Genomic DNA, 56,768 nt, shown 5'->3' with positions numbered 1-56,768 from the left:
CGATGAGGTGCTGGGCATGCAGCACTTCGACCAGGCCCGGTTCGAGCCGGGAGCGGCGGGCAGCCAGGACGACCCAGCGGCGGCTTTCATCAAGGGTCGGTTCGAGCGTGAGCAACGCTGGCAGGTGTTCAGTCCGTTTGCCGTGGCGCAGTCGCCACGCTTCATGGATGTGGCGGTGTAGGCGGGTACCTCTAGCCGCTGCCGAAGGCTGCGTTCGAGTGCGCAGCACGCGCAAGGACGCCGGACGGGTTTCACAATGTGGGTCAACAGGCGAAGATCGATGATTAAAGTCAACACGGGCACCTCAAGCGATGGATCGCGCAGTCGTTCGCAGATCATTGCGCTGTTCATCGCGCTGATCGTGTTCATCGTGCTGTTGTTCGCCAACTTTGCCTACCTCAATACTCAAGCTTCCTACGACAAGCAGTACATCGGCCATGCTGGTGAGTTGCGCGTACTGTCCCAGCGTATTGCCAAGAACGCCACCGAAGCGGCTGCCGGCAAAGCCGCGGCGTTCAAGCTGCTCAGCGACGCGCGCAATGACTTTGCACAGCGTTGGGGCTACCTGAAGAAAGGCGACCCGGCCACGGGCTTGCCGCCAGCACCGGCGGTGGTGCGTCCGCAAATGCGCGCCGTGCAGCTGGATTGGGAGCGCTTGCTGAAAAACACCGACGCGATCCTCTCCAGCGAGCAGACCGTGCTGTCGTTGCACCAAGTGGCCGCGACGTTAGCCGAGACCGTGCCGCAGTTGCAGGTCGAGTACGAAAAAGTCGTCGAAATCCTGCTGCAGCGCGGCGCGCCAGCTACTCAGGTGGCCATGGCCCAGCGCCAGTCGCTGCTTGCCGAGCGCATCCTTGGCGCCGTCAACACGGTGCTGGCCGGCGATGAAAACGCCCAGCAGGCCGCCGATGTGTTTGGCCGGGACGCGGCGCGCTTCGGCCAGGTGCTCAACGGCATGCTGCAGGGCAATCCCGCGCTCAAGGTCAGCCAGGTCGAGGACCGCGATGCCCGTGCTCGTCTGACCGAGATCGCCGAGCTGTTCCAGTTTGTCTCCGGTTCGGTGGATGAAATCCTCGAAACCTCGCCCCAGCTGTTCAAGGTCCGTGAGTCGGCGGGCAATATCTTCAACCTCTCGCAGACCCTGCTGGAGGAAGCCTCGCACCTGGCCAACGGCTTCGAGAACCTGGTGGGCGGACGCTCCACCGACACCATCGGCGGTTACGTGCTGGGCCTGCTGGCGCTGACCTCGATCATCCTGATTGGCCTGGTGATGGTGCGTGAAACCAACCGCCAGTTGCGCGAGACCGCCGAGAAGAACGAGCGCAACCAGAACGCGATCATGCGCCTGCTCGACGAAATCGAGGACCTGGCAGATGGCGACCTGACGGTCACGGCGTCGGTGACTGAAGACTTCACCGGGACCATTGCCGACTCCATCAACTACTCGGTCGACCAGTTGCGCGATCTGGTGGCCACCATCAACCTCACGGCCGGCCAGGTCGCCGCCGCTGTGCAGGAAACCCAGGCCACGGCGATGCACCTGGCCCAGGCCTCGGAGCATCAGGCCCAGCAGATCAGCGAAGCGTCGGCTTCGATCAACGACATGGCCCAGTCCATCGACCAGGTGTCGGCGAACGCCGCCGAATCATCGGCTGTGGCCGAGCGTTCGGTGGAGATCGCCAACAAGGGCAACGAGGTGGTGCACAACACCATTCACGGCATGGACAACATTCGTGAGCAGATCCAGGACACCGCCAAGCGCATCAAGCGCCTGGGCGAGTCGTCCCAGGAAATCGGCGATATCGTCAGCCTGATCGACGACATCGCCGACCAGACCAATATCCTGGCCCTCAACGCGGCGATCCAGGCGTCCATGGCCGGCGACGCCGGGCGCGGGTTTGCCGTGGTGGCCGACGAGGTGCAGCGCCTGGCTGAACGTTCTTCCGCCGCCACCCGGCAGATTGAAACCCTGGTGCGGGCGATCCAGACCGACACCAATGAGGCGGTGATTTCCATGGAGCAGACCACCACCGAGGTGGTGCGCGGCGCGCGGCTGGCGCAGGATGCCGGAGTAGCCCTGGAAGAAATCGAAGGCGTTTCGAAAACCCTTGCGGCGCTGATCCAGAGTATTTCCAATGCGGCGCAGCAACAGACGTCGTCGGCGGGACAGATTTCCTTGACCATGAACGTGATCCAGCAGATCACCACGCAAACCTCGTCGGGCTCCACGGCCACCGCAGAGAGCATTGGCAACCTGGCGAAAATGGCCAGTCAGTTGCGGCGCTCGGTGTCCGGCTTCACCTTGCCGGCGGTACCGGAGCGCGGAACCGACAAGACCTGAACCCTGCACGCTGGGAACGAATTTTGACTGGAGTGGTTATGGGTGATCGGCACGACTATGTGGCCCTTGAATGGGTCAAGGGCGAAATTGCCGAAACGCTGAAGCAGGCCTACCTTGCCCTCGATCAACTGGTCGAGGACCCGCAGGCGCTGCACGCGCTCGAGCAATGCCTGGCAGGTATCCATCAGGTCCATGGCAGTCTGCAGATGGTCGAGTTCTACGGTGCGGCCCTGCTTGCCGAAGAGATGGAGCAACTGGCGGCAGCCTTGCAGCGTGGCATGGTGGCCCATCGCGACGAAGCCATCCGCCTGCTGCAACAGGCCCTCGGCCAATTGCCGATTTACCTCGACCGCGTGCTCAGCGCCCGGCGCGACTTGCCCCTGGTGGTGCTGCCGCTGATCAACGACTTGCGCAGCGCCCGTGGCGAAGGCCTGCTCGCGGAAACCAGCCTGTTCAGTCCACAACTGCAAGAACTGCCGGCCCTGACGGAGGCGCAACTGGCGCTGCTGGCGCCGGCAGACTTGCCCAATGTGTTGCGCAAACTGCGGCAGATGCTGCAGATGGGCCTGGTCGGACTGCTGCGCGAACAGGACGACAGCACAAACCTTGGTTACCTGGCCAAGGTCTTTGCACGCCTTGAGGTGCTGTGTGCCGATGCGCCATTGAGCCCGCTGTGGCAGGTGGCTTCAGCGCTGGTCGAAGGCATGCTCAGTGGCCGTATCGATAACAGTCCGGCACTGCGCAGCTTGTTCAAGGACACCGACAAGGAACTCAAGCGCCTGCTGGAACACGGCATGCCGGCCATCAACCAGGCAGCGCCCCCCGAATTGCTGAAAAGCCTGCTGTTTTATATCGCCAAGGCGCAATCCCCCAGTGCCCGGATGTTAATCATGAAAGATCGCTACGGGCTGGATGACGCCTTGCCTGACAACGCCTTGCTCGATGCAGAGCGCGCGCGCCTGGCTGGGCCTGACCGCGACGCCATGCGCTCGGTGCTGGCCGCCTTGTGCGAGGAACTGGTGCGGGTCAAGGAACGCCTGGACCTGTTCGTACGCAGCGACCGCCAGCATGCCTCGGACCTCGACAGCCTGCTGGCGCCGCTGCGGCAGATTGCCGACACCCTGGCGGTGCTCGGTTTTGGCCAGCCGCGCAAGGTCATCATCGACCAGTTAGGCGTGGTGCTGAGCCTGGCCCAGGGGCAGCGCGAGCCCAACGATGCGATCCTGATGGACGTCGCCGGTGCCTTGCTCTACGTCGAGGCGACCCTGGCGGGCATGGTCGGTATCGTCGAGGAAAACCGTGAAGAAAGCCGGCTGCCGACCACCGACCTGACGCAGATTCACCAGATCGTCATCAAGGAAGCCCGCCTGTGCCTGCAACAGGCCAAGGACATGATCGTCGAATACATCGATGCCCACTGGGATCGCCAGCCGTTGCAGTTACTGCCGGACTTGCTGACCCAGGTTCGCGGTGCGCTGGCGATGATTCCCCTGCACCGCGCGGCGAGCCTGCTGGAAGCCTGCAACAGTTACATTCGTGAACACCTGCTGGCGGACCGTACGCCGCCGGATTGGCAGCACCTGGACAACCTGGCCGATGCCATCACCAGTATCGAGTATTACCTGGAGCGCTTGAGCGAGGACCCGCAAACCCTCGGCGAGCAGGTGCTGGATGTGGCCGAACAGAGTCTGGCGACACTCGGCTATCAGCCCAGCGCGGTTCATCTGCCACCGTTCAATCCGTCGCCGAGTGCCGATGGCGGTCGGTTCGCCGAAGCTGACCCGGCCGCCCAGCAGTCGCTGGCAGATGCCCTGGCCAGCCCGGTGTCGGCCGTCAACCCGCCGGCCGTGAGTACCCCCGACAGCCTGCAACCACCGCCGGCCGATGAAGAACCGGTGGATGACGAGTTGCGCGAGGTGTTCCTCGAGGAGACCGCCGAAGTCCTGGATATCCTGCGCGAGTACCTGCCGCGCTGGTCGGCCAACCCAGGCAGTGCTGTGCTCCTGGGCGAACTGCGGCGAGCCTTTCATACCTTGAAGGGCAGTGGACGGATGGTCCGCGCGCTGGTGCTCGGCGAACTCGCCTGGGCCGTGGAAAACCTGCTCAACCGAATACTCGAACACAGTGTCGAGCCTGGGCCGCAGGTCGATGAGCTGTTGCGCGACACGCTGCACCTGCTGCCAGAGCTGGTGGCGGAATTCGCCGCCAGCCACCAGCGCCAACGCGATGACGTGGACCACCTGGCAGCCCGTGCCCACGCGTTGGCCCGGGGCGCGGCCCTGCCCGAGCAAGCGAGCGGAGCGCACGCTGGCGCCGCCGATCCGCAGTTGCTGGAGATCTTCCGCAACGAAGCCGACAGCCACCTCAACAGCCTCCAGCGCTTTCTCGAGCAGGCCGCCGAACATCTGCCGTTGCAGGCCACTGACGAGTTGCAGCGTGCGCTGCACACCCTCAAGGGCAGCGCGTCGGTGGCCGGTGTGGTGCCGATCGCCGAGCTGGCGGCACCCTTCGACCAACTGGCCCGCGAATACAAGGCGCACCTGTTGGCCCTGGACCTGGATGAAGTCGAACTGCTGCTGGAGGCCGAAGGCTTGCTGCGCCGCGGCTTGGCGCAATTGCAGGGCAACCCGCTGGTGGAAATCCGCGGCGCGCCTGATCTGATCCTGCGCACCCAGGCCCTGCTCGCCGAGCGCCTGGAAGCCTTGCACAGCTCGCCCGACAGCGGTGTGCGGATCAAGCGTGACCCGCAGTTGATCAACAACTTCCTGGCCCAGGGCATGGACATCCTGCTGGACGCCGAAAGCCTGTTGCAACGCTGGCAGCAACACCCCGGCGAGCGCCAGGAACTGACGGCCTTGCTGGATGAGCTGACGACCCTGGGTGAAGGCGCACACCTGGCCGACCTGCACCCGATGGATGAGTTGTGCGAGGCCTTGCTCGACCTGTATGGCGCCGTGGAGGAAAGCAGCCTGGCGGTCAGCGAGCGGTTCTTTCACGAGGCCCAAAGTGCCCATGAAGCCTTGATCAACATGCTCGACGAACTGGCGGCAGGCCAGGAAGTCAGTCACCAATCGGCTCGTGTGCACGCCCTGCGCGATCTGCTTGATGAAGGCCTGGATCCGTCCGCGATGGGCCTGATCCGCAGCGACGGCAGTCGCACCCTCAGTATTACCGAACTTGGCAGCGTCACCGCCGAACTCGGGCAGTCCTCGCCGACGCCGTTGGCGGCGGACGATGAAATGGAGGCGATTTTTCTCGAAGAGGCCGTGGACATTCTGGAGAGCGCCGGGCAGGCCTTGCAGCGTTGGCTCACGGAACCGCAGAACCCTGCGCCGTTGTTGTCGCTGCAGCGCGACTTGCACACCCTCAAGGGTGGGGCGCGGATGGCCGAGATCGGACCGGTGGGTGACTTGGCCCACGAGCTGGAAAGCCTTTACGAGGGGTTGGTGGACCGGCGCCTGAGCTACAGCGCCGAGCTTGGCCAACTGTTGCAGCAGAGCCACGACCGCCTCGCGCAACTGCTGGAGCAACTGCAGCGCCAACAACCGCTGGGCGATTGCACGGCATTGATCGAGGCCATCGCACAGTGGCGCCAACGCAGCGCCAGCCCTGCCGACGCCGCTGCACAGGCGTCTGCCGAGGATGCGCCGGGCAATGACCCGGAGTTGCTGGAAGTCTTCCTCGAGGAAGGCTTCGACATCATCGACAGTTCGGGCGCGGCGTTGCTGCGCTGGCAGGCCGACCCGCAAAGCCGCCAGGAAATGGAAACCCTGCTGCGCGATCTGCACACCCTCAAAGGTGGCGCGCGAATGGTCGAGATTGCGCCGATTGGCGACCTGGCCCATGAACTGGAGTTTCTCTACGAAGGCCTGTCGACCGGCTTGCTGCAGGCCACACCGGCGCTGTTCGGGCTGTTGCAGCGCAGCCATGACCGGCTGGCGCAGATGCTCGACGCTACCCGTGCCGGTCAACCGGTAGCGCCGGCCGAGCGCCTGCTCGAGGCCATCCAGGCCTTCAGTCACCCCTCGGCGGTCGAGCGTGCTGCGCCATCGGTGGCGCTCGACAGCCTGGCGCAGAACAAGCCGGAGCCGTCCGCGCCGCCCGCTGAAGCGGGCGCCGATATGGTCAAGGTGTCCGCCGAACTGCTCGACGACCTGGTCAACCTGGCCGCCGAGACTTCGATTTTTCGTGGACGTGTCGAGCAACAGGTCAACGATGCCCGGGTGACCTTGAGCGAGATGGAAACCACCATCGAGCGCATGCGCGATCAACTGCGCCGCCTCGACACCGAAACCCAGGGGCGCATCCTCAGTCGCCAGCACGTCGACGCCGAGCGCCTGGGCTACGAAGAATTCGACCCGCTGGAAATGGATCGCCATTCGCAACTGCAGCAGTTGTCACGGGCGATGTTCGAGTCTGCTTCCGATCTGCTCGACCTCAAGGAAACCCTCGATCGGCGCAATGTCGACGCCGAGAACCTGTTGCAGCAACAGGGGCGGATCAACAGCGAGCTGCAAGAAGGCCTGATGCGCACGCGCATGGTGCCGTTCGAACGGATGCTGCCACGCCTCAAACGCATCGTCCGCCAGGTCTCCAGCGAGCTGGGCAAAGACGTTGAGTTTATCGTCGGCAACGCCGAGGGCGAGATGGACCGTAATGTCCTTGAGCGCATGGCCGCCCCGCTGGAGCACATGTTGCGCAACGCCATCGACCATGGCCTGGAGTCTGCGCAAGTACGCCGCGCTGCCGGCAAGCCCGAGCAGGGGCGGATCAGCCTGGACCTGTCCCGCGAGGGTGGCGATATCATTTTCGACATCCGTGACGACGGTGCCGGCGTGCCCCTCGATGCCGTACGGCGCAAGGCGATCAAGCGCGGGCTGCTGGCCCCCGAAAGCAGCCTGAGTGACCGCGATGTGCTGCAGTTCATCCTGCAGCCCGGCTTCTCTACTGCCGAGAAAATCACCCAGATCTCCGGGCGAGGGGTGGGCATGGACGTGGTGCATGAAGAAGTGCGCCAGCTCGGCGGCCTGATGAGCATTGACTCGGTCCCGGGCAAGGGCGTGCATTTTCGCATTCGCCTGCCGTTCACGGTGTCGGTCAACCGCGCGTTGATGGTGCAGTGTGGCGAGGATCTGTACGCGATCCCGCTCAATACCATCGAGGGCATGGTGCGAGTCCTGCCCAGCGAACTGGAGGCCCGCTATCAACTGGATCCGCCCCGGTACGAGTACGCCGGGCAATGTTACGAGCTGTGCTACCTGGGCGAGTTGCTCAAGACCAGTATTCGCCCGCGCTTGCTGGGGCAGAACCTGCCGCTGCCGGTGCTGCTGGTGCAGTGCAACGAGCGGCATATCGCGGTGCAGGTCGACGCCATGGCCGGCACCCGGGAAATCGTGGTCAAGAGCCTCGGCCCGCAGTTTGCCGCGGTCCAGGGCCTGTCCGGCGCGACGATTCTCGGTGATGGCCGGGTGGTGCTGATTCTCGACCTGCTGGCGCCGTTGCGGGCGATGCAGGTACGTTTGCCGGCGCCGGCCGCGACCAGCCCGGAAGGCGAGCCGCAGCGCTCGATGCTGGTGCTGGTGGTGGACGATTCGGTCACCGTGCGCAAAGTCACCAGCCGGCTGCTGGAGCGCCACGGCATGAGCGTGCTCACGGCCAAGGACGGGGTGGACGCGATGCAGTTGCTGGAAGAGCACATGCCCGACCTGATGCTGCTGGACATCGAAATGCCGCGCATGGACGGCTTCGAAGTGGCCACCCAGGTGCGCAACGATCCCCGCCTGCAGCACCTGCCGATCATCATGATTACCTCGCGCACCGGGCAAAAACACCGCGACCGGGCAATGGCCATCGGCGTCAACGACTACCTCGGCAAGCCTTACCAGGAATCGGTGTTGCTCGACAGTATCGCCCTGTGGAGCAAGGCCCATGCTTGAGCACCGTACCAGCCACCTCACCGGGCTGCTGCTGCCCCTGGCCGACCGCACCCTGATCCTGCCCAACGTCGCCGTTGCCGAGCTGATCGACTACCAGCCCGGAACCTTCGACCTCGACTCACCGCCCTGGTACCTGGGTCAGGTCAACTGGCGCGACCGGCAGATCCCGCTGCTGAGTTTCGAGTCGGCCTGCGGCAGCAAAACCGTGATCGGCGAACGCGCCCGCATCGTCATCCTCAATACCTTGGGCGGGCGAGCCAACCTCAGGTTCATCGCCCTGCTGGTCCAGGGCATCCCACGCTCCTGCAAGCTCGACAGCCAGTTGAGCTACGTCGACGTGCCGCTGTGTGCACTGGAACAGGCAGCGGTACAAGTCGTCGATCAAGTGGCAAAAATCCCCGATTTGCTGGCGTTGGAGGCGTTGTTGGTGGGGGCGGGGTTGGTCATAGAACATGGGATTTCTTGATAAGTCTCAAAAAGGGACCTATCGTTCCCTTTTTGAGACTTATTGGTGCTGGCTGTGCAAACCCTTTCACTCAGCAACGCCCTATTCACGGTGACCCAGCAAAAAGTGCTGGGGTTACTCTACGGCAAACCCGATCAGAGCTTTTATGCCAATGAGATCGCTCGCTGGGCTCAAGTGGGCAAGGGCAGCCTTATGCGTGAACTGGAGCGTTTGAATTCGGCGGGCGTACTGAAGATGACGCGCCGGGGTAATCAGACCCACTACCAGGCCAATGAACAGTGCCCGATCTATCGTGAATTGGCAGGCATTGTGCGCAAGACCTTTGGCATTGCCGACCCCTTGCGTCGTGCCCTAGCGCCCTTTGCGGAGCAACTTATCTGGGCCTTTGTCTATGGCTCTATCGCCAAGGATCAGGCCAACGCATCCAGTGACATAGACCTGATGCTGATTGGCGAAGGTCTGCACTACAGTGAAGTCATGGAACGATTGATACCCATGGAAGAGCAACTGGGTCGTCCGCTTAATCCGACGCTCTACACCCCTGAGGACTGGGCCGGAAAGTTGGCTGCGGGCAACAGCTTCGTGCTGCGGGTGGCGCAACAGGAAAAAATCAATTTGATAGGGGTAAACCCTTTGGAGGCCAAGGATGGGCAGCAGCGAGAGTCTGGAGAACCTTCTACGTAGTGGATCCCTCAAAGCCGAGCCACCTGATCGAAAGGAATGTGAAGGGTTGATGCGCTCGGCGACCGATCGACTGAGGGATGCGAGCAGCCCTCAACTCTCGTTTGCCAGCCGGTTCGATCTGGCCTACAACGCTGCTCATGCCCTCGCGCTGACTGCGTTACGGTTGCATGGGTATCGATCAGACAAGCGATATCTGGTTTTTCAGTGTCTGATTCATACCGTGCAATTGAGCAAGCTTCAGGTTCGGTTGTTTGCCTTGTGTCATGAGCGCAGGAATCTGGCTGAGTACGAAGGTTACATGGATGACGACGAGTCACTGCTTGCACAATTGCTCGGCAGTACCCATGAACTGTTGATCCGTGTAGAGAAAGCCATGGCCGATTGAGGGTTATGAATCTGTGCAGGTGGAGTCGCTGGCGCACCAGTCTGATTCAACCACTATGCGTTGGAAATAATGCTCTTTCAGGCTGTCAGCTTTGGCCTTGCGCACTGTTTTTGTGATTTCGAGGTGAGAGGCCCATGTACCACGGAGAAAGATTCAACGCCTGGAGCCATTTGTTCGGGGCGGTTGCGGCGTTTGTCGGGGCGGTCTGGTTGTTGGTGGTGGCCAGTCTCGATGGCAGTCCCTGGAAGATTGTCAGCGTGGCGATCTACGGGGTCACACTGCTGGTGCTGTACAGCGTGTCGACGGTCTATCACAGCGTGCGCGGACGGGCGAAGGTGATCATGCAGAAGGTCGATCATTTGTCGATCTATCTGCTGATTGCCGGCAGCTACACGCCTTTTTGCCTGGTGACCCTGCGCGGGCCCTGGGGCTGGTCGCTGTTCGCGATTGTCTGGGCGCTGGCGGTGATCGGCATGCTGCAAGAGATCAAGCCGCGCTCCGAGGCGCGGATCCTGTCGTTGGTGATCTACGCGGTGATGGGCTGGATTGTGCTGGTGGCGGTCAAGCCGCTGATTGCCGCGCTGGGCACCACGGGGTTCGCCTGGCTGGCGGCCGGCGGAGTGTTTTACACCGTCGGCATCATATTTTTCGCCCTCGACAGCCGGCTGCGCCATGCCCACGGGATCTGGCACCTGTTTGTGATCACCGGCAGCCTGCTGCATTTCGTGGCGATTGCGCTTTATGTGATCTGATCGCCGGGGGCTGCGCTTTGGCGGCGTAACTACGCCCGCCCGACCAACCTGTCCAGTTGCTCCTGCGCGCGGCTGCTGAAGATGCTCAGTAGCTCGTTCAGGGTGTGCGGTGGCGGCTCGGTCGCGCGGGTCGCCGCGTATAGGGTGATCGGCAGCGCCGGCGCCAGGGGACGGATGGCGGTGGTCCCGGGTGAGGCGCCCAGGGCGGTGAAGGGGTCGATCACGGTCAGACCGGCCCCGGATTCGACCATCGCCCTGGCCAGTGAGTACGTCTGCACCGCGATGCTGACCCGGGGCGGCGGCTCGACCGCCTTGAGGTAACTGTCGAGCCGGGCCGACAGTGGATCGGCACTGGATAGCCCGATCAACGGCGCATCGGCCAGGGCCTGCAGCGGCAGCGGTTGGCCTTCTTCTTCCAGGGGCCAGTAACCGGCCGGCGCCAGCGCCACCAACACCCCGCTGGCCAGCGCCTGGGCCTTGAGTCCCGGGTGATCGGGCAATTGCAGGGTCAGGGCGACATCGATTTCACGCATCAGCAGGTTCTGCACCAGCTCGCGACTGTGGGCGCTGGACAGCTCGCAGGCGATCTCCGGATAGCGTTGCGTCCACTCATGGATGGCCGGGGGCAACAACGACAGGGCCAGGGCCGGGGTCGCGCCGATCCGCAGGCTATGGCCCGGCTCGCGGCGCAGGCTCTGGGCCAGGCGTCGCACCCCTTGCAGGCTTTCGGTGACCTTGTCGACCTCACGCTCCAGTTCCAGCGCCTCCGGGGTGGCCTGGAGTTTGCCGCGCACCCGCAGAAACAGCGGGAAGCCCAGGTGCTGCTCGGCGTGTTGCAGCACTTTGGTCACGGCGGGTTGGGAGACGTGCAGCAATTGCGCGGCAGCGCTGACCGAGCCGGTTTGGCGGATGGCCTGGAAAATCTCGATGTGGCGAAGGCGCATGGTGAGTCCATAACCTTTGTTTATGGGATGACCATCTTTATTCATTGTTCGGCGCCTGTCACCTGGCTCTAACCTCGGGCTCGTCTCAACCACGATTAAGGACTGACATGGCTCAGCGTGTATGCATCATCGGCGGCGGCGTCATCGGCCTGGCAACGGCCTACGCACTGGTGCGCGATGGCGTTGAGGTGACCCTGGTCGAGGCGCGGGATTCGCTGGGCAGCGAAACCAGCTTTGCCAATGGCGGCCAGTTGTCCTATCGCTACGTGGCGCCCCTGGCCGATGCAGGCGTGCCGTTGCAGGCCATTGGCTGGATGTTGCGTGGTGACTCACCGCTGAAGCTGCGTCCACGCTTCGACCCGGCGCAGTGGCGCTGGATGGCGTCCTTCCTGGGGGCCTGCCGTTCTTCGGTCAACCGCGCCAACGCAGCCCATCTGTTGCGCCTGGCGCTGTTCAGCCAGTCCACCCTGCAGACCTGGCGCGAAGCCGATGCCCTGGAGGGTTTCCACTGGCGGCGCAACGGCAAGCTGGTGACCTTTCGCAGCACCGCCAGCTTCGAGCATGCCCGCCAAAAACTGGCCGACCCCCAGCAACAACAGGTGCTGTCGCCCGCCGAGTGCGCCCGCCTGGACCCGGCACTGGCCGATGCACCCTTCGTGGGTGCGATCTATACCCCGGATGAGGAAGTCGGTGACTGCCACGGCTTTTGCCAGCAACTGGCGGCGCGTTTGCGGGCTTCAGGCCGTTGCGAGTTCCGCCTGGGCCAGGCCGTGACCGGCATTCGCCAGGCCAATGGTGTGGTGAGCGCAATCGAACTGGGGGATGAAGTGCTGCCAGTGGAACATCTGGTGATTGCCGCCGGTCATCGCAGCCCACTGCTGGCGTTGCCTGGGGTGCACCTGCCACTGTACCCGCTCAAGGGTTATAGCCTGACTGTGCCGATCGGCGCCCAGCACCGGGCCCCGGACCTGAGCATCACCGACTATGACCGCAAGATCGTTTACGCCCGCATTGGCGAGCAACTGCGGGTGGCGGCCATGGTCGACATCGTCGGCTTTGACCCGGCGCTGGACCCCAAGCGGCTGGCCCTGATCAAGCGCCAGGCGCGTGACACTTTTGCCAATGCCGGCGACTACGAGCAGGCCATCGAGTGGGCCGGTATGCGCCCGGCGACCCCTAGCGGCGTGCCGCTGCTGGGCGCAACGGCGTATTGCAACCTGTGGCTTAACCTCGGCCATGGCGCCCTGGGTTTCACCCTGGCCTGCGGCAGCGCGCAGTTGCTCAGTGAGCTGATCGGCCAGCGCCGCCCCTCCATTGACCTGCAGGGCTTTACGCCCCGTGCGGCCTGAAACCATTACCCAAGAGAAGGACCATCCGATGACCATCAGCCGTATCCAGACCAATCCCCGCTTGTCCGCTGCCGTGACCTTTGGCGAGCTGGTATTTCTCTCCGGCCAAGTACCGGGTGATGCCACCGACGCCACTGGCCAGACTCGCCAGGTGCTGGAAAAAATCGACGCGCTGCTGGCCGAGGCGGGCAGCGACAAGGATCATCTGCTCAGCGCGACCATTTACCTGAAGGATATTGGTGAGGATTTCGCGGCGATGAATGACGTCTGGTCCGCCTGGTTGTCGCCTGGCCAGGCACCGAGTCGCACGACCTTGCAGGCCGAGTTGGCCCGCCCGCAGGTGCGAGTCGAAATCAGCGTTATCGCGGCCCGCCGCTAAGTAATCCATCACCCACAACGGAGAATAACAATGCAAAAAATCACGTTGCTCGGCTGCACCCTGGGCGTGTTGCTCGGCACTCAAGTGCAGGCTGAAGAAGCCCCGCTGGGCCCGACCCTGAGCAAGATTGCCAGCACTAACAGCATTACCCTGGGTTATCGCGATGCGTCGGTGCCCTTCTCCTACGTGGGTGATCACTCGGGTCAACCGATGGGTTACTCGGTGGACCTGGCGAGCAAGATAGTCGAGCGTGTGCAGCAGAAGCTCGCAGCGCCCCAGCTCAAGGTCAAATACAACCTGGTGACCTCGCAAACCCGTATTCCGCTGGTGCAGAACGGCACGGTCGACCTGGAATGTGGTTCGACCGGCGTGACCGCTGAGCGGCAAAAGCAGGTGGCGTTTTCCTACGGCTTTATCTATGTCAAAGGCCAGTTGCTGACCGCCAACGACAGTGGGGTCAAGAGCTTCGCCGACCTGCGTGGCAAGAACGTGGTGACCACCGCCGGCACCACCAACGAGCGCTATCTGAAGAGCTACAACGTCGATAACAAGATCGACATGTTCGTGATCAGCGCCAAGGACCACGGCGAAGCCTTCCAGATGTTGCAGTCCGGTCGGGCAGCGGCGTTCTACATGGACGATGCATTGCTCTACGGCGAGCGCGCCAAGGCTCGCGACCCGCACAAGTGGGTGGTGGTCGGGGAGGAGCAGTCGCGGGAAATCTACAGCTGCATGGTGCGCAAGGACGATCCGCAGTTCCTGGCGCTGGTGAACTCGACGCTGGGCGAGCTGTACAGCTCAGGGGAAATCAACGGGATCTACCAGCGCTGGTTTGAACAGCCGATCCCGCCAAAAGGCTTGAACCTCGAGTTCCCGATGACCAGCGAACTCAAGGCGATCATTGCCAAGCCGACCAGTGATCCGGTGCAGTGATTTTCAGCTCAAGAACTCGCAGGCTAAGGGCTTAGAAATCGCCCCATAGCTGTTGTGCTACCGCCAGCGCCACTACCGGTGCGGTTTCGGTGCGCAACACGCGAGGGCCGAGGCGTGCGGCGTGAAAGCCGCCCGCCTTGGCCTGCTCCACTTCAGCGTCCGACAAGCCACCTTCGGGGCCGATCAGAAATGCCAGGGTCGCGGGCTTGGCATGGCTGGCCCATGGCTCTGCCACCGGGTGCAGCACCAGTTTCAGCTCGGCCGGGACCTGCTTGATCCAGTCTGCCAGCAGCATCGGCGGATGGATCACAGGCACCCGCGAGCGCCCACATTGCTCGCAGGCGCTGATCGCGACCTGGCGCCAGTGCTGCAGGCGTTTGTCGGCGCGCTCGTCCTTGAGCCGTACTTCGCAGCGGTCGCTGAAGATCGGCGTGATTTCACTCACCCCCAGCTCCGTGGCTTTCTGAATCGCCCAATCCATGCGCTCACCCCGGGACAGGCCCTGGCCCAGGTGAATCTGCAGCGGCGACTCGAGTTGCCCGGCGAAACTTTCGCTCAACGCCACGCGCACGCGTTTCTTGCCGACTTCCACCAGTGTGCCGAGGTATTCCTGGCCTGAGCCATCGAACACCTGCAGCGCATCGCCCTCGGCCATGCGTAGCACGCGGCTGATGTAATGGGCCTGGGCCTCCGGCAGCTCATGCTCGCCAAGGCTCAAGGGGGCATCGATAAAAAAGCGCGACAGTCTCATGCGGGGTCTCTGTAAAAGGGGTCGTTCATCTGAGTTGGATTTGCCTGCTTAGGCACAGCCCTTGTAGGAGCTTGTGGCTGCTAGCCCGGATCACGGAACCCTGGGTGGAAGTCCTTCGGCACGGCGACACTGACCGAGTCGCGGGTGGCGATGTCGATGCCTTCGCTGGCCACTTCGGCGAGGAAGTCGATCTGCTCGGGGGTGATCACGTAGGGCGGCAGGAAGTACACCACGCTGCCCAGCGGGCGCAACAGCGCGCCGCGCTCCAGGGCGTGCTGGAATACCTTCAGGCCCCGACGTTCTTGCCAGGGATAGGCCTCTTTGCTGGCCTTGTCCTTGACCATCTCGATGGCCAGCACCATGCCGGTCTGACGCACCTCCGACACGTTCGGGTGATCGGCCAGGTGTGCGGTCGAGGTCGCCATGCGCTGGGCCAGGGCCTTGTTGTTCTCGATGACGTTGTCCTGCTCGAAGATATCCAGGGTCGCCAACGCGGCGGCACAGGCCAGCGGGTTGCCGGTGTAGCTGTGGGAATGAAGGAACGCGCGCAGGGTCGGGTAGTCGTCGTAGAAGGCGCGGTAGACCTCGTCGGTGGTGACGCAGGCCGCCAGCGGCAGGTAGCCGCCGGTCAGGGCCTTGGACAGGCACAGGAAGTCCGGGCGGATGCCGGCCTGCTCACAGGCAAACATGGTCCCGGTGCGGCCGAAACCGACGGCGATTTCGTCGTGGATCAGGTGCACGCCGTAGCGGTCACAGGCTTCGCGCAGCAGTTTCAGGTACACCGGGTGGTACATGCGCATGCCGCCCGCGCCCTGGATCAACGGCTCGACTATCACTGCTGCAACGCTGTCGTGATGCTCGGCCAGGGTGTGCTCCATCGCCGCGAACATGTTCCGCGAGTGTTCCTCCCAGCTCATGCCGTCGGGGCGCAGGTAGCAATCGGGGCTCGGCACCTTGATGGTGTCCAACAGCAGGGCCTTGTAAGTCTCGGTGAACAGGGGCACGTCGCCGACCGACATGGCGGCCATGGTCTCGCCGTGGTAGCTGTTGGTCAGGGTGACGAAGCGTTTCTTGTTCGGCTGGCCGCGGTTGAGCCAGTAGTGAAAGCTCATTTTCAACGCGACTTCGATGCACGATGAGCCGTTATCGGCGTAGAAACACCGGGTCAGCCCTTCGGGCGTCATTTTCACCAGGCGCTCCGAGAGCTCGATCACCGGCTGGTGGCTGAAGCCGGCGAGGATCACGTGCTCGAGTTGATCGACCTGATCCTTGATCCGCTGGTTGATCCGCGGATTGGCGTGGCCGAACACGTTGACCCACCAGGAGCTGACGGCGTCGAGGTAGCGCTTGCCTTCGAAGTCCTCCAGCCACACCCCTTCACCGCGTTTGATCGGGATCAACGGCAGTTGTTCGTGATCTTTCATCTGGGTGCAGGGATGCCACAACACCGCGAGATCGCGCTGCATCCACTGATTATTCAAGCCCATGTAAATTCTCCTCGAGACGGCGCGCTGGTTTCGCGGGCAAACAATCGCGCAAGCCTATGCAATGCTGGGCATGCGGACAACCTATTGTGGTTTTTTCAGTTACCTGGGCTGACGAGAAACCCGCTTTGGAGGGCGCGCTTGTGGTGCAAGGAGGACAAGTGTCGGACGTGGTTAATCTTTCCTTAACCAACCGGCACCAGACTCCAGATCGTATTTCTCGATATTTCAAAGCGAATTTTTCCGCTTTAATTCGATAGATAACTCGATAGTCTTGAGCGCAGTTCTTACAGGATTTGGGCAATGCAGCTACGTAACTCTTCTTCCCGCTACGGCTGGGTCAGTATTTTCATGCACTGGGGTGTAGCCCTGGTAGTGGTGGGTCTGTTCGCCCTGGGCTTGTGGATGGTCGGGCTGGATTACTACAGCACCTGGCGCAAGGACGCCCCGGACCTGCATAAAAGCATCGGTCTGGTGCTCTTCGCGGTCATGCTGCTGCGGGTGCTCTGGCGTTTGATCAGCCCGCCACCGCCGACCCTGGCCAGCTACGATCGCCTGACCCGCATCGGCGCCAAGCTCGGTCATGGGTTTCTGTATCTCAGCCTGTTTGCGGTAATGATTGCCGGTTACCTGATTTCCACCGCTGACGGTGTCGGGATACCGGTGTTTGGCTTGTTTGAAGTCCCTGCCCTGATTTCCGGACTACCGGACCAGGCAGACCTGGCCGGTGTGATTCATTTCTACCTGGCATGGGCGCTGGTGATTGTCTCCGGCCTCCATGCGTTGGCAGCATTGAAGCACCACTTTATCGATCGTGATGTGACCCTGGCACGCATGCTGGGTCGCAAAGCCTGATGTTCAACCTCGACTCCAAGGAATAGAAAGCATGTTGAAAAAGTCTCTCGCCGCTCTGGCAATCGGTACTGCTCTGCTGTCGGCTAACGTGATGGCAGCCGATTACGTTGTCGACAAGGAAGGCCAGCACGCCTTCGTTGACTTCAAGATCAGCCACCTGGGCTACAGCTTCATCACCGGTACTTTCAAGGATATCGACGGCAAGTTCAGCTTTGACGCTGCCAAGCCTGAAGCCAGCAAGATCGAATTCAACGTCAATACCTCCAGCGTATTCACCAACCACGCCGAGCGCGACAAGCACATCGCCAGCGCTGACTTCCTGAATGCGAGCAAATTCGCCAAGGCGACGTTTGTTTCCACCAGCGTCAAATCCACTGGCAAGAATGCCGATGGCAAGGAAACCGCTGATGTCGCAGGCGACCTGACCATCCTGGGTGTGACCAAGCCAGTTGTGGTCAAGGCCACTTTCCTGGGTGAAGGCAAGGATCCATGGGGCGGCTACCGTGCTGGCTTCGAAGGTACTACCCAGATCAAGCGTAGCGATTTCGGCAAGCAGAAGGACCTGGGCCCTGCTTCCGACGCAGTCGAGCTGTACGTGACGTTTGAAGGTGTGAAAGCGAAGTAATATTCGCCGCTACAAAAAACGCCCCGGCTCACAAGAGCCGGGGCGTTTTTTTTAACGCAGGAAAAATCAGCGGTTGCGGGTCAGCAGCGCTGGTTTTTCGCCACGTGGACGGCTTGGCAGTTGATCGAGCTGCTCAGGTGTCGGGAACCGGTCGGTCTTCGACTCCTTGTGAATGATCTTCGGTGCCGGACCACCGCGCGGGTTTTGTACCGCAGGTTCCTGGCGTGGCTGATCATCACGGGCTGGGCGACGGTTGCGGGACTCCTCGCGACGGGCCTGGCCGTCACGGGGGGCGCCACTGCGTGGGCCGCTGCGCTTGGCAGGCGGGGTGCCAGTGCTGGCGCCGCTGCTGTTGCGTGGACCGTTCTGCCGGCCCTGTGGCTGGCCAGTGCGTGGAGCACCGGCGCCTGCGCCTGTGCCTTGTGCCGGGGCACCTGGACGGCGACCACGGCCCTGGGCCGGTTTCTGTTGTGGCACGTAGTCGACGCGGTTACCGAAGTTATCCACATCGTCGTCGAGGAACTCGTCCGGTGCCCGATCAGCGGTCGCACGTGGGGCAGGGCGCTGCTGTTCGCGGGCAGGCGTGCCTTCACGCGGCTTTTGCGCCGGGCGTTCGCCACGGCTGGCTGCCGGCTTTTCCTTGCCGCCCTTGTCCTTGCCTTTGTCCTTGCGACCGCCACCACCGCCGCCGCCGTTCGGACCGTCGCCGCGCGGGCCACGTGGGTTGCGCGGGTTACGCACATCCGGACGCTCGCGCACTTCTGGCTTCTCGGCCTCGACGCTGCTGGCATCAAACCCCATCAGGTCGCCATCGGCGATCTTCTGCTTGGTCATGCGCTCGATGCTTTTCAGCAGTTTTTCTTCGTCCGGGGCGACCAGCGAGATCGCCTCGCCCGAACGACCGGCACGGCCAGTACGGCCAATGCGGTGCACGTAGTCTTCGTCGACGTTCGGCAGTTCGAAGTTGACCACGTGTGGCAGTTGGTCGATGTCCAGACCGCGTGCCGCGATGTCGGTGGCAACCAGGATCCGCACTTCACCGGCCTTGAAGTCGGCCAGGGCTTTGGTGCGGGCGTTCTGGCTCTTGTTACCGTGGATGGCTACGGCGCTCAGGCCGTGTTTGTCCAGGTACTCGGCCAGGCGGTTGGCGCCGTGCTTGGTACGGGTGAAGACCAGTACCTGTTCCCAGGCGCCAGCGGTGATCAGGTGCGCCAGCAGCGAACGCTTGTGGCTTGCCGGCAGGCGGAACACACGTTGCTCGATCCGCTCGACCGTGGTGTTCGGTGGCGTGACTTCGATGCGCTCGGGGTTGTGCAGCAACTTGCCGGCGAGGTCGGTGATGTCCTTGGAGAACGTCGCCGAGAACAGCAGGTTCTGGCGTTTGGCCGGCAGACGGGCCAGGACCTTCTTCACGTCATGGACAAAACCCATGTCGAGCATGCGGTCGGCTTCGTCGAGCACGAGGATTTCCACGTGGGACAGGTCGACGCTGCCTTGACCGGCCAGGTCGAGCAAGCGACCCGGGCAGGCTACCAGCACGTCAACACCGCGGGCCATGGCCTGAACCTGAGGGTTCATGCCAACACCGCCGAAGATGCAGGCACTGACGAACTTGAGGTCGCGGGCATAGAGCTTGAAGCTCTCGTGCACCTGGGCGGCCAGTTCGCGGGTCGGGGTCAGGACCAATACGCGCGGTTGGCGCGGGCCGTGACGCTGGGACTTGTCCGGGTGACCGTTGGGGAACAGGCGTTCCAGAATCGGCAGGGCAAAGCCGCCGGTTTTGCCAGTGCCTGTCTGTGCCGCAACCATCAAGTCGCGACCTTGCAACACGGCGGGAATGGCCCGCTGTTGCACCGGAGTAGGCTGGGTGTAGCCGGCGGCTTCGATGGCGCCGACTAAAGCCTCGGAGAGACCGAGGGAAGCAAAGGACATGAGTAATCCTGTTTTAGTTAGGGCTTGGCCCAATGGGATAGTCTTGCCTGGCGCGAGTGGCGTTTGAGAGAAGCGCAATCGCGTCCGGTCCTGCTGGGCCCTGATGGCTCATCTGCGAGTGCTCGCGCGGGCTGAAAAGCTGCGCTGTAGCGATGTCGAGAGGCCTGAAACAGTGCCGAGCGTCCGGGCGTAAGCCTGGCGGGAAGGCCGGAGTATAACAGAGCAATCACTGTGCGCTGCTTTCCTGCTGCTCAACGGTTTTTTCTTCATGGGCTTGCGGGGTCACAAGCGTCAGGTCCTTGGCCGGTGCGGCGCCATAACGTGCGCTGAGTTGGGCGTACGCCGGTTCGCGCTTGAAGCGCTTGAGTTCGGCGCCGAAACGCTGTACCAGCAGGTCCATGCCGGCATTGCGGCGCACCGCCAGGAATTGGCTCTCGCGGCTGATGACGGTCGGGTTTTCGCTGATCTGGTCTCGCAGGTCCAGGCTGTCGAGCAGGGTTTGCCCAACCCGGCGGTCGGTAATCAACAGGTCGATGCGCCCGCGTGCCAGCTTGCCGAAGTTGGCTTCATGGGTCGGCGCCGGCTCTCGGGTAAACAGCGTGGATTCACGAAAGTCCTGGCTGTACAGGTAGCCGGGGGAGGTGCCGATGGTCAGGCCGCGCAGGTCTTCCAGGGTGTTGAACGGGTGCGGGCGGGCGTTGGCATAGAACATCACGAACTCGACTTGCGACAGCGGTTCGCTGGGGTAGAGCAGGGTGGCGTCGCGTTCGTTGCTATGGAAGATGTCCAGTGCGCCGTCGGCCAGCCCTTGATCGAGCATGGCCAGGCAGCGTTTCCAGGGCAGGAACTGCCATTGCACTTCGATTCCCAGGCGCTGGAAGACAATGGCCGTGGTTTCGTAGTCCAGCCCCCGGGGCTGGCCATTTTCCTCGTACACGTAAGGTGCCCAGGGCTCGGTGACGATGCGCAACTTTTCCGCCCGGGCAGCAAAGCTCAGGCAAACGAGAAGCGCGGCTGTCAGCAATTGGGCAATGACGGGCATCGTTGGAGATTACGACGAGAGGCGGGGAAATAGCTAGAGGCGGTCTAGCCCGAGGCTTAGTCGCCTTTTGCCTGCATCAGGTGTAGGTAGATGGCTTCACGTCGCCGGCCCAGCACCAGGCGGTTGATCGGGTGGTTGAACCAGCGTTCCAATTGATCGTTTTCCAGTGGTCGTTTCAGGCGTTTTTCCACATTGGCATGAGCCTTTTCCCACCAGACCGGCGTACAGGCCTGATCAAACGGATTGGCATGGCGGTAGCAGCCGTAGAGGATTTCACGCATGAACTGGCGCTGCTGGCGGGGCAGGGCCAAGGTCACGATTTTATAGGCCAGGCGCTGCAGGGCCGGTGGCCGCGGCAGAGTCGCCGTCACCAGGGACGTTTCGTCCAGGGCCAGGGTGCTGGTGGGATTGGCGCGGTGTTTTTCCAGCCAGGCATTGGTCTTGGCGCGAAACAGCTCCTTGCGGCTCCAGTAGTGATGGATCAGGTCCGGGCATTCACGCACCTGACGCTGGCGGTAGGTGGCCACCGACAGGCAGAACTCCTCAAGGGTGTAGGCGCCCTGGGCCAGGGGATACAACTCGTCCATCAGCGCCAGGGAGTGGGCGAGGATGTCGGCATCTTCGCGGTACAGGCCGATGACCCCGGAGTTCAGCAGGGGCATCTGGTCGTCCGCCAGTTGCCGCTGTTGCAGCACCTCGGCCAGGGTCTGGTAGAGACGGGTCTGCTTGTTGCTGCCGTAGGACATGCCGAGGGTGTTGCACAGCAGGGTGCCGGGCTGGATGCGCCGGAACAATTCCAGGGGCGAGCAGTGGAAGAAGGTGTCGGTGTCGATCAACAGAGCCAGCTCCGACTCGGCCATCACCTGTTGCATGACCGCGTGTTTGGCGCGGAAGTGGTAGCCGTGGGGGGCGATCCAGCCCTGGCGGGTGGCTTCGTCGAACTGGCGAATCCGTACTGGCAGGTCGCGGTAGGGCGCCGGGTCGTCGGTGAAGACCTGGATGTCGAGCGCTTCCCCCGGCGTCTTGCGCATGCCCGCCAAAGCGCTGGCAATACTGAAGAGTGCTTCCTGGTGGTAAGTGCAGGCACCGTAGACCAGGTAGATCAGTTGTGGGGTCGGAGTTGGGCTAGGAATCGACATCTACTACGGTTTTCCCGGTTGAGTGACAGATAAAAAAAAGGCCCTGGGGTTCGCCAGGGCCATTTTTCTGAATGCACTGCCGTGATCAGCGCGGCAGTTTCAGATTGTTCCAGACAGCGAGGCTAGGATCAGCCTGGTTCAGGGTATAGAAATGCAGCCCTGGTGCGCCGCCCTGCAACAAACGTTCACACATCTGCGTGATCACCTGCTCGCCGAAACCCTGAATGCTCTGGGTATCGTCGCCGTAGGCTTCCAACTGCTTGCGGATCCAGCGTGGGATTTCCGCACCGCAGGCATCGGAGAAGCGCGCCAGCTTGCTGTAGTTGGTGATCGGCATGATGCCCGGCACGATCGGGATGTTCACGCCCATCGCCCGTACACGCTCGACGAAGTAGAAGTAGCTGTCGGCGTTGAAGAAGTACTGGGTGATCGCGCTGTCGGCGCCAGCGTTGGCCTTGCGCACGAAGTTGGCGAGATCGTCTTCGAAATTGCGCGCTTGCGGGTGCATTTCCGGGTAGGCGGCAACTTCGATGTGGAAATGATCGCCGGTTTCTTCACGAATGAATTGCACCAGGTCATTGGCGTGGCGCAGTTCGCCGCTGGCCATGCCCATGCCCGAAGGCAGGTCACCGCGCAAGGCAACGATGCGGGTGATACCCGCCGCCTTGTACTGAGTCAGCAGGCCGCGCAGGTCAGCCTTGCTGTCGCCGACGCAGGACAGGTGCGGGGCGGCAGGGACTTTGACTTCGCTTTCCAGCTGCAACACGGTGTTGATCGTGCGATCACGGGTCGAACCGCCAGCGCCATAGGTGCAGGAGAAGAAATCGGGGTTGTAGGTGGCCAGCTGACGAGCAGTGGCGAGCAGCTTTTCATGCCCAGCATCGGTCTTGGTCGGGAAGAACTCGAAGCTGTAGCGACGGTCTTGTGACATGGTCGTATCCTTGGAAACACGTAGTGCGGAGGCTGGCCCCCTGTAGGAGCGAGCTTGCTCGCGAAAAACGTAAGAGCAACGCGTTCATCCAGACAGCACGCGTTATCGTTTACGACCATCGCGAGCAAGCTCGCTCCTACAGGAGAGCAGGCGATGCGGTGCGCAGGACACACCGCAATCGCCAGCAAACCTGCGGCCTATCAGTAACGGTAAGCGTGCGGCTTGAACGGACCTTCGACGGTCACACCGATGTAATCGGCCTGGGTCTTGGTCAGTTGAGTCACGACACCGCCGAAACCGCGGACCATTTCCAGGGCCACTTCTTCGTCGAGTTTCTTTGGCAGTACTTCAACGGTCAGGCGCTCGGCTTTCTGGGCTGGCGACAGGTCGGCGTACTTCTGGCCGAACAGGAAGATCTGGGCCAGGACCTGGTTGGCGAACGAACCGTCCATGATGCGGCTTGGGTGACCGGTAGCGTTACCCAGGTTCACCAGGCGACCTTCGGCCAGCAGGATCAGGTAGTCGTCGTTCTGTGCGTCGAAATCACCAGGGCCGGTGCGGTGGATCTTGTGCACCTGTGGCTTCACTTCTTCCCATGCCCAGTTCTTGCGCATGAAAGCGGTGTCGATTTCGTTGTCGAAGTGGCCGATGTTGCAGACAACAGCGCGCTTCTTCAGGGCCTTGAGCATGTTCGAGTCGCAAACGTTGACGTTACCGGTGGTGGTCACGATCAGGTCGATCTTGCCCAGCAGCGCCTTGTCGATGCTTGCCTCGGTGCCGGTGTTGATACCGTCGATGAACGGCGATACCAGTTCAAAACCGTCCATGCAGGCTTGCATGGCGCAGATCGGGTCAACTTCGGAAACCTTGACGATCATGCCTTCCTGACGCAGGGACTGAGCGGAACCCTTGCCCACGTCGCCGTAGCCGATGACCAGCGCTTGCTTGCCGGACAGCAGGTGGTCGGTACCACGCTTGATCGCGTCGTTGAGGCTGTGACGGCAGCCGTACTTGTTGTCGTTCTTGCTCTTGGTCACCGAGTCGTTGACGTTGATGGCCGGGATTTTCAGCTCGCCCTTGGCCAGCATGTCCAGCAGGCGGTGCACGCCAGTGGTGGTTTCTTCGGTCACGCCGTGAACGCGATCCAGTACCGCCGGGTATTTGTTGTGCAGCAGCTCGGTCAGGTCGCCGCCGTCGTCGAGGATCATGTTGGCGTCCCATGGCGCGCCATCTTTGAGGATGGTTTGCTCCAGGCACCACTCGTACTCTTCTTCGGTTTCACCTTTCCAGGCGAATACCGGAATACCGGCAGCGGCGATGGACGCGGCAGCCTGGTCCTGAGTCGAGAAAATGTTGCAGGACGACCAACGCACTTCGGCACCCAGGGCAACCAGGGTTTCGATCAGCACGGCAGTCTGGATGGTCATGTGGATGCAGCCGAGGATCTTCGCACCCTTGAGCGGTTGCTCTTCGGCGTACTTGCGACGCAGACCCATCAGGGCCGGCATTTCCGATTCGGCGATGATGGTTTCGCGACGGCCCCAGGCAGCCAGGGACATGTCGGCGACTTTGTAGTCGGTGAAATCTGCAGGCGTGTTGACAGCGCTCATGAAGAGCCTCCATTCGTAATGTATGCGAATGGGCGCCGTTGTGCGTTTAGTGTCCGGCCATTCAAGGCCAGGCAACGCCCCATCCGAGCCTGACAGGTCTAGCCTGCTGCAGCGCCCCTCGGACAGGTGGCGGGAAAACGGTATCAAGTGAAGATGACCGTTTTGAAACGGGGGCGATTATAGCGGGCTCGGCGTATCTTCCAAAGGGTTTCTGTCGGCTGGTTGATAATCTTGATCGAGACCATAGTCGATGCTGCGTAGAGCTCTGCGTCGGGCTCTGCCATGATGGGCGGCATCAATCGGCAAGACGGTCAGGAGTGAGCATGAATTTCCACACCCGCAAATGGGTAAAACCCGAAGACCTCAACCCCAACGGCACGCTGTTCGGCGGTAGCCTGTTGCGCTGGATCGACGAAGAAGCGGCGATCTATGCCATCGTCCAGCTGGGCAACCAGCGCGTGGTCACCAAGTACATTTCCGAAATCAACTTTGTCAGCGCCTCGCGCCAGGGCGACATCATCGAACTGGGCATCACCGCCACCGAGTTCGGTCGTACCTCGATCACCCTGACGTGCGAGGTGCGCAACAAGATCACCCGCAAAAGCATCCTCACAGTGGAGAAGATGGTCTTTGTGAACCTCGGCGAGGACGGTCTGCCGGCCGCGCACGGGCGGACCGAGATCAAGTACGTCAAGGACCAGTTCCAGGATGGCGCCGGCGTCGAGTGATGCAAGGCCTGTAGAACGGAATCTGCGCTGTGCAGGTCATAGCTAGATATCCCGCCACCGGTTGCGTATCCCATGAGCTCGGCACACGACGGCAAGACCCCGAACCTTTCGGCGCAGGAACAGCACGACGTCGACAAGAACCAGCCACCGCGCGCGGCGGTGCTGCATGAAATCATCCGCACCCAGGGTGACCAGGAGTTGGAGCGCAGTGTCGCTGCGCTCTGGTGGTCTGCCTTGGCCGCCGGCTTGACCATGGGCCTGTCGCTGATGGCCATGGGGCTGCTCAATTCGCGGCTGCCGGACGGCGAGGCCTTCAAGGTGATCGCCAGTTTTGGCTACTGTGCCGGGTTCCTGGCGGTGATCCTCGCCCGCCAGCAGCTGTTCACGGAAAACACCCTGACCGCCGTGCTGCCGGTCATGACCAAACCCACGTTGAACAATTTCGGCCGGCTGTTGCGCCTGTGGACGGTGGTCTTGTTTGGCAATTTGTGTGGGACCCTGCTGGTGGCCTACGTGATGTTGCACCTGCCGATTTTCGACACCAAGACCGACCTGGCCTTCCTCGATATCGGGCGCAAGGTCATGGAAAACGACGCCAGCAAGATGTTCGCCAAGGGCATCGTCTCGGGCTGGATGATCGCCACCATGGTCTGGATGATTCCGTCCATGGAGAGCGCCAAGATGTGGATCATCATCCTCATCACTTACCTGATGGCGCTGGGGGACTTCACCCACATCGTGGTCGGTTCGGCCGAAGTCTCCTACCTGGTGTTCGCGGGCCAATTGTCATGGGCGGATTTCTGGCTGGTGTTTGCAGGTCCTACGCTGGCGGGGAACATCATTGGCGGCAGCTTTATCTTTGCCTTGCTGAGCCATGCGCAAATTCGCAGCGAGAGCGGGCCGCCGAAGAAGACTGAAGCGCCTGTGGCTGATCCGCGCACATTGCACAAGTGAGGCCCAGTTCACCCGGCAAGCGCGGATAAAGGCCTGAATTTGAACAATATTTGAAGGTGTCGAAATGATATCGCAGCGCTTGCTGTATATTGCGAACGCTTCCTATTCATAAAAAGACGGATCTTTATGCAGTCCTCAGGCTTCTTCCCCGCGCGCCTTCTGAGTGCGCTGCTGGTGTCTGTCCTGGCTTTGGGCACCGCCCAGGCCAGGGACGATGGCACTGACCTTTCGATAACCATCGAGAAAGAAATCCAGACCAATGTGGTCAATGCCGACGGCAGTTTTGTGGCTACCTGGGAAACGGCGTACCTGATCAACGAAGAGCGGGCGATCAAGGCCTGGGCGCAACGTTCGATGAGTTACAACCGGACCCTGGAAACCCTGGAGGTGGTCCAGGCGTATACGCAAAAGCCTGACGGACGCAAGGTGCAGGTTCAGGCCGACCAGATCAAGGAGCAGCAGGAGCAAGCGTCTGCGGGTGCACCGATGTTCCAGGACACGCTGCTCAAGGTGGTGATCTTCCCTGAGGTTGCCGTGGGTGACCGGCTGGTGGTTCAGTTCAAGAAAAAACGCAGCACGGCGCTGTTTCCTGGCCATTTTGAAGACCTTTCCTACCCGGCGTTTTTCCCTACCCGGCAATTCACCCTGATCTATGACCTGCCGACCGACATGCCGCTGCACGCCGATGCCAAGGGCTTTACCGCGAGCACGCCCGCCGCCGGGCCGGGACGCAAAATCTATCGCTGGGACTATGTGCCTGCGCAAAAGGCGCGCATCGAGCAGGGGGCGGTGTCTTACCTGGACTACGGCCAATACCTGGCCGTGTCGACGTTCAGCGATTTCGCCACGTTCGCCAAGGCCTACGATGCGCGGGCCCACAGCACCCTGACGCCGCAGATCCAGGACCTCGCCAACGGCCTCACGGCCGGGCTCGACACGCCCTGGGCCAAGGCTATTGCACTGAGCGACTGGGTCCGCAAGAACATTCGTTATGTTGCGGTCTACGTCGGCCCTGGTGGTGTTGTGCCGCATCCGGTGGATACGATCCTGGCCAACCGCTATGGCGACTGCAAGGACCACGTTGCGCTGCTGGAAGCCATGCTGGCGGCGGTGGGGATCGAGAGTTCGCCGGCCCTGGTCAACCTGGGCAATGCCTATGTGTTGCCCAAGGTGCCGACGCTGGGGCTGCTCAACCACGCCATCACCTATGTGCCGAGCCTGAACCTGTATCTCGACTCCACCGCCGAAGGCATTGCCGCCGGTTACCTGCCGGTGCCAGTGCTGGACAAACCGGTGGTCTTGAGCAAGTCCGGTGGTCTTGGGCACACGCCCGCCCTTCAAGAGGGCTTGGTGGAAAACAGCATGCTGTTCAAGGTCTCGTCAAAAGGCGCGGCCGACTTCAGCCATACCTCCAATGTGGTCGGCTGGGCCGCCGAAGTGAACCGCTACGGGGTCAAGTCGATGAAGCCCGCCGACCGCGACCTGATGATCCAGCAGATCCTCGCGTCCTACGGGCTCAATGGCAGTGGCACTTTTGATGCCGGAAAGTTCGAGGAGAGCGGCCAGGACTATGCAATGAACATGACCGGGCGCGTGGAAAACCTGGTCAATCTACCTGGACCGATTGGCGTGCTGACCATGAGCAGCCTTGCCGGCGGCATTGCACAAAGTGTCTTTGGCCTGCTCATGGAGCCGGAGCGGACTCAGGCGTTCACCTGTATTTCCGGGGTGACCGAAGAGCAGGCGCGTTTTGAGTTCCCGCAGGATGTCAGCATTCTCGCGGCACCAAAGAACGTGACGCTGCGCCATGAGCGGTTCGACTACAGTTCGACCTATGTCCGCGAAGGCAACACGGTGGTGGTCAAGCGCCGTTTCGACTTCAAGCAACCGGGTGCGGTGTGCACCCCGGATGACTTCAAGTCGATGAAAACCATGGCCGAGGCAGCGGCCAATGACCTGAAAAGTCAGATCATTGTGCAGTCGCTTTAAGCGTCGTGGCGCTTGCTCGCCGTTGCCGGTAGATGAAGTACAGCGCGGTCAGCACGGTCAAGCCGCTGACCAGCGCGCCGGTCCAGGGCAGGTCCGCCAAGTCGGCACCGCTGGCCACCACCAGTCCGCCGATCCAGGCGCCGGCAGCGTTGCCCAGATTGAAAGCGCTCTGGTTCAGGGTCGAGCCGAGGTTGGGTGCTTCATGGGCCTGGTCGATGATCAGCAGTTGCAGGATCGGGCACAGGGCAAAGGCGAATATGCCCCAGAGCACCAGGGTAATGGCCGCCGGAATCACCGAATGGCTGGTCTGGCTGAACGCTGCCAACACCACCATGACGGCCAGTGCCATGCCTACCAGTGATGGCAGCAAGCGGCTGTCGGCCAGCTTTCCGCCAAGCATGCTGCCTGCCGTCAGGCCGACACCGAACAACAGCAGCATGAGGGTCACGCCGTGGGGGCTGACGCCAGTGATGTCCTGCAGGATCGGTGCGATGTAGGTAAATACGCTGAACAGGCTGGTGGACGCCAGCACGCTCATGCCCAGTGCCAGCAGGACACTGGGCTTGCCCAACACCTTGAACTCACTGGCCAGATTGGCCTTGTCCATGGCGATGTCCTTGGGCAGCCACAGCCATTGGGCGAGGGCCGCAATCACCCCGATTACCGACACTGCCCAGAATGTCGAGCGCCAGCCGGCGTATTGGCCCAAGGCCGTGCCCAGAGGGACGCCCAACACATTGGCCAGGGTCAGGCCGGTGAACATCAGTGCAATCGCCTGGGCCCGCTTGTTCGGTGCCACCAGGCCGGCGGCGACCACCGAGCCGATGCCAAAGAAGGCCCCATGGCACAGTGCGGTGATCACCCGGGCCGCCATCAACGTGGCGTAGTTTGGTGCCAGGGCGCAGAGGATGTTGCCGAGGATGAACATCAGCGTCATGCCCAGCAATGTGGCCTTGCGGGGCATGTTGGCAGTACCGATCGCGAGGACCGGGGCGCCGAACACCACGCCCAGGGCGTAGCCGGTAATCAGCAGGCCGGCGTCGGGGATGCTCACCGCGAGGTCGCGGGCAACATCGGGCAGCAGGCCCATGATGACAAATTCGGTGGTGCCGATGCCAAAAGCGGCAACGGCCAAAGCAAGCAAGGCCAGTGGCATGCGCAAGGTCTCTATGGGTAGTCTTGACGCTTTGATCAGGCGAACGCCTGCCGGCTCCCGAATCGTTGAAGAGTCAGGCAGTAGCAGAAATTTATTGGAATAAGTATGTGCGCAAGTGAGTGCGGCGTGGTCGCTTGCAGTATAAACAGCTACTGACATATGGCGAATCAATTCTCTTGGGCAAGGAGGCTACGTGCTCGCGACAGTTCTGGTTTTAGTGGCGGCGCTGTTGCACGCGGCCTGGAATACCCTGATCAAGTTCAGCGCTGAACGTCTGCTGGTGGTGGCCTGCATGGACAGCGTGGCGCTGTTGTTCGTGGCGGTGGCGCTGCCGTTCGTGAGTTTGCCGCCGCTGGACATCTGGCCGTGGATCCTCGCTTCGGCGGCCTTTGAATTGCTTTATCGCTACCTGCTGATCCAGGCCTATCGGGTGGGTGACCTGGGCCTGGTCTATCCGTTGATGCGCGGGTTGTCGCCGTTGGTGGTGTTGGCGTTGACCCTGATTTTCGCCGGCGAAGTGCTGAGCACCCAGCAGATCCTCGGCATCCTGCTGATCCCGTTCGGCATGCTTTGCCTGCTGTGGCAGGGCGGTGGTGGCGAGCGCTTGCCGTGGACGATGCTGCCGGTGGTGGCGTTGATCGGCCTGTGCATCGGCTGCTACACCTTCATTGATGGCCAGGCTATTCGTCGCTGGTCGCATCCCCTGGATTACCTGGTTTGGGTCACGCTGCTCAGTGCCTGGCCGTTCCCGTTGCTGGCCATGGTGAGCAAGCGGCCAGCATTCATGCAGTTCTGGCGAGAGCAGTGGCGGCTGGGACTGGCGGTCGGATTCTGCGTGTTGTTCAGCTACGCTCTGGTGCTCTGGGCCATGCAGTTGGGGTCGATTGCCGAAGCGGCTGCGTTGCGCGAGATCAGCGTGATCCTGGTGGTGCTCTTTGGTATGCGTTACCTCAAAGAACCTTTCGGCAGACCTCGACTCTTAGCCTGTGGGCTGGTGCTGATAGGCATGCTCGTGATGAAGTTCTGAGCCCTGGCTCATAAAACCCCAAGAAGAAGGAATCGGTAATGACTGTGGCTCTGTGGTGCATCTTGATCGCGATTTTCCTGCCGTACCTGTGCACAGCCGTCGCCAAGGTCGGCGGCGGCTACCGGCTGCGGGACAACCATGACCCGCGCTCGTTTGCGTTGACCCTGGACGGCTTCGCCAAGCGCGCGTATGCCGCCCAGCTCAACAGTTTCGAGATCACCCCGGCATTCGCCGCGGCGGTCATCGTCGCGCATTTGGCCGGCAACGCGGAGCTGGTGACGATCAACGTATTGTCAGTGTTGTTCATCACCAGCCGCCTGCTGTACATCATCTGCTACCTGGCCGACTGGGCCATCCTGCGTTCGCTGGTGTGGTTTGTCGGGGTCGGGCTGATCGTCAGCTTCTTTTTCGTCTCGATCTGAACCGGCCGGTTACTTGCTGTCAGGCACCTGTGGCAGTTGGGGCAGCGGCGCACCTTTTGGCCATAACATCCAGATCTGTCCCTGCTGCTTCATGTCGCCGGCCAAGTGCCCGGCGGCATCGCCGGTTCCCCAGAACAGGTCGGCGCGCACTTCGCCAGTGATCGCGCCGCCGGTGTCCTGCGCGGCAACCGGGCGGACCAATGGGGTGCCATCGGGACGCGTGGTCGATAGCCACAGCAGGCTGCCCAGCGGAATCACCTTGCGATCTACCGCCACGCTGTAACCCGAAGTCAGCGGCACGTTCAGTGAACCGCGTGGGCCTTCGTTGCTGTCGGGGTTGCGGGTGAAGAACACATAGCTCGGGTTGCTGGCCAGCAGCTCGGGAATGCGTGTCGGGTTGGCCTTGGCCCAGGTGCTGATGGCGCCCATGGTCACGTCTTCTTTCTTCAGTTCACCCTGTTCCACCAACCAGCGACCAATGGGTCGATATGGGTGGCCGTTCTGGTCGGCATAGGCGATACGCAGTTGCCGGCCATCGGCCAGTTGAACCCGGCCCGAGCCCTGGATCTGCAGGAATTGCAGGTCCATCGGGTCGGTCAGCCAGGCCACAACCGGCGCCTTGACCCCTTGGGTTCCGATGGTGGCGGCGTCATCGTAAGGTTTGAGCACTCGCCCTTCGAGACGACCGCGCAGGCGCTTGCCCTTGAGCTCGGGGTAAATACTCTCGAGGGAGACGATGATCATGTCTTCCGGCACGCCGTAGATCGGCACGTTGGCTGCCGGGGTCTGCGTCAGGCTGCCGGGGTACACCGGTTCGTAGTAGCCGGTGATCAAGCCATTGGCGTTCCCGCTGGAGGAGCGCAGGCCGTAGACCTGAAGTTGTTCCTTGAGGAAGGCGCGGATTGCCGTGGCGTCTTGTGGCACGTTGGTCGCGGTGGCGCAGGGCGCGCCCCAGACCGGATCGGCCTTGAGGCGGGTGCAAGCGCTGCGCCATGAACCGAACCCGGCCAGCAGGTCGCTATCGGACACTTGCGGCAAGGCGTCCCAGGTCGCGCTGGAGTAGGTGGCCAGCGCATGGGTTTGCGGCTGGGTGTTATCGCCACCGTTGCAACCGGCGAGGAGGGCGATCATCGGAAAGGTCCAGCCCAGGTGCTTGCGCCAGGCCTTGAAACGACTGTTCATGCGGTACTTCCTATGACCGGCTGCCGGAGTCCTTCAGGTACTCAGGCAACCCTTATTGTTAATAGGGCTATTGGTCTTTGCGGATCAGGCGAGGATACTGGCCGCCGATTTCCGTGACCTTGAGCCACCATGACTCTTAAAAGAATTTCTGTTGTATTGCTGGCCTGCCTGACGCTGTCTGCCTGTGGCGGTGTCGATCCGAACTCGCCGCTGGGTCAGCGCAAGGCGATCTTCAAGCAAATGCTCAAGACCGGTGAAGACCTGGGCGGCATGTTGCGCGGACGCATACCGTTCGACGGTCCGCGTTTTGCCGAAGGTGCCGTCAAGCTGGATACCCTGTCCCGGGAACCGTGGAAGCATTTCCCCCAGGTTCGCGAGGAGGATCACAGCAGCGCCAAGGATGAGGTCTGGCAGAAACAGGCGCGCTTCCAGGAAATGGCCCGCACGCTGGAAGCGGCTACCGCTCAATTGGTGGTCGCCAGCCAGGTCCAGCCCTACAAGGCAAGCAACCTCGGCCCTGCGGTGCAGAAAGTCGAAGACGCGTGCAGTGCCTGTCATAAAGAGTTTCGCGACCACTGAGTGCGCTGACGTGTGCGGGAGCTGGCAAGCCGCAAGCGGGCGCCGCCAGCTCCTGCACAACCAGGATTAGGCGTTGTGCTTACTTATCCAACTCGTCCAGCGCTTCCTGCAATTCCTTGCGGGACTCGGCGAGTTTGTCTTTGCGTTTGTTGATCTTCTCCGGATCGCCCTTTTTCATCGCCTTGTCGAGGTCGGCCTGACGCTTGCTGACCTCGTGCTTGGCATCGAGCACCTTGCTTTCGCGTTCTTTTTTCAGGGAAGCATCGGTGCAGTTGGCGGTGACTTCGCTCAGGGCCTTTTCCAGGCCAGCCTGTTGCTCGGCATTACCGTGGGCCTTGGCCTGCTCGATCTGGGTGCTGATGGACTGGCGCTTGGCGGCGCAGCCGGTGAGTTCCGGGGCTTGTTCGGCCGCCATCAGGGGGGCAGCCAGGACGCTGCACAGGGTCAACAGGGCGAGCGGTAAAAGACGTTTCATGAAAGCTCCGTTTAACAGGTAAGCAAGTCGACGAGCAGATGGCCTGTTTGAGCGCATCGATACTCGTTGGGTTCAATGTTGCAGGTATCCCGGTCACTCAAAGCCATCGATACCGGCAGCCCGTAATTGTTCGCTCAAGGCCTGCACATGCGGGTCGCGAAAAAAGGCGCTTAACTGCGCCGCGCGGCCCGGGCCGATTGCACCTTCGGCTAACCATTGAGCGGTGTCTCGCTGTGCCAGCAACTGCCATGGACCTGCCAGACTGGCCGCGCCCGTGGGCGGAACCCCCAAGGCCTTGAGCCAGCGGGCGAATGGCTGCTGGCGGGCACGTTGCAGGCTCTCCAGCAAGCGTGCGCTGTTGCGCTCGCCGAAACCGTCAATGGTAGCAAGCTCTTGGGCATCGAGGGTCAACCAATCCAGTAACCCTTTGATACGGCCAGCCTTGACCAGCTTCTCCCAAGTGCCGGGGCCTACCTGCGCCAAGGCCAGGCCCTGCTTGCCACTGAGCCAGGTCAGGCGCGCCAGGAACTGGTTTTCACAACCGGGCGTCGGTTGCCAGCAACTCAGTGGATGAAAGTCTTCAGCGCGCGGCACCGGGACCTGGGCGCGTTCGGTGCTGCGCAGTACCACGCTGTCGAGTCGCGGGATGGTCAGGCCCGCCAGACTGATCGCGACATGATCGCCAGGGCGGATATCCAGGCGTTGCCAACGTTGCAGTGAACTGACGCTCACTCGTTTGATCTGCCGGTCATCGAGCGTAAAGGGCACAAGCTCCAGCACCGGGGTGATGCGTCCGGTGCGCCCGGTCTTGAAGTGCACCTTGCGGACCTCGGCCAGGGCCTGGGCGAAGGGGTATTTCCAGGCGATGGCCCAATAGGGCGACCTGGCTTGCCAGCGTTCGGCGGACGGTCGTTGTTGCTGGCGCAGGACGATGCCATCGGTGGCGAACGGTAGCGGTGTGCGATACCACTGCTCACGCCAGCGCTCGGCATCGGCAAAGGTCTGGATCGGTTGGCTGAAGGGCTGCGTGTCGTTGAATCCCAGGGCAGTCAGGGCTGCGGCACGGACCGGTAGCTCGACGGGGCCCTGGGGCCAGTCCCAGACAAACAGACCGATCCCGTCGGCCTCCTGGGGCTGCAGGGTCTTGCGGGCCATCAGCCCGGCCACGCTGCTGCGGGCATTGCGGCTGCCTGCCGTGGCCTGCACGTGATCGGTCAGGCGCCAATAGAGCTCGCCCTGCACCAGCAGGTCGATGGCTTTCGGCAATTGCTGGGGGACGGCGCTGAGCTTGCGGGCCTGGGCGGTCCAGTCCTGCCCCAGGATGCCGTCGCCCCGACTGATCGCCTGGGTCAGTCGGCCCTGCTGGTAAACCAGGGTCACGGCCACCCCGTCGACCTTGGGTTGCACCCAGACCTGCTGGCGTGAGGCTAGCCAGTCTTTGACGGCCTGGCCGTCGCTGAGTTTGTCCAGGCCGGTATGGGGCGTGGGGTGGGCCAGGGTGCCGCGAGCGGTCAGTAACGGATTGTCGGTTGCCGCGTGGGTATTGAAGCAGCTACGCCAGGCGCTGAGCCGGGCGCGGGACTGGTCATAGAGTTCATCCGCCACCGGTGACTGGCCCTGGCGGTGATAGCGCTCGTCCCAGCGCTGGAGCTGTTGCTGCAAGGCCTCGATTTCAGCCCCGGCACGCTCGGCCGGCCAATCGGGGCAGGGGCTGGCATTGGCCAGCAGGCAGACGCTGCCCAGGCAGAGGCCGAGCAACAGGGGGGAGCGAACCGGCATCGTGAGCGTCCTTGCTCGAGGGGGAGAAACTCAAGGCTAGATCAGGACCGAAGCGGGCGTTGCCAAGTGCTTTGCAGGGTGTGTCGCCGCCCCGAAAAAGCACAAGCCCCGCGCGGCGAACCGGGCGGGGCTTGTGTTGTAGCCCGTAGGGCTTACAGGCCGGCAGCAGCGCGCAAGGCGTCGGCGCGGTCGGTTTTTTCCCAGGTGAACGTGGTGAAGGTGTCTTCGCCCACGGTCTTGGTTTGCGGCGTGCGGCCGAAGTGGCCGTAGGCTGCGGTTTCCTGGTACATCGGGTGCAGCAGGTCGAGCATTTTGGTGATGGCGTATGGACGCAGGTCGAACACTTCGCGTACCAGTTTGACGATCTTGTCATCGCTGATCTTGCCGGTGCCGAAGGTGTTCAGCGAGATCGAGGTAGGCTGAGCGACGCCGATGGCGTAGGACACCTGAATCTCGCACCGCTCGGCCAGGCCGGCGGCCACGATGTTCTTGGCCACGTAGCGACCGGCGTAGGCAGCCGAACGGTCAACCTTCGATGGATCCTTGCCGGAGAACGCGCCGCCGCCGTGACGGGCCATGCCGCCATAGCTGTCGACGATGATCTTGCGGCCGGTCAGGCCGCAGTCGCCAACCGGGCCACCAATGATGAACTGGCCAGTCGGGTTGATGTGGAACTGGGTGTCCTTGCTCAGCAGTTCGGCCGGCAGTACGTGCTTGACGATCAGCTCCATCACGCCTTCGCGCAGGTCTTTGTACGACACGTCCGGGTTGTGCTGGGTCGACAGGACGACGGCGTCGATGCCGACGACCTTGCCGCCTTCGTAGCGGCAGGTAACCTGGGACTTGGCATCCGGGCGCAGCCACGGCAACAGCCCGGATTTACGGGCTTCGGCTTGCCTTTGTACAAGCTGGTGCGAGAAGGTGATCGGCGCTGGCATCAGCACTTCGGTTTCGTTGCTGGCGTAGCCGAACATCAGGCCCTGGTCGCCGGCGCCCTGGTCTTCTGGCTTGGCGCGGTCGACACCCTGGTTGATGTCGGGGGACTGCTTGCCGATGATGTTCATCACGCCGCAGGTTGCGCCGTCGAAACCGACGTCGGAGCTGGTGTAGCCGATGTCGGTGATGACGTCACGAACGATCTGCTCCAGGTCAACCCAGGCCGAGGTAGTGACTTCGCCGGCGATGATCGCCACGCCCGTTTTCACCAGAGTCTCGCACGCCACACGGGCGAACTTGTCTTCAGCAATGATTGCGTCCAGCACCGCATCAGAAATCTGGTCGGCGATTTTGTCCGGATGCCCTTCAGACACGGACTCGGAGGTGAAAAGGGAGTATTCGCTCATCTCGATGTTTTCCTGAAATTTACCGATGGTGAGTGTCGCCAGCCGGTCGCTGAAAATGGCGGACCTGGATCTGGAAACCATTACGTAAGCCTACATAGAGACTTTCCCCGGGAACGAGTCCCGCAGCGGTGGCCCAACGGGCCAGATCGTCCTGTTCAAACCCCAACCAAAGATCACCGCAGGCCTCCCTGGCCCAACTTTGGTTGTGACTGCATAAATCTGTCACGAGCAGGCTGCCGCCTGGTTGTAGCAAGCCAGCCATGTGCTTGAGCGCATCAGCCGGGGCGGCGAAATGGTGCAGGACCATATTCAGTACCACACAGTCGGCTGCCAGGCTCACGCCATTCAAGGCATCGGCCAGTTGCAGGCTGACGTTAGTCAACCTTTCCCGTTCACACACCTGGCGCGCCAGTTCGAGCATCGCCGGGCTGTTGTCGAGCGCCGTGACCTGACTGAAGCGCCGGGCCAGTTCCGGGAGAAAACTGCCATCCCCGGGGCCGACTTCAATCGCCGTGGCCATGTCACTGAAGCTGAGTTTGTCGAGCAGCGCCAGCACACTTTCGCGGTACTGCGGCAGGCCGGCAATCAAGTCTTGTTGGGCGCGAAACTTCTCCGCAACCCGTGAGAAAAAATCCTGGCTTGCGGCAGCCCTTTGCCCGTGAACCTGTGTGATGCGTGATTGCACGTCACTGGGCAGGGTCAGGTTGTCGACTTCTTCAAGCAGGGCCGCATGCAGCTTGCCGCCTGGCAATTCGGTGTGGGGCAGGGCGCGTCGATAAAAAATCGCATTGCCTTCACGGCGAGTCGCCACCAGGTCGGCCTGGGCCAGCACTTTGAGGTGGTGGCTCATGCCCGATTGGCCGGTGGCAAAGATCTGCGCCAGTTCCAGCACGCCAAACGAGTCATTGGCCAGGGCGCGCAATACATTCAGGCGCAAGGGATCGCCGCCGGCCTTGCACAGGGCCGCCAGCTCATCACAATCGTCAGGGCGAATGGAAGGCGCGCGTAGGTTCATAAGGCCGGCAGTCTAGTCACGCCTCGAAATCATCGCAAGTTCAATATCAAAAAGTTTTGATATTGCTCGATGGATGGCACTTCTTCCGCCGAACCTTACTCTACAAACCAGATGCGGAAAGGTTTCACCCAGGCAATGAGCATTTATCCACAGGAATAATGTGCCTGATCGACTATCTGTCATTGCCCCCGGGCTATCCGCTGAGGGAAAATGCTCGCCTTTTTTCCGTGCCGTTTTATTCACTCTCGATTCAAAAACCTCAGGAGAACAGCGATGCCCAGCCGTCGTGAGCGTGCCAACGCCATTCGTGCCCTCAGCATGGATGCCGTGCAAAAAGCCAACAGCGGCCATCCCGGTGCCCCTATGGGTATGGCGGATATCGCCGAAGTACTTTGGCGTGACTACCTCAAGCACAACCCGAGCAATCCATCGTTCGCCGACCGTGACCGCTTCGTGCTGTCCAACGGTCATGGCTCGATGTTGATCTACTCGCTGCTGCATCTGACTGGCTACGACCTGTCGATCGATGACCTGAAAAACTTCCGTCAACTGCACAGCCGTACCCCGGGCCACCCGGAGTTCGGTTACACCCCGGGCGTTGAAACCACCACTGGCCCGCTGGGTCAGGGCCTGGCCAACGCTGTGGGCTTCGCCCTGGCGGAAAAAGTCCTGGCGGCGCAGTTCAACCGTCCTGGGCACAACATTGTCGACCACCACACCTATGTGTTCCTGGGTGATGGCTGCATGATGGAAGGCATTTCCCACGAAGTCGCTTCCCTGGCCGGTACCCTGGGCCTGGGCAAGCTGATCGCCTTCTACGATGACAACGGCATCTCCATCGACGGCGAAGTCGAAGGCTGGTTCACCGACGACACGCCCAAGCGTTTCGAAGCCTACAACTGGCAGGTGATCCGCAACGTTGACGGTCACGACCCGGAAGAGATCAAGACCGCGATCGAGACTGCCCGCAAAAGCGAGCAGCCGACCCTGATCTGCTGCAAGACCACCATCGGCTTCGGTTCGCCGAACAAGCAAGGCAAGGAAGACTGCCACGGCGCCCCACTGGGTGACGCGGAAATCGCCCTGACCCGTGCGGCGCTGAAATGGAACCACGGTCCGTTCGAAATCCCGGCCGACATCTACGCCGAATGGGATGCCAAGGAAAGCGGCCGCGCCGTCGAATCCGAGTGGGATCAGCGGTTTGCTGCCTATTCTGCCGCGTTCCCGAGCGAAGCCAACGAACTGATCCGTCGCCTGAGCGGTGAGCTGCCGGCTGACTTCTCGGAAAAAGCCTCGGCCTACATCGCCGAAGTCGCTGCCAAGGGCGAAACCATCGCCAGCCGTAAAGCCAGCCAGAACGCCCTGAACGCGTTCGGCCCGCTGTTGCCGGAAGTGCTCGGCGGTTCGGCTGACCTGGCCGGTTCCAACCTGACCCTGTGGAAAGGTTGCAAGGGCGTCAGCGCTGAAGACGCCAGCGGCAACTACATGTACTACGGCGTGCGCGAGTTCGGCATGAGCGCCATCATGAACGGTGTTGCCCTGCACGGCGGCCTGGTGCCTTACGGCGCGACCTTCCTGATGTTCATGGAATACGCCCGCAATGCGGTACGCATGGCGGCGCTGATGAAAAAGCGTGTGATCCATGTCTACACCCACGACTCCATTGGCCTGGGCGAAGACGGTCCGACCCACCAGCCGGTCGAGCAACTGACCAGCCTGCGGACCACGCCAAACCTGGACACCTGGCGCCCATCCGACGCGGTCGAATCGGCCGTGGCCTGGAAGCATGCAATTGAGCGCAAGGACGGTCCTTCGGCGTTGGTCTTCTCGCGTCAGAACCTGCAACACCAGGTTCGTACCGACGCGCAGATCGCCGACATCAGCCGTGGCGGCTATGTGCTCAAGGACTGTGTCGGCGAGCCGGAACTGATCCTGATCTCCACCGGTTCCGAAGTGGGCCTGACCGTTCAGGCGTACGACAAACTGACCGAGCAGGGTCGCAAAGTGCGTGTGGTTTCCATGCCGTGCACCAGCGTCTTCGAAGCCCAGGACGCCGGCTACAAGCAATCGGTCCTGCCGTTGCAGGTCAGCGCCCGTATCGCCATCGAGGCGGCTCACGCCGACTACTGGTACAAGTACGTGGGCCTGGAAGGCCGCGTCATCGGCATGACCACCTACGGCGAGTCGGCGCCTGCGCCAGCCTTGTTCGAAGAGTTCGGCTTTACCCTGGAGAACATCCTGGGCCAGGCTGAAGAGCTGCTGGAAGACTGATCCAGAAAAGGTGTTGCCTGAGCCGGCGCCATCGCGGGCAAGCCCGCTCCCACAGGGATATACACCGTCCATGTGGGAGCGGGCTTGCCCGCGATAGCGGTCGGTCAGGCGACGCTGCATTAACGGATTCACCACGGTAATCGAGAACCCCATGCCTCAACCGCGTCCTTACAAAGTTGCACTCAACGGCTACGGCCGCATTGGTCGTTGCGTCTTGCGGGCGTTGTTCGAGCGAGGCTCGGCGGCTGGGTTTGAAATTGTCGCGATCAACGATCTGGCTGACATGGCCAGTATTGAATACCTGACACGCTTCGACTCCACCCACGGCCGGTTTCCCGGCGAAGTGAAGGTCGATGGCGATTGTCTGCATATTAATGGCGACTGCGTGAAGGTCCTGCGCAGTGCCACTCCCGAAGGCATCGATTGGGCGTCCCTGGGCGTCGATCTGGTGCTCGAATGTTCCGGTGCCTACAACACCCGCGCCGACGGCCAGCGGTTCCTCGACGCCGGCGCACCACGGGTGTTGTTCTCCCAGCCGATGGCCAGCGAGGCCGATGTCGACGCCACCATCGTCTTTGGTGTCAACCAGGACTGCCTGACCGGCGCTGAGCTGCTGGTGTCCAACGCGTCCTGCACCACCAACTGTGGTGTGCCGTTGCTGCGCCTGCTGGACCAGGCATTTGGCCTGGACTACGTGTCGATCACCACCATCCACTCGGCGATGAACGACCAGCCGGTGATCGATGCCTATCACCACGAGGACCTGCGCCGCACCCGCTCGGCATTCCAGTCGGTGATCCCGGTGTCCACTGGTCTGGCGCGTGGCATCGAACGCCTGTTGCCGGAACTTGCCGGGCGAATTCAGGCCAAAGCGGTACGGGTGCCGACGGTGAATGTGTCCTGCCTGGATATCACCATGCAGACGGTGACCGACACCGACGCCACCGAGGTCAACCGGCTCCTGCGCGAGGCCGCCACCAGCGGCCCGCTCAAGGGCTTGCTGGCGTACACCGAACTGCCTCACGCCAGTTGTGATTTTAACCATGACCCACATTCGGCGATTGTCGATGCCAGTCAGACCCGCGTCTCCGGCCCCCGGCTGGTGAACGTCCTGGCCTGGTTCGACAACGAATGGGGTTTTGCCAACCGAATGCTGGATGTTGCAGAACACTATCTGCAAACAGCTATCAAGAAACCTGCTCTCTAACCTGAGCTAACAGGAAGTGCGACCCATGACCGTGTTGAAGATGTCCGACCTCGATCTGCAAGGTAAGCGCGTATTGATCCGCGAAGACCTCAACGTCCCAGTCAAGGACGGTGTAGTCACCAGCGATGCGCGTATCCTGGCTTCGCTGCCGACCATCAAGCTGGCCCTGGAAAAAGGCGCGGCCGTGATGGTCTGCTCGCACCTGGGTCGTCCGACCGAAGGTGAATTCTCGGCCGAGAACAGCCTGGCACCGGTTGCGGCGTACCTGAGCAAGGCGCTGGGTCGTGACGTGCCGCTGGTGGCCGACTACCTGGGCGGCGTCGACGTCAAGGCCGGCGACATCGTGCTGTTTGAAAACGTGCGCTTCAACAAGGGCGAGAAAAAGAACGCCGACGAACTGGCCCAGCAGTACGCCGCCCTGTGCGACGTGTTCGTGATGGACGCCTTCGGCACCGCGCACCGTGCCGAGGGTTCGACCCACGGCGTGGCCAAGTTCGCCAAGGTGGCCGCAGCGGGTCCCCTGCTGGCTGCCGAGCTGGATGCACTGGGCAAGGCCCTGGGTGCCCCGGCCCAGCCAATGGCCGCCATCGTGGCCGGCTCCAAGGTCTCGACCAAGCTGGACGTGCTCAACAGCCTGAGCCAGATCTGCAACCAGTTGATCGTCGGCGGCGGCATCGCCAACACCTTCCTCGCAGCGGCGGGGCACCCGGTCGGCAAGTCCCTGTACGAGCCTGACCTGCTGGACACCGCGCGCGCCATCGCCGGCAAAGTCAGCGTGCCATTGCCGGTCGACGTGGTGGTTGCCAAGGAATTCGCCGAGAGCGCCACGGCCACCGTCAAGCTGATCGCTGATGTGGCTGAAGACGACATGATCCTGGACATCGGCCCACAGACTGCAGCGCATTTCGCTGAGCTGCTGAAGTCGTCGAAGACTATTCTGTGGAACGGTCCAGTGGGCGTGTTTGAATTCGATCAGTTCGGCAACGGTACCAAAGTGCTGGCCCAGGCCATCGCAGACAGCTCGGCGTTCTCCATCGCGGGCGGCGGCGATACCCTGGCGGCCATCGATAAATATGGCGTTGCCGAGCAAATCTCCTACATTTCTACCGGTGGCGGCGCATTCCTCGAATTCGTCGAAGGCAAGGTGCTGCCGGCCGTAGAAGTCCTGGAAAGCCGGGCCAAGGCCTGAGGCCGCCCGTTGACCAGGCAAAGGAGTGTTCACATGGTCAAGACGTTAGCGACGTTGATCGCCGCGGCGGTGCTGGCCGGCTGTGGGAGTAATCCCAAGGTCGCCAAGGACCCGGACACCGGCGCGCCCGACAAAGGCTGTTACCAGGCCGACTGGCAGGCGGAAACCAACCCGGTGCTCAACAAGCGTTCCGGGCCCGAGGGCCTGGATAAGTACGAGACGCACACTCCGGCCAAGGAACAGGGTTGTCCCTGACCGGTCTGATTCACTAACGCCCAGTGCGGTTGGCGTGTGCCGACCGCCGAGGAAGATGGATGAAAGGCTTGATCGCCGCGGTGTCCCTGGCAGTACTTGCCGGTTGCGCCAGTTTGAACCCGTTTGCATCAGCGCCGGCAGCGTCCGGCACGTGGACCGACTGGGTCTGTGACAGCCAGGCCCAGGTGCACTGGCGCTTCACCGATGCCACGCAGGACTCCGTGGAGGTGCGGCTGGGGGATGACCAGGTGCATCGCTTGAAGCTTGAGCCGGCCGGCAGTGGCACGTTGTACAGCGACGATCAACTGGCCTTTCACCTCAAAGGTGAGGAAGGCCTGGTGTACTGGGTTGCCACCAACGATTTGATCGGCCGTGGCTGCAAGGCCAAGTAACACACAGCGAATACACGCAGGTCGGCCTTACCCCCGATCAGCAATAACTTGAATAGCAGCCGCCGCTACGGCAGGCTTGCACGATTAACGACCCTAAACCGGGAGAGACACACACAATGGCACTTATCAGCATGCGCCAGATGCTGGACCACGCCGCCGAATTCGGCTACGGCGTTCCAGCTTTCAACGTAAACAACCTTGAGCAGATGCGCGCCATCATGGAAGCCGCTGACAAGACTGACTCCCCGGTGATCGTCCAGGCTTCGGCCGGCGCCCGTAAATACGCTGGCGCGCCATTCCTGCGGCACCTGATCCTGGCGGCGATCGAAGAGTTCCCGCATATCCCGGTGTGCATGCACCAGGACCACGGCACCAGCCCTGACGTCTGCCAGCGCTCGATCCAACTGGGCTTCAGCTCGGTCATGATGGACGGCTCCCTGGGTGAAGACGGCAAGACCCCGACCGACTACGACTACAACGTCCGTGTCACCCAGCAGACCGTAGCCCTGGCCCACGCCTGCGGCGTATCGGTAGAAGGCGAGCTGGGCTGCCTGGGTTCGCTGGAAACCGGCATGGCCGGTGAAGAAGACGGCATCGGCGCCGAAGGCGTGCTGGACCACAGCCAGATGCTGACCGACCCGGAAGAAGCAGCTGACTTCGTCAAGCGCACTCAGGTCGATGCCCTGGCCATCGCCATCGGCACCAGCCACGGCGCCTACAAGTTCACCAAGCCACCTACCGGTGACGTGCTGGCGATCGACCGCATCAAGGAAATCCACAAGCGCATCCCTAACACCCACCTGGTGATGCACGGTTCTTCCTCGGTTCCGCAAGAGTGGCTGGCGATCATCAACCAGTACGGCGGCGACATCAAAGAAACCTACGGCGTACCGGTTGAAGAAATTGTCGAAGGCATCAAGCACGGCGTGCGCAAGGTCAACATCGACACCGACCTGCGCCTGGCATCCACCGGTGCGATGCGTCGCCTGATGGCCACCAACCCGAGCGAGTTCGACCCGCGTAAATTCTTCGGCGCCACCGTGACCGCCATGCGTGACGTGTGCATCGCGCGTTACGAAGCCTTCGGTACTGCCGGCAACGCTTCGAAGATCAAGCCGATCTCCCTGGAAGCGATGTACCAGCGTTACCTCAAAGGTGAGCTGAACGCCAAGGTCAACTAAGCCTTAAGCGTTGTACCACCTGCATTGAAAAAACCCGCCGCAAGGCGGGTTTTTTTGTGCTCGGCGTTGGCTTATTTGTCGACCAGCAGTTTCGGGTTGGAGTTGCCCCACACCGTATACAGGTCGGCCAGCAGCGCGCCGTTGATGTCTTCGACTTCTGCCTGGGCAATCTCGGCGTTGCCCTGCTTGCCGAACAGCACCACCTCATCGCCGCCTTTGACGCTCGGTACGTCGGTAACGTCGACCATCAAGGTATTCATCGAGACTTTGCCGACGACCGGCACACGATGACCGTTGATCAGCACGATGCCTTTGTTGGTGAAGGCACGGCGGTAGCCGTCGGAGTAGCCCACGGTGATGTTGGCCAGCTTCGAGTCACGGGCCAGGGTGAAGGTGCGGTCGTAGCCGACCGTGTTGCCCTTGGGGTAGCTGTTGACCGAGGCGACGTGGGATTTGAACTGCATCACCCGGGTGTATTCGGTATGGGACGGCACGGTGTCGCCGAACAACGCGCCGCCGGGACGGACCATGTCCAGGTGTGACTCGGGCACTTCCAGGGTGGCGAAGGAGTTGGCCGCATGCAGGGTGATCTTGCTGCGGTCCAGTTGGGCCACGCTCATCAGCCATTTGGCTTGCTGGTTGAACGCTTTGAGGCCAGCACGCACGTCGGCGGCGTCTTCGACCGCGAAGTGGGTCATGATCGCCCGCACGTCGAGGTTCGGCACCTTGGTAATGGCGACTGCGTCACGGCGACCCTGGGCGGTGGTCATTTCCACGCCATTGCGGCTCATGCCGCTGGAGTTCAGGCCAATGTGCACCACTAGCGGGCGGCCATGCTGTTCGGCAATCAGGCTGGCTTTGACGGCGAAGTCGAGGTTACCCACCAACTCTTCGACGTTGTAGGGCAGGGCCGCTTCCAGCTCGCTCAGGGCGGCCGTGCGCACGCGGATAAGCTGGCCCTTGAAGCCGCTTTCACGCACCACACGGATTTCTTCGTTGCTGGCAACGCCGACACAGGGCACGCCCATGGCGATCACCGAGGGCATCAGCAGGCCAATGCCGTGGCCGTAGGCGTCCGCCTTGAGTACGGCGCAGATTTTTGATTTGTCGGCGAGGGTGGCCTGCAGGGCGCGAATGTTGTTTTCGAACGCGCTTTTGTTGATTTCGACCCAGGCGTTGCTGTCCTGGGCGTGGACCTGGGCCACCCCATCGACCATCGACAAAGGTGGCGCGGCGAAGACCGGGTTGTGCAACAAAACCATGCCCAGAGAGAGTGCGAGAAGGGAGCGAGTAAAGGGCATCGGGTGTGTCTCCATGACGTTCTTGTAGGGGGTGTGGTATTTACGCGGGGCAATACTCAGATTGTCCTACAGAAATGTCGACCCCCTCGACGCGGATCTGTCTGAAAGCGTCGTGGTGCTGCATCTGTCTCCCGTCACCTTGCTGATTCGCCCGTACCACACGCGTTTATTTGTCGTGATCGATGTCCAGCTTGCTGAAGGTCACCTTGCCGCCTTCCTGGCTGTTGCCACTGTTGTCCTGCACATAGACCCCGGCCTTGAAATACAGCGGTTTGTTGCGCCAGGTGCTGCTGATCTGGCTGTCCCACTGGGAGCCGGCGGCGCTGATCCCCAGTGCGCCGCCTGGGCTCAAGTGGATCAGGTAGGAGAAGTCGCGGTCGAGCTTGACCCCGCTGGCGATGGTGATCACCCGGCCTTCGGCATCATCCGGGCGCATCCGCACCTTGGCGACGATGTTGCCGGTGGCGGTGGTGGTTTTGTACTGGTACTCGAGTTTTACCAGCGGCTTCTGGCTGTCGTACGCGTGGATCTGGCCGATGACCAGCTTGCCCGAGCTCGGCACCTGGTTAACCGCCAGGGTGGCCCGCAACGAGTTGTCGGCGTCCGGGTAGAGCCAATTGCGCAGGGTGCCGTTACTGAAGGTTTCGCGCAGCTCGGTGCGTGGATAGATCGCGTTTTCAGTGCGGGTTCCGGTGACCGGAGCCCAGAAAAACAGGGTGCCGGTGTTGGAATGGAAATACTGGTTCTTGAAACCACTGACCAGTTTCGGGGTGTCGATGGTAGCCGGGGGAGTGCCAACGGGAACGCTGAGGTTCCAGGTTGCGAGATCGATCATCGTCAAAGAATTCCACGAGTACTGGCTGAAATGGCGCGGGGGAAGCTCTGGCCCGCCCATCTTGGGGGCGGCCTTTATAAGCCCGGGAGGGTGCTTTGTTAAGGCCCGCCTGGCGGTTAATTGGCGCCAGCTAAATGGCGACGTGCCACACGTAGCGGTCTGCGGGGCCTGCAAAGACAGTCCGTTAGTCGGGAGCCGCCTGCTTTGATGCGGTGATGGCGTGTTGATACCTACTGATTGGACAAATCCCGGTCTAAAGTGAAACACACAACGTTTGTCCGGTTTTTTCGGTAAGCCGTTTCACCCCTCCCCAGAAAGAGAAGCAGCATGGAATGCGCGCAACCCAAGCCAGGTGACGGCCGCTCGGTTCTTTTGATCGTTGATGATTACCCGGAAAACCTGGTCAGCATGCGTGCGTTGCTGCAGCGCCAGGATTGGCAGGTGATGACTGCTGCCTCGGGCCTGGAAGCCCTGAACCTGTTACTCGAACATGAGGTCGACCTGGTACTGCTGGATGTGCAGATGCCGGGCATGGATGGTTTCGAAGTAGCCCGCCTGATGCGCGGCAGCCAACGCACCCAGTTGACCCCGATCATTTTCCTGACCGCTAACGAGCAATCCCCGGACGCCGTGATCAAGGGCTATGCCCATGGCGCGGTGGACTACCTGTTCAAGCCGTTCGACCCACAGATACTCAAGCCCAAGGTCCAGGCCCTGCTTGAGCATCAGCGCAGCCGCCGGGCACTGCAGCAGTTGAGCCAGGACCTGGAGGCGGCGCGGGCCTTTAACGCCTCGGTGCTGGAGAATGCCGCTGAAGGCATCCTGGTGGTGGGCGAGGACGGGCGAGTGCGCTTTGCCAACCCGGCGATGTGCCGCTTGCTCAGTGCCAGGGTCGACGAGCTACAGGGGACAGGTTTCATCGACTTTCTGCAAAAGCCGCCGATCACCCTGTGGGCCGGTTCGGACATCCATGCCCACTACCGTCGCGGCGAAACCTGGCGCGCCCATGATGCGATGCTGCGTACCGCGTCCGGGCAGCAAGTGCCAGTGGCGCTGTCGTGTGCGCCGCTGCCGCCTGAGCAGCGGGCGATGGTGGTTACCGTGCTCGACATGTCGGTGGTCTGCCACCTGCATCAGCAACTGGAGTTCCAGGCGGTCACCGATCCGCTGACCGGCCTGCTCAACCGCCGGGGGTTCTACCAGGCTACGGAAAACCTGCTGCTGCGCGGCGAGCGCGCGGGCAGTGTCTGGGTGTTGCTGTACCTGGATCTGGATGGCTTCAAGCGGGTCAATGATTCGTTGGGGCACGACGCCGGCGATCGGGTGCTGCGCTGGGTCGCGGAACAGTTGAAGGCCTGCCTGCGCCCCTTCGATATCCTGGGGCGCATGGGCGGCGATGAGTTCACCGCGCTACTTGACCTCGAGTTCGCCGAGCAAGCGGCGAAAATGGCGGAGAAACTCATAGAGCGGGTGTCGATCTGTCAGCAGATTGACGGGCTGGACGTAGCGCTGGGCGCGAGCATCGGCATCGCCACGTATCCGGATTGCGGCGCCAGCCTCGACGACTTGCTGCGTACCGCCGATATCGCCATGTATGAGGCCAAGCGCGCGGGTCGCCAGCAGTACCGCTTCTACGACCACGACATGAATGGCCGCGCGCGGACCCGCTTGATGCTCGAGGAGAGCGTGCGTTCGGCCATCGAGCACAAGGATTTCAACCTGGTCTACCAGCCTCAGGTTTCATTGGCCGATGGACGCATACGCGGGTTCGAGGCCTTGCTGCGCTGGCAGCATCCCAGTGTCGGCGACGTTTCGCCGGGGCTGTTCTTGCCGCTGCTGGAAGAAGCGCAACTGATCAGCCGCCTCGGCAGTTGGATCTACCAGAGCAGTGCCCAGCAGCGAAAGGCCTGGGACAAGCTGTTCAGCCAAGACATGGTGCTGGCGGTCAGCCTGAGCAACACCCAGTTCTGCATGCCTAACCTGGCCACTGAGTTGCGGCTCGTGCTGGAGCGCCATCAGTTGCTACCCCGTCAATTGGAGGTGGAAATCACCGAAGAGGCCTTGCTGCATAACCCCGATGAAGCGCGCAAGCAACTGCGCCTGCTGCGCAACCTCGGGGTGCGGGTGGCGCTCGACGACTTTGGCTCGGGGCCTTGTTCGCTGACCCATCTGCGTGATGTCGAACTCGATACCTTGAAGCTGGACCGGCATCTGATCGCCAGGGTCCTGGACTCGCCGCGGGATGCCGCGCTGGTGCGAAACATCATCGAGCTGGCCAGGCAATTCGGCGTGCTGGTGATCGCCGAAGGGGTCGAATCGATTGCCCAGTATCAGTGGCTGCTGGCCAATGGTTGTCCCTTTGCCCAGGGTTGCCTGGTGGCGCGGCCATTGATGGCGGACGAAGCCAGGGACTTTGTGCAGCCGTTCGACTGGAGCGCGGCGAGCGCCTGAATTCGCTACACTGGCGATCTTTCGTGACTTTTGTTGTTGTCCCATGACCGCGCTCAAATACCTCCAGGCGTATCCCGCCGCCTTGCAACAGCAGGTGCATCAACTGATCGAGCAGGATCGGCTGGGCGCCTACCTGAGCCAACGCTACCCGGACAAGCACGCCGTGCAGAGTGACAAGGCGCTGTACAGCTATGCGCTGGAGCTCAAGCAGGAATACCTGCGCAACGCACCGGCGATCGACAAAGTGCTGTTCGACAACCGCCTGGACCTGACCCATCGTGCACTTGGCCTGCATACCGCAATCTCGCGGGTGCAGGGCGGCAAGCTCAAGGCCAAGAAAGAAATCCGCATTGCCTCTTTGTTCAAGGATGCCGCGCCGCAGTTCCTCAAGATGATCGTGGTGCATGAGCTTGCGCATTTCAAAGAGTCCGACCACAACAAGGCGTTCTACAAGTTGTGCGAACACATGCTGCCCGGTTACCGCCAGCTGGAATTCGATTTGCGGGTTTATCTGACCTGGCGGGACATGCAGTAATCATCACCAGCAGGAGTGTCTGGATGGACGTGAGCAAGACCAAGAGCAGCTTCTACCGCCGCCTGTACGTGGCGTACCTGATCGACAGCGGGCTGGCCAGCAGTGTCCCGGCACTGACCGAAGTCACCGGCATGCCCCGGCGCACGGCCCAGGACACCATTGCCGCCCTGGCGGACCTGGATGTGGTCTGTGAGTTCGAGCAGGAGGAGGGCGCGCGCAACCACGCCGGACGTTACTGCATTCGCGAGTGGGGGGCGATCGATCCGCGCTGGATCGAACAGCATCTGCGCCAGATCAAGGCGGTGTTGGGTTATCCCTGAGTGTTTGCACTGGTAGTGCTGGCGCCTTCGCTGGCCAACCAGCACCTACCCTGCGCAAAGGCCTTCAGGGCCGCCGCATGCCGATATGCGCGATGCCGTCTTCCAGGTATTGCTCACCGGCCACGGCAAACCCATAACGCCCGTAGTACCCCTGCAGATGGGCCTGGGCCGACAGGTAGATCGGAGTCTGCGGCCAGTATTTTTCGGCCTGCTTGAGCGCCTGTTCCATTAGCTCATGACCCAGCCCCTGGCCCCGGGCCTGCGGTGCAATCACCACTCGGCCGAGCACCACGTCACCGCCTTGCGAGGTGGGGTCGAGCAGGCGTAGATAGGCCACCAGTTGATCACCGTCCCAGGCCATCAAGTGGCAGGTGTCGCTGTCCAGGTCCTGGCCATCGACTTCCTGGTAGGCGCACTTCTGTTCGACCACGAACACCTGTGTACGCAACTGCAAAATGGCATAAAGCTGCTCTTTGCCCAGGTCACTGTGGTGTTTGCAAACCCATTCAACTGTCATCTTCGCGTCCTTTGAAAGTCTGGTCCTGATACTAAGCGTCTGGCTTCTGGATGTCTTGCCTGCAGGAAATTCTGTGACAAAGACCAAAATGCCATCATTCATTTCGCGCGGCTTCGTCATCTTTGTGTAATCTGTTTTGAGGCGAATCGCTGAGGCCATGCTCGGCGATTGTTATAGCCTGGGCGGTCGCCGTCAGTCGGTGTACGAGATATCGAGTTCGGCTACAAATACGCTGGGCTTCGCGCCCTCTAAGGATCCCTGGGCATGCCGCGATTGCTTCGAGCCTTCGCCTTGATTGGTCTGCTGTTGCTGAGCCAGAGCGCTGCAGCGGACAAGCTGCGGCTAGTTGCCGATGCCTGGCCGCCCTTCACTGACGCGACGTTGGTCAATGGCGGATTGGCCACCGATATCGTCAGCACCGCGCTGGCGCGGGCCGGTTATGCCAGTGATTTCCAGCAGGTGCCCTGGGCCAGGGCGTTGCTGGGTTTGGGCGAAGGGCGCTACGACGTGCTGGTGAATGCCTGGTACAACGAGGAGCGCACCGAGCTTGGGCAGTATTCGGCCGAATACCTGCTCAATCGCATCCGCTTTCTCAAGCGCAGGGATGCACCCATCGAATACAACAACCTGCAGCAGTTGCACACCTACCCGATTGCGGTTGTACGCGGTTATGCCTATTCCCCGGAGTTCGACGGCGACGCGGCCCTGCAGAAGGTCCCGGTGCACAACTTCGCCATGGCCGTGCGCATGCTGGCGGCTGACCGGGTGCAACTGACCCTGGAGGACGAGTACGTCGCCCGCTATTTCCTGGCGCGCGAATCACCCAAGGTACGTAACTCGGTGGAGTTCCTGCCCAGGCCCTTGAGCGAAAACAGCCTGCACATTCTGGTCAGCCTGAAGAACCCGGACCACGCGAAGATAGTCGCCGGGTTCGACCGGGAAATCGCCGAGATGAAGGCCGATGGCAGCTACGACCGGCTGCTCCGCCAGCATGGGATGTGAAACCCTGCGGGGGCTAGCCTGCTAGCGATGGGGCCGCCCCCCACAGTTATCGCTGGCAGGCCGCAAGCGAGTGTGGCGCGTGCAAAATTCGCGAGCACCCCAGAACCACTTTGGGAGCGGGCTTGCCCGCGATGGGGCCTCCACAGGCACCCCGACGATCAATCCTGGCGAGTATCCTTGATCAAATGCGCCGCCAGCGTCCTTAACGGCCCGAGTTGACGGCAGATCAGCGCCAGTTGGCTCTGCACCAGGCGCTGGCCTTCATCGATTTCGTCCGGCATCTGCTCAAGCTCCGCGGCCAGGGCTTCTTCGGTGTCACTGTGAATGGCGATCGGCAGTTTGCTTGCCAGGCCCTGGGCGATTTCGTCGATGCTCGCCGCCAGGCTGACGCCGGCACCTTCGATCAGGTGCTCGCGGACTTCATCCGGGAGCTGGGTCTCGCGGTGCGCGCCCAGGCCCGAGAGGTAGCTGAGCAAGGTGTGGGACAGCACCAGGAAGCGGAAGCCGACGTCCGCTTCCTTACGAAAATGCCCAGGCTCCATGAGCATGTTGGCCAGGGTGGTGGACAGGGCGGCATCGGCGTTGTGTGCATTGCGGCGAGCCAGGCGGTAGGCCAGGTCGTCGCGTTTGCCGGCGGCATACTGCTGCATGATTTGGCGCAAGTAGATGCTGTTGCAGGTCAGGGTGTTGGCCAACACCTTGTTCAGCCGACGGCCTTGCCAGTCCGGCAGGAACAGGAACACCGCCAGGCCGGCGATCAGGCTGCCGAGCAAGGTATCGAACAGGCGCGGCAGGAACAGCCCGTAGCCGTCACCGACCTGGTTGAAGCAGAACAGCACCATCACCGTGATTGCCGCCGTGGCCAGGGTGTAGCGGGTGGTGCGGTTGATAAAGAACACCACCCCGGCGGCAATCGCGAAGCACGATTGCACCAGTGGATTGGGGAACAGGTCGAACAGCGCCCAGGCCACGGTCAGGCCGATGGCGGTGCCGATGATCCGTTGCCCGAGTTTGCGTCGGGTCGCGCCGTAGTTCGGTTGGCAGACAAACAGCGTGGTGAGGATGATCCAGTAGCCCTGCGAGGGGTGGATCAAATGCACCATGGCGTAGCCGATGGTCAACGCCAGGGGCAGGCGCAGGGCATGCCGGAATAGCAGGGAGGTGGGCGTCAGCTGGGTGCGCAGGCGGACCCAGACATCCTTGAGGTTGCGCGGCGAGCGGTCGAGCAGGCTGCTGTCGGTAGCATCGGCCAGGCTGTCGGGGTTGCTGGCATCGCTGAGCAGGCGGTCGAGAGTGCCAAGGTTGGCGGCCAAGGCGCGCAAGGAGCGCAGCAGGCCGCGCCAGGCTGGATTGCTCTGGATGCGCAGGTGCTCCAGGGACGCATCGAGGTCGCTGAGGGCCTGGGCGAAGCTGGCATCGTAGACGAACGGCTGGCGCATCTGGATCGACTCGGCCAGCGCTCGGCAGGCCTTGCCTTGCTGGCGCAGCAGGCGCTGGCAGCGGAACAGCACGTCACTGTGGAAGAAGGCGTCGGCCAGGGCGTTGTAGGGGTAGTGCGAGGAGCTGGCGCGTTCGTGGATGTCCTGGGCGAGGAAGTACAGCTTCAGGTAACGGCTGACCTTCGACCCCGGCCGGCCATTGCCGACCCGGTGCAGGATGATTTCCTTGGCGGCGTTCAGGGCGGCCACCACTCGGCCGTTCTGCTGCGCCAGTTCGAGGCGCCGGGCCTCGACGTCCATCTGCCGGACGGGCTCGAACAGCGCTGACTTGAGCTTGAGGTAAAACCCCAGCTCGCGGAACAGCCGCGCCAGGCTTTGTTGCACTGGCTGGTTGGAAAACAGCGCCTGCCACAACACCGAGAGCAGGCCGTACCACGCTGCCCCGGCCACCAGCAGCAGCGGCTCGTGCCACAGATCGGTGACCGCGCCGCCGCGCTGGTCAACGCCAATCATGGTGTAGACCGAGAGAATCAAGGTTGCCGAGGCAATCGCCCCATACCGCTCGCCCAGGGCGCCGAGCATGGTCAGGCCGAAACTGGCCAGCGCCAGCGCGCACACGAAGATATAGGGGTAGGGGAATAACAGTTCGACCGAGAACGCCGCGACACTGAAACACACCAGCGTGACCGCCAGCGCATTGAGCCGGCCTTGCCAGCTGTCGTCGGTCTCGGCCAGGGCGCTGGCGATAATCCCCAGGAACAGCGGAATCAGCAGGCCCATTTCATCCTGGTACCAGCACAGCGCCATGCTGCCGGTCAGGGCGATGAACACCCGTACGCTGTAGCTGAATTTATCCAGTGCCCAAAGGCGACGCAGAGACTGACGAAACGAAGTCGATGGCATGAAGTGCGAAGGCCTTCCGGGGCAATGACGCTAAATTGAGCCAGTAATGACGCCGACGCAATGGCGCCGATCACATCTGACAGCAAAAAGTGTTCCTTCCCTGGTAAACACGCCCCCTGTAGGAGCCGAGCTTGCTCGCGATAGCGGTCTAACGGCCAACATCACTGTTGAATGTTAATCCGCTATCGCGAGCAAGCCGCAAGCGGGCACCCGCTCCTACAGGGCCGTGGGGTGTCAGACGTACTGCGCCGCCGCGTAGCCCGAAGCCCAGGCCCACTGGAAGTTGAAGCCGCCCAGGTGGCCGGTGACATCCAGCACTTCGCCGATGAAATACAGCCCCGGGCTTTTCAGCGATTCCATGGTCTTGGAGGACACTTCATGGGTGTCGACACCGCCCAGGGTGACCTCGGCAGTACGGTAGCCTTCGGTACCGGCCGGTACTAGCTGCCAGCTCGCCAGCTTGTCGGCGATCTCGGCAATTTCAGCGTGGGTGTACTGCTTCATCGGCTTGGAGACGAACCAGTTGTCAGCCAGCAGGTTGGCCATCTTCTTGGTGAAGATCTCGCCAAGCAAGGTTTTCAGCTCGCTGTTCGGCCGTTCGGCTTGCTGTTGTTGCAGCCAGGCCGGTACGTCGTGGTCAGGCATCAGGTTGATTTCAAGCGTGTCGCCGGACTGCCAGAACGAAGAAATCTGCAGGATCGCCGGACCGCTGAGGCCGCGGTGGGTGAACAGGATGTTCTCGCGGAAACTCTGCTCGTTGCAGCTCACCAGGCAGTCCACCGAGGTGCCGGACAACTCGCCGCATAGCTCCTTGAGCTGGTCGGTAATGGTGAACGGCACCAGGCCGGCGCGGGTCGGCAGCAGTTCGTGACCGAACTGGCGGGCGACCTGATAACCGAAGCCCGTGGCACCCAGGGTCGGGATCGACAGGCCGCCGGTGGCGATCACCAGGGACTCGCAAGTCAATTGGCCGAGGGTGGTGTCCAGCAGGTAGCCGCTGGCGAGTTTCTCGATGGTCTGGATCGAGGTGTCCAGGTGCAGGCTGACGCCGGCCTGGTCGCACTCGCTGAGCAGCATCTCGAGGATGTCACTGGACTTGTTATCGCAGAACAGTTGGCCGAGCTTCTTCTCGTGGTACGGCACGCCATGCTTGGCCACCATGCCAATGAAATCCCACTGGGTGTAGCGGGCCAGGGCGGATTTGCAGAAATGCGCATTCTGCGAGAGAAAATTGCTCGGTTCGGTATACATGTTGGTGAAGTTGCAGCGCCCACCGCCCGACATGAGGATTTTCTTGCCGGCCTTGTTGGCGTGGTCCAGCAACAACACCTTGCGCCCGCGCCCAGCGGCGGTCAGTGCACACATCAACCCTGCGGCGCCAGCGCCAATGATCACGACTTCGGTAGAGCGCAAAACGGTGTCCTCACACAAATTTTTAATTCACCGACAAACCAATGTGGGAGCGGGCTTGCCCGCGATGGGGCTGGCACATCCAACATTGATGTTGTCTGTCAGTCCGCTATCGCGGGCAAGCCCGCTCCCACAGGGATCTTCGTTGGGATGAAGATCGCTTACAAAATCCGCACGCGCAACGAGCGGCCCTTGATCTTGCCTTCGCTCAAGCGCTGCACAGCCTGCTTGGCGATGCTGCGGTCCACGGCCACGTAGGCCTGGAAGTCGAAGATTGCGATCTTGCCGACCTGGGCACCCGGCACGCCGGCGTCGCCGGTCAGTGCGCCGAGGATGTCGCCCGGACGAACCTTGTCCTTGCGCCCGGCACCGATGCACAGGGTGCTCATGGCCGGCAGCAGCGGACCACCGCCCTGGGAGGGCAGGTTGCTCAGTTGATCCCAGCTCAGCGGCGACTTCTGCAGCAGCTCGATGGCCTGGGCGCGGTGGGCTTCGGACGGCGCCACCAGGCTGATCGCGATACCTTTTTCACCGGCACGACCGGTACGGCCGACGCGGTGGATGTGGATTTCCGAATCCCGGGCCAGCTCGACGTTGATCACCATGTCCAGCGCATCGATGTCCAGGCCGCGGGCAGCCACATCAGTGGCGACCAGCACCGAGGTGCTGCGGTTGGCGAACATCGCCAGGACCTGGTCACGGTCACGTTGCTCCAGGTCACCGTGCAGGCCGACGGCAGAGATGCCCTTGGCGGTCAGGTGGTCGACGGTTTCCTGCACTTGCTGCTTGGTGAAGCAGAAGGCCACGGTGGACTGCGGACGGTAGTGCGCAAGCACCTTGACCACGGCGTCCATGCGCTCTTCCGGGGAAATCTCGAAGAAGCGCTGTTCGATCTGGCTGTCGTCGTGGAACGCCTCGGCCTTCACTTGCTGCGGGTTGCGCATGAACTTGGCGGCCAGTTGCTTGATGCCCACTGGGTACGTGGCGGAGAACAGCAGGGTCTGGCGGCGCTCCGGGCTCTGGGCAATGATTTCTTCGATGGAATCGTAGAAACCCATGTCGAGCATGCGGTCGGCTTCGTCGAGGATCAGCGTGTTCAGGCCGTGCAGGACCAGCGAACCCTTGCGCAGGTGTTGCTGGATGCGGCCCGGGGTGCCGACGATGATGTGCGCGCCGTGCTCCAGGGAGCCGATCTGCGGGCCGAATGACACGCCGCCACACAGGGTCAGGACCTTGATGTTGTCTTCGGCACGGGCCAGGCGACGGATTTCCTTGGCAACCTGGTCGGCCAGTTCGCGGGTCGGGCAGATGACCAGCGCCTGGCAACCGAAGAAGCGCGGATTGATCGGGTTCAGCAGGCCGATACCAAAGGCGGCGGTCTTGCCGCTGCCGGTCTTGGCCTGGGCGATCAGATCCATCCCCTTGAGGATCACCGGCAAGCTTTGCGCCTGGATCGGCGTCATCTCGGCATAACCCAAAGAGTCGAGGTTAGCCAGCATGGCGGCGGACAGCGGCAAAGTATTAAAAGCGGTGGCGATGGTGGTCACGGGACTGGCCTGCAAAACAAAATGTCGCGCAGTGTACCAGCCCGGTGGCCATTCGCCCTAAGGTTCGATGTGCTGTTCCGGACGTTTGACGCGCCGTCCGTCTTCTCTGGACAGCTGGGAGAAGATCGTCGCGGCCAGCATCGCCATGATGCCCACGGTGACAAAGGTCATCTGGAATGCCCCGAGAATGGTCTCCACGCCATCGTTGCCGACCTCGGCGGTAAAGCCGCCAAGCAACGCACCGGCACAGGCTACCCCAAGGCTCAGGGACAGTTGCGCGACCACCGACAGCAGGCTGTTGCCGCTGCTGGCGCTGGCGTCGTCGAGGTCGATCAGGGTCACGGTGTTCATCGCGGTGAACTGCAGGGAGTTGATTGCCCCGAGAACTCCCAGGTGCACCAGCAACAGCCAATATGGCGTCTGCTCGCTGACCAGACCCATGCTTGCCAGCATGATCCCCAGCGCCAGGGTGTTGCCGGTGAGCACGATGCGGTAGCCAAAACGCTCGATCAACGGTCGCGCTACCGACTTGGCAAGCATCGCGGCCGCGGCCAGCGGCAACATGCTCATCCCGGCCTGGGAGGGCGAATAACCCAGCGCCACTTGCAGCAGCAACGGCACCAGGAACGGCAATGCACCGCTGCCCAGGCGGGCGAACAGGTTGCCCAGGATGCCCACCGCAAAGGTCCGGGTCTTGAACAGCGACGGCGCGAACAGCGGATTGTCGATGTGTCCGGCCCGCAGCCAGTAGGCCGCCAGGCAGGCCATGCCACCAAACAGCAGCAACATCACCCGCAGGTGCGGCAGGTGCAGTTCGCCCAGACCT

49 protein-coding genes and 1 riboswitch (2 of these 50 running past the window's edge) are annotated in these 56,768 nt (G+C 62.0%); of the genes, 28 read left to right on the top strand and 21 right to left on the bottom strand.

Features of this window, described 5'->3' with window-relative positions:
- The 7 genes from QMK50_RS12240 to trhA all read left to right on the top strand — a co-directional run.
- Nucleotides 1-181: the 3' end of a chemotaxis protein CheW gene (locus QMK50_RS12240; protein ID WP_095164500.1), read on the top strand. 359 nt of this gene lie to the left of the window's left edge; only the last 181 of its 540 coding nucleotides appear in the window; its start codon lies off the left edge, out of view; its stop codon occupies nt 179-181.
- Between the two features lie 99 nt (nt 182-280).
- The gene (locus QMK50_RS12235; protein ID WP_095164498.1) at nt 281-2,341 is read left to right on the top strand and encodes a methyl-accepting chemotaxis protein; all 2,061 of its coding nucleotides are present in this window, start codon (nt 281-283) and stop codon (nt 2,339-2,341) included.
- Nucleotides 2,342-2,379: 38 nt separating this feature from the next.
- The gene (locus QMK50_RS12230; protein ID WP_320333197.1) at nt 2,380-8,277 is read left to right on the top strand and encodes an Hpt domain-containing protein; all 5,898 of its coding nucleotides are present in this window, start codon (nt 2,380-2,382) and stop codon (nt 8,275-8,277) included.
- Nucleotides 8,270-8,743, top strand: coding sequence for a chemotaxis protein CheW (locus QMK50_RS12225; protein WP_159998388.1), 474 nt, complete (start codon nt 8,270-8,272; stop codon nt 8,741-8,743). The genes QMK50_RS12230 and QMK50_RS12225 overlap by 8 nt, the downstream gene beginning before the upstream one ends.
- A gap of 54 nt (nt 8,744-8,797) precedes the next feature.
- Complete coding sequence (locus QMK50_RS12220; RefSeq protein ID WP_320333196.1) at nt 8,798-9,427, top strand: nucleotidyltransferase domain-containing protein; 630 nt, start codon at nt 8,798-8,800, stop codon at nt 9,425-9,427.
- Nucleotides 9,390-9,812, top strand: coding sequence for a hypothetical protein (locus QMK50_RS12215; RefSeq protein ID WP_320333195.1), 423 nt, complete (start codon nt 9,390-9,392; stop codon nt 9,810-9,812). The genes QMK50_RS12220 and QMK50_RS12215 overlap by 38 nt, the downstream gene beginning before the upstream one ends.
- Before the next feature lie 134 nt (nt 9,813-9,946).
- The gene (gene trhA / locus QMK50_RS12210) at nt 9,947-10,564 is read left to right on the top strand and encodes a PAQR family membrane homeostasis protein TrhA (RefSeq protein ID WP_159998384.1); all 618 of its coding nucleotides are present in this window, start codon (nt 9,947-9,949) and stop codon (nt 10,562-10,564) included.
- Between the two features lie 29 nt (nt 10,565-10,593).
- Here the strand turns inward: trhA and QMK50_RS12205 are convergent, their stop codons facing one another.
- Nucleotides 10,594-11,508 carry a LysR family transcriptional regulator gene (locus tag QMK50_RS12205; protein WP_320333194.1) on the bottom strand — a complete coding sequence of 305 codons (915 nt, stop codon included), beginning with the start codon at nt 11,506-11,508 and terminating at the stop codon, nt 10,594-10,596.
- Nucleotides 11,509-11,615: 107 nt separating this feature from the next.
- Here QMK50_RS12205 and QMK50_RS12200 point away from each other — a divergent pair, with 107 nt between their 5' ends.
- Genes QMK50_RS12200 through QMK50_RS12190 form a run of 3 tightly spaced genes read left to right on the top strand, consistent with a single transcriptional unit; the run spans nt 11,616 to nt 14,169 of the window.
- Nucleotides 11,616-12,857, top strand: coding sequence for a D-amino acid dehydrogenase (locus QMK50_RS12200; protein ID WP_159998382.1), 1,242 nt, complete (start codon nt 11,616-11,618; stop codon nt 12,855-12,857).
- A 28-nt stretch (nt 12,858-12,885) separates the two neighbouring features.
- Nucleotides 12,886-13,236 (top strand): RidA family protein, encoded by a 351-nt coding sequence (locus tag QMK50_RS12195; RefSeq protein ID WP_320333193.1) that lies wholly within the window; start codon nt 12,886-12,888, stop codon nt 13,234-13,236.
- Nucleotides 13,237-13,266: 30 nt separating this feature from the next.
- Nucleotides 13,267-14,169 (top strand): transporter substrate-binding domain-containing protein, encoded by a 903-nt coding sequence (locus QMK50_RS12190; RefSeq protein WP_095164485.1) that lies wholly within the window; start codon nt 13,267-13,269, stop codon nt 14,167-14,169.
- 31 nt (nt 14,170-14,200) lie between these two features.
- On the opposite strand, the gene QMK50_RS12185 is transcribed toward QMK50_RS12190, so the two are convergent.
- Entirely contained in the window at nt 14,201-14,920 is a 720-nt protein-coding gene (locus tag QMK50_RS12185; RefSeq protein WP_320333192.1) for a 16S rRNA (uracil(1498)-N(3))-methyltransferase, read from the bottom strand.
- A gap of 80 nt (nt 14,921-15,000) precedes the next feature.
- Nucleotides 15,001-16,407: an adenosylmethionine--8-amino-7-oxononanoate transaminase gene (locus QMK50_RS12180; protein WP_320333191.1), complete on the bottom strand. Its 1,407-nt coding sequence runs from the start codon at nt 16,405-16,407 to the stop codon at nt 15,001-15,003.
- Between the two features lie 300 nt (nt 16,408-16,707).
- Here QMK50_RS12180 and QMK50_RS12175 point away from each other — a divergent pair, with 300 nt between their 5' ends.
- Nucleotides 16,708-17,259, top strand: a complete 552-nt coding sequence (locus QMK50_RS12175) for a cytochrome b (RefSeq protein ID WP_320333190.1) — start codon at nt 16,708-16,710, stop codon at nt 17,257-17,259.
- 31 nt (nt 17,260-17,290) lie between these two features.
- Nucleotides 17,291-17,884: a YceI family protein gene (locus QMK50_RS12170; protein WP_095164477.1), complete on the top strand. Its 594-nt coding sequence runs from the start codon at nt 17,291-17,293 to the stop codon at nt 17,882-17,884.
- 66 nt (nt 17,885-17,950) lie between these two features.
- Here the strand turns inward: QMK50_RS12170 and QMK50_RS12165 are convergent, their stop codons facing one another.
- From QMK50_RS12165 to ahcY, 5 genes are all read right to left on the bottom strand, one after another.
- A complete protein-coding gene (locus tag QMK50_RS12165) occupies nt 17,951-19,816 on the bottom strand; it encodes a DEAD/DEAH box helicase (protein WP_320333189.1) in 1,866 nt (621 codons plus the stop codon).
- Nucleotides 19,817-20,042: 226 nt separating this feature from the next.
- On the bottom strand, nt 20,043-20,858 hold the full coding sequence (locus QMK50_RS12160; RefSeq protein WP_159998376.1) for a substrate-binding periplasmic protein: 816 nt from the start codon (nt 20,856-20,858) through the stop codon (nt 20,043-20,045).
- Between the two features lie 56 nt (nt 20,859-20,914).
- On the bottom strand, nt 20,915-21,997 hold the full coding sequence (locus QMK50_RS12155) for a hypothetical protein (RefSeq protein ID WP_095164471.1): 1,083 nt from the start codon (nt 21,995-21,997) through the stop codon (nt 20,915-20,917).
- 85 nt (nt 21,998-22,082) lie between these two features.
- Nucleotides 22,083-22,928 (bottom strand): methylenetetrahydrofolate reductase [NAD(P)H], encoded by an 846-nt coding sequence (metF, locus tag QMK50_RS12150; RefSeq protein WP_159998372.1) that lies wholly within the window; start codon nt 22,926-22,928, stop codon nt 22,083-22,085.
- A 200-nt stretch (nt 22,929-23,128) separates the two neighbouring features.
- Nucleotides 23,129-24,538 (bottom strand): adenosylhomocysteinase, encoded by a 1,410-nt coding sequence (gene ahcY, locus QMK50_RS12145; protein ID WP_320333188.1) that lies wholly within the window; start codon nt 24,536-24,538, stop codon nt 23,129-23,131.
- Nucleotides 24,539-24,561: 23 nt separating this feature from the next.
- Nucleotides 24,562-24,664, bottom strand: a riboswitch (S-adenosyl-L-homocysteine riboswitch).
- A gap of 197 nt (nt 24,665-24,861) precedes the next feature.
- Between ahcY and QMK50_RS12140 the strand changes: the two genes are divergently transcribed.
- The 3 genes from QMK50_RS12140 (at nt 24,862) to QMK50_RS12130 (ending at nt 28,209) form a co-directional block, all read left to right on the top strand.
- Nucleotides 24,862-25,266: an acyl-CoA thioesterase gene (locus tag QMK50_RS12140; protein ID WP_027617039.1), complete on the top strand. Its 405-nt coding sequence runs from the start codon at nt 24,862-24,864 to the stop codon at nt 25,264-25,266.
- A 72-nt stretch (nt 25,267-25,338) separates the two neighbouring features.
- Entirely contained in the window at nt 25,339-26,220 is an 882-nt protein-coding gene (locus tag QMK50_RS12135) for a formate/nitrite transporter family protein (RefSeq protein WP_320333187.1), read from the top strand.
- Nucleotides 26,221-26,346: 126 nt separating this feature from the next.
- Nucleotides 26,347-28,209 carry a DUF3857 and transglutaminase domain-containing protein gene (locus QMK50_RS12130; protein ID WP_320333186.1) on the top strand — a complete coding sequence of 621 codons (1,863 nt, stop codon included), beginning with the start codon at nt 26,347-26,349 and terminating at the stop codon, nt 28,207-28,209.
- Here QMK50_RS12130 and QMK50_RS12125 read toward each other — a convergent pair.
- The gene (locus tag QMK50_RS12125; protein WP_320333185.1) at nt 28,190-29,365 is read right to left on the bottom strand and encodes an MFS transporter; all 1,176 of its coding nucleotides are present in this window, start codon (nt 29,363-29,365) and stop codon (nt 28,190-28,192) included. The two genes, QMK50_RS12130 and QMK50_RS12125, sit on opposite strands and share 20 nt — an antisense overlap.
- A 193-nt stretch (nt 29,366-29,558) precedes the next feature.
- Between QMK50_RS12125 and QMK50_RS12120 the strand changes: the two genes are divergently transcribed.
- Nucleotides 29,559-30,392 (top strand): EamA family transporter, encoded by an 834-nt coding sequence (locus QMK50_RS12120; RefSeq protein WP_095164459.1) that lies wholly within the window; start codon nt 29,559-29,561, stop codon nt 30,390-30,392.
- 38 nt (nt 30,393-30,430) lie between these two features.
- Nucleotides 30,431-30,814 carry an MAPEG family protein gene (locus QMK50_RS12115; protein WP_095164457.1) on the top strand — a complete coding sequence of 128 codons (384 nt, stop codon included), beginning with the start codon at nt 30,431-30,433 and terminating at the stop codon, nt 30,812-30,814.
- Between the two features lie 9 nt (nt 30,815-30,823).
- Here the strand turns inward: QMK50_RS12115 and QMK50_RS12110 are convergent, their stop codons facing one another.
- On the bottom strand, nt 30,824-31,996 hold the full coding sequence (locus QMK50_RS12110) for a murein transglycosylase A (protein WP_159998357.1): 1,173 nt from the start codon (nt 31,994-31,996) through the stop codon (nt 30,824-30,826).
- A 129-nt stretch (nt 31,997-32,125) separates the two neighbouring features.
- On the opposite strand from QMK50_RS12110, the gene QMK50_RS12105 reads away from it, so the two are divergent.
- Complete coding sequence (locus QMK50_RS12105) at nt 32,126-32,575, top strand: c-type cytochrome (RefSeq protein ID WP_095164453.1); 450 nt, start codon at nt 32,126-32,128, stop codon at nt 32,573-32,575.
- Nucleotides 32,576-32,654: 79 nt separating this feature from the next.
- On the opposite strand, the gene QMK50_RS12100 is transcribed toward QMK50_RS12105, so the two are convergent.
- The 4 genes from QMK50_RS12100 to QMK50_RS12085 form a co-directional block, all read right to left on the bottom strand.
- On the bottom strand, nt 32,655-33,050 hold the full coding sequence (locus tag QMK50_RS12100) for a DUF1090 domain-containing protein (protein WP_320333184.1): 396 nt from the start codon (nt 33,048-33,050) through the stop codon (nt 32,655-32,657).
- Nucleotides 33,051-33,143: 93 nt separating this feature from the next.
- Nucleotides 33,144-34,829 carry an NAD-dependent DNA ligase LigB gene (ligB, locus tag QMK50_RS12095; RefSeq protein WP_320333183.1) on the bottom strand — a complete coding sequence of 562 codons (1,686 nt, stop codon included), beginning with the start codon at nt 34,827-34,829 and terminating at the stop codon, nt 33,144-33,146.
- Nucleotides 34,830-34,981: 152 nt separating this feature from the next.
- Nucleotides 34,982-36,172: a methionine adenosyltransferase gene (gene metK, locus QMK50_RS12090; protein ID WP_095164448.1), complete on the bottom strand. Its 1,191-nt coding sequence runs from the start codon at nt 36,170-36,172 to the stop codon at nt 34,982-34,984.
- Between the two features lie 19 nt (nt 36,173-36,191).
- Entirely contained in the window at nt 36,192-37,187 is a 996-nt protein-coding gene (locus QMK50_RS12085) for an ArsR/SmtB family transcription factor (RefSeq protein ID WP_159998353.1), read from the bottom strand.
- A gap of 273 nt (nt 37,188-37,460) precedes the next feature.
- On the opposite strand from QMK50_RS12085, the gene tkt reads away from it, so the two are divergent.
- The 6 genes from tkt (at nt 37,461) to fba (ending at nt 43,682) form a co-directional block, all read left to right on the top strand.
- A complete protein-coding gene (tkt, locus tag QMK50_RS12080) occupies nt 37,461-39,458 on the top strand; it encodes a transketolase (protein WP_159998351.1) in 1,998 nt (665 codons plus the stop codon).
- A 151-nt stretch (nt 39,459-39,609) separates the two neighbouring features.
- Nucleotides 39,610-40,665: an erythrose-4-phosphate dehydrogenase gene (gene epd, locus QMK50_RS12075; RefSeq protein ID WP_095164432.1), complete on the top strand. Its 1,056-nt coding sequence runs from the start codon at nt 39,610-39,612 to the stop codon at nt 40,663-40,665.
- Nucleotides 40,666-40,690: 25 nt separating this feature from the next.
- The gene (locus tag QMK50_RS12070) at nt 40,691-41,854 is read left to right on the top strand and encodes a phosphoglycerate kinase (protein ID WP_095164430.1); all 1,164 of its coding nucleotides are present in this window, start codon (nt 40,691-40,693) and stop codon (nt 41,852-41,854) included.
- 33 nt (nt 41,855-41,887) lie between these two features.
- Nucleotides 41,888-42,109 (top strand): hypothetical protein, encoded by a 222-nt coding sequence (locus tag QMK50_RS12065; protein WP_320333182.1) that lies wholly within the window; start codon nt 41,888-41,890, stop codon nt 42,107-42,109.
- 59 nt (nt 42,110-42,168) lie between these two features.
- Nucleotides 42,169-42,501, top strand: a complete 333-nt coding sequence (locus QMK50_RS12060; RefSeq protein WP_320333181.1) for an MliC family protein — start codon at nt 42,169-42,171, stop codon at nt 42,499-42,501.
- A gap of 116 nt (nt 42,502-42,617) precedes the next feature.
- Nucleotides 42,618-43,682 (top strand): class II fructose-bisphosphate aldolase, encoded by a 1,065-nt coding sequence (gene fba / locus QMK50_RS12055; protein ID WP_027617054.1) that lies wholly within the window; start codon nt 42,618-42,620, stop codon nt 43,680-43,682.
- A 71-nt stretch (nt 43,683-43,753) separates the two neighbouring features.
- Here the strand turns inward: fba and alr are convergent, their stop codons facing one another.
- Entirely contained in the window at nt 43,754-44,983 is a 1,230-nt protein-coding gene (gene alr, locus QMK50_RS12050; protein ID WP_159998347.1) for an alanine racemase, read from the bottom strand.
- A 166-nt stretch (nt 44,984-45,149) separates the two neighbouring features.
- Nucleotides 45,150-45,818: a polysaccharide lyase family 7 protein gene (locus QMK50_RS12045; RefSeq protein WP_320333180.1), complete on the bottom strand. Its 669-nt coding sequence runs from the start codon at nt 45,816-45,818 to the stop codon at nt 45,150-45,152.
- Nucleotides 45,819-46,145: 327 nt separating this feature from the next.
- Between QMK50_RS12045 and QMK50_RS12040 the strand changes: the two genes are divergently transcribed.
- Genes QMK50_RS12040 through QMK50_RS12030 form a run of 3 tightly spaced genes read left to right on the top strand, consistent with a single transcriptional unit; the run spans nt 46,146 to nt 49,124 of the window.
- The gene (locus QMK50_RS12040; protein WP_320333179.1) at nt 46,146-48,269 is read left to right on the top strand and encodes a putative bifunctional diguanylate cyclase/phosphodiesterase; all 2,124 of its coding nucleotides are present in this window, start codon (nt 46,146-46,148) and stop codon (nt 48,267-48,269) included.
- A 43-nt stretch (nt 48,270-48,312) separates the two neighbouring features.
- A complete protein-coding gene (locus QMK50_RS12035) occupies nt 48,313-48,804 on the top strand; it encodes a M48 family metallopeptidase (protein ID WP_320333178.1) in 492 nt (163 codons plus the stop codon).
- A gap of 23 nt (nt 48,805-48,827) precedes the next feature.
- Nucleotides 48,828-49,124, top strand: coding sequence for a winged helix-turn-helix domain-containing protein (locus QMK50_RS12030; protein ID WP_095164416.1), 297 nt, complete (start codon nt 48,828-48,830; stop codon nt 49,122-49,124).
- Between the two features lie 64 nt (nt 49,125-49,188).
- Here QMK50_RS12030 and QMK50_RS12025 read toward each other — a convergent pair whose 3' ends face one another.
- Entirely contained in the window at nt 49,189-49,641 is a 453-nt protein-coding gene (locus QMK50_RS12025) for a GNAT family N-acetyltransferase (RefSeq protein ID WP_095164414.1), read from the bottom strand.
- A gap of 264 nt (nt 49,642-49,905) precedes the next feature.
- Between QMK50_RS12025 and QMK50_RS12020 the strand changes: the two genes are divergently transcribed.
- Nucleotides 49,906-50,643 carry a substrate-binding periplasmic protein gene (locus QMK50_RS12020; protein ID WP_095164412.1) on the top strand — a complete coding sequence of 246 codons (738 nt, stop codon included), beginning with the start codon at nt 49,906-49,908 and terminating at the stop codon, nt 50,641-50,643.
- A gap of 158 nt (nt 50,644-50,801) precedes the next feature.
- Here the strand turns inward: QMK50_RS12020 and yccS are convergent, their stop codons facing one another.
- The 4 genes from yccS to mdtD form a co-directional block, all read right to left on the bottom strand.
- Nucleotides 50,802-52,985 (bottom strand): YccS family putative transporter, encoded by a 2,184-nt coding sequence (gene yccS, locus QMK50_RS12015; RefSeq protein ID WP_095164411.1) that lies wholly within the window; start codon nt 52,983-52,985, stop codon nt 50,802-50,804.
- A 234-nt stretch (nt 52,986-53,219) separates the two neighbouring features.
- Nucleotides 53,220-54,398: an NAD(P)/FAD-dependent oxidoreductase gene (locus tag QMK50_RS12010; RefSeq protein WP_095164409.1), complete on the bottom strand. Its 1,179-nt coding sequence runs from the start codon at nt 54,396-54,398 to the stop codon at nt 53,220-53,222.
- 158 nt (nt 54,399-54,556) lie between these two features.
- Nucleotides 54,557-55,894: an ATP-dependent RNA helicase DbpA gene (gene dbpA / locus QMK50_RS12005; RefSeq protein WP_237235031.1), complete on the bottom strand. Its 1,338-nt coding sequence runs from the start codon at nt 55,892-55,894 to the stop codon at nt 54,557-54,559.
- A gap of 105 nt (nt 55,895-55,999) precedes the next feature.
- Nucleotides 56,000-56,768, bottom strand: the 3' portion of a protein-coding gene (gene mdtD / locus QMK50_RS12000; RefSeq protein ID WP_320333177.1) for a multidrug transporter subunit MdtD. 659 nt of this gene lie beyond the right edge of the window; only the last 769 of its 1,428 coding nucleotides appear in the window; its start codon lies off the right edge, out of view — the gene reads right to left on this strand; the stop codon is at nt 56,000-56,002.

Origin of the sequence: Pseudomonas sp. P5_152, assembly GCF_033989915.1 — a bacterium.
Classification (GTDB): Bacteria; Pseudomonadota; Gammaproteobacteria; order Pseudomonadales; family Pseudomonadaceae; genus Aquipseudomonas.
Note: the sequence above shows the minus strand (reverse complement) of the source record. Positions and strands in the feature narration are given on the sequence as shown.

What these genes read in the sequence shown, in the direction of transcription:
- QMK50_RS12060 (WP_320333181.1), top strand. Translation starts at nt 42,169, where the DNA reads ATGAAAGGCTTGATCGCCGCGGTGTCCCTGGCAGTACTTGCCGGTTGC.
- QMK50_RS12170 (WP_095164477.1), top strand. Translation starts at nt 17,291, where the DNA reads ATGTTGAAAAAGTCTCTCGCCGCTCTGGCAATCGGTACTGCTCTGCTG.
- QMK50_RS12225 (WP_159998388.1), top strand. Translation starts at nt 8,270, where the DNA reads ATGCTTGAGCACCGTACCAGCCACCTCACCGGGCTGCTGCTGCCCCTG.
- ligB (WP_320333183.1), bottom strand. Translation starts at nt 34,829, where the DNA reads ATGCCGGTTCGCTCCCCCCTGTTGCTCGGCCTCTGCCTGGGCAGCGTC.
- metF (WP_159998372.1), bottom strand. Translation starts at nt 22,928, where the DNA reads ATGTCACAAGACCGTCGCTACAGCTTCGAGTTCTTCCCGACCAAGACC.
- QMK50_RS12035 (WP_320333178.1), top strand. Translation starts at nt 48,313, where the DNA reads ATGACCGCGCTCAAATACCTCCAGGCGTATCCCGCCGCCTTGCAACAG.
- QMK50_RS12070 (WP_095164430.1), top strand. Translation starts at nt 40,691, where the DNA reads ATGACCGTGTTGAAGATGTCCGACCTCGATCTGCAAGGTAAGCGCGTA.
- QMK50_RS12230 (WP_320333197.1), top strand. Translation starts at nt 2,380, where the DNA reads ATGGGTGATCGGCACGACTATGTGGCCCTTGAATGGGTCAAGGGCGAA.
- QMK50_RS12115 (WP_095164457.1), top strand. Translation starts at nt 30,431, where the DNA reads ATGACTGTGGCTCTGTGGTGCATCTTGATCGCGATTTTCCTGCCGTAC.
- epd (WP_095164432.1), top strand. Translation starts at nt 39,610, where the DNA reads ATGCCTCAACCGCGTCCTTACAAAGTTGCACTCAACGGCTACGGCCGC.
- QMK50_RS12130 (WP_320333186.1), top strand. Translation starts at nt 26,347, where the DNA reads ATGCAGTCCTCAGGCTTCTTCCCCGCGCGCCTTCTGAGTGCGCTGCTG.
- QMK50_RS12185 (WP_320333192.1), bottom strand. Translation starts at nt 14,920, where the DNA reads ATGAGACTGTCGCGCTTTTTTATCGATGCCCCCTTGAGCCTTGGCGAG.
- QMK50_RS12030 (WP_095164416.1), top strand. Translation starts at nt 48,828, where the DNA reads ATGGACGTGAGCAAGACCAAGAGCAGCTTCTACCGCCGCCTGTACGTG.
- metK (WP_095164448.1), bottom strand. Translation starts at nt 36,172, where the DNA reads ATGAGCGAATACTCCCTTTTCACCTCCGAGTCCGTGTCTGAAGGGCAT.
- QMK50_RS12135 (WP_320333187.1), top strand. Translation starts at nt 25,339, where the DNA reads ATGAGCTCGGCACACGACGGCAAGACCCCGAACCTTTCGGCGCAGGAA.
- QMK50_RS12085 (WP_159998353.1), bottom strand. Translation starts at nt 37,187, where the DNA reads ATGAACCTACGCGCGCCTTCCATTCGCCCTGACGATTGTGATGAGCTG.
- QMK50_RS12215 (WP_320333195.1), top strand. Translation starts at nt 9,390, where the DNA reads ATGGGCAGCAGCGAGAGTCTGGAGAACCTTCTACGTAGTGGATCCCTC.
- QMK50_RS12020 (WP_095164412.1), top strand. Translation starts at nt 49,906, where the DNA reads ATGCCGCGATTGCTTCGAGCCTTCGCCTTGATTGGTCTGCTGTTGCTG.
- QMK50_RS12205 (WP_320333194.1), bottom strand. Translation starts at nt 11,508, where the DNA reads ATGCGCCTTCGCCACATCGAGATTTTCCAGGCCATCCGCCAAACCGGC.
- QMK50_RS12175 (WP_320333190.1), top strand. Translation starts at nt 16,708, where the DNA reads ATGCAGCTACGTAACTCTTCTTCCCGCTACGGCTGGGTCAGTATTTTC.
- QMK50_RS12165 (WP_320333189.1), bottom strand. Translation starts at nt 19,816, where the DNA reads ATGTCCTTTGCTTCCCTCGGTCTCTCCGAGGCTTTAGTCGGCGCCATC.
- trhA (WP_159998384.1), top strand. Translation starts at nt 9,947, where the DNA reads ATGTACCACGGAGAAAGATTCAACGCCTGGAGCCATTTGTTCGGGGCG.
- fba (WP_027617054.1), top strand. Translation starts at nt 42,618, where the DNA reads ATGGCACTTATCAGCATGCGCCAGATGCTGGACCACGCCGCCGAATTC.
- ahcY (WP_320333188.1), bottom strand. Translation starts at nt 24,538, where the DNA reads ATGAGCGCTGTCAACACGCCTGCAGATTTCACCGACTACAAAGTCGCC.
- QMK50_RS12180 (WP_320333191.1), bottom strand. Translation starts at nt 16,407, where the DNA reads ATGGGCTTGAATAATCAGTGGATGCAGCGCGATCTCGCGGTGTTGTGG.
- QMK50_RS12100 (WP_320333184.1), bottom strand. Translation starts at nt 33,050, where the DNA reads ATGAAACGTCTTTTACCGCTCGCCCTGTTGACCCTGTGCAGCGTCCTG.
- QMK50_RS12105 (WP_095164453.1), top strand. Translation starts at nt 32,126, where the DNA reads ATGACTCTTAAAAGAATTTCTGTTGTATTGCTGGCCTGCCTGACGCTG.
- tkt (WP_159998351.1), top strand. Translation starts at nt 37,461, where the DNA reads ATGCCCAGCCGTCGTGAGCGTGCCAACGCCATTCGTGCCCTCAGCATG.
- QMK50_RS12025 (WP_095164414.1), bottom strand. Translation starts at nt 49,641, where the DNA reads ATGACAGTTGAATGGGTTTGCAAACACCACAGTGACCTGGGCAAAGAG.
- alr (WP_159998347.1), bottom strand. Translation starts at nt 44,983, where the DNA reads ATGCCCTTTACTCGCTCCCTTCTCGCACTCTCTCTGGGCATGGTTTTG.
- QMK50_RS12235 (WP_095164498.1), top strand. Translation starts at nt 281, where the DNA reads ATGATTAAAGTCAACACGGGCACCTCAAGCGATGGATCGCGCAGTCGT.
- QMK50_RS12045 (WP_320333180.1), bottom strand. Translation starts at nt 45,818, where the DNA reads ATGATCGATCTCGCAACCTGGAACCTCAGCGTTCCCGTTGGCACTCCC.
- QMK50_RS12155 (WP_095164471.1), bottom strand. Translation starts at nt 21,997, where the DNA reads ATGTCGATTCCTAGCCCAACTCCGACCCCACAACTGATCTACCTGGTC.
- QMK50_RS12040 (WP_320333179.1), top strand. Translation starts at nt 46,146, where the DNA reads ATGGAATGCGCGCAACCCAAGCCAGGTGACGGCCGCTCGGTTCTTTTG.
- dbpA (WP_237235031.1), bottom strand. Translation starts at nt 55,894, where the DNA reads ATGCTGGCTAACCTCGACTCTTTGGGTTATGCCGAGATGACGCCGATC.
- QMK50_RS12190 (WP_095164485.1), top strand. Translation starts at nt 13,267, where the DNA reads ATGCAAAAAATCACGTTGCTCGGCTGCACCCTGGGCGTGTTGCTCGGC.
- QMK50_RS12125 (WP_320333185.1), bottom strand. Translation starts at nt 29,365, where the DNA reads ATGCCACTGGCCTTGCTTGCTTTGGCCGTTGCCGCTTTTGGCATCGGC.
- QMK50_RS12065 (WP_320333182.1), top strand. Translation starts at nt 41,888, where the DNA reads ATGGTCAAGACGTTAGCGACGTTGATCGCCGCGGCGGTGCTGGCCGGC.
- QMK50_RS12160 (WP_159998376.1), bottom strand. Translation starts at nt 20,858, where the DNA reads ATGCCCGTCATTGCCCAATTGCTGACAGCCGCGCTTCTCGTTTGCCTG.
- QMK50_RS12195 (WP_320333193.1), top strand. Translation starts at nt 12,886, where the DNA reads ATGACCATCAGCCGTATCCAGACCAATCCCCGCTTGTCCGCTGCCGTG.
- QMK50_RS12200 (WP_159998382.1), top strand. Translation starts at nt 11,616, where the DNA reads ATGGCTCAGCGTGTATGCATCATCGGCGGCGGCGTCATCGGCCTGGCA.
- yccS (WP_095164411.1), bottom strand. Translation starts at nt 52,985, where the DNA reads ATGCCATCGACTTCGTTTCGTCAGTCTCTGCGTCGCCTTTGGGCACTG.
- QMK50_RS12140 (WP_027617039.1), top strand. Translation starts at nt 24,862, where the DNA reads ATGAATTTCCACACCCGCAAATGGGTAAAACCCGAAGACCTCAACCCC.
- QMK50_RS12110 (WP_159998357.1), bottom strand. Translation starts at nt 31,996, where the DNA reads ATGAACAGTCGTTTCAAGGCCTGGCGCAAGCACCTGGGCTGGACCTTT.